Here is a 50,586-nt window from a genome sequence, read left to right as displayed (position 1 = left end):
CATCATAAAGGTCTAGTGGCGATAGCGGAGAGGTCACACCTGTTCCCATGCCGAACACAGCAGTTAAGCTCTCCAGCGCCGATGGTAGTCGGGTTTATCCCCGTGAGAGTAGGACGCCGCTAGGCAATCAAGAAACCCGGAAGTCTTCCAAGGCTTCCGGGTTTTTGCTTGTAAATTAAAATTCTGTTAGCGAAAAGTGTTTTAGCCGGTAAAGTCGAAGACTTGATTCCGATATGTTTGGGAGAATTCAGGGTCGTTGGGGAATGGATCCTATTAAATCATCTCTCTCTTTCAAAATATCAATAAAAAAATAGTATAAGAGATGGTAGATTTGCACATACTAATGCCATGGAGGTGGAAAGATGAAAACAATCAACCGCTGTGGCATATGTGATCGTAATACGACAGAAGGCATTCATATCTATCAATTATTCATTTGTGAATCTTGTGAAAAAGAAATTCTGGAAACAGAACCAGGCGATGCTAGATATTCTTTTTACATCGATAAGCTGAAGAATATCACGCCAACTAAAATACATTCATAAAATTAAAAAGATCTTTGCAAAGAAGCGAAGATCTTTTTTTGTTTGTAATCAACCCATGAGTTAGGTAAGATGGAGTAGATTTTTCAATTGCACGGAGAAGGTGAAGTTCGATGCCCCTTGATCAAACAGAAACACCGCTATACGATAGGCTGCATTACTATAAAAACAATAGTTACGATTCTTTTCATGTTCCAGGCCATAAAAATGGAAGAATATTTTCAGAACGAGGATATGAAGACTTCCGTTCTATCCTCTCCCTCGATTTTACCGAGATAACAGGGATGGACGACTTGCATGACCCTCATGGTGTAATTCAACAAGCGCAGACATTGGCATCCGATTTCTTTAAGAGTGATTTCTCCTATTTTTTAGTGAATGGTAGCACGGGGGGAAATTTAGCCATGATTTTATCTGTGTGTAAGACGGGAGATCAAGTTCTTGTCCAGCGTAATTGTCATAAATCAATTTTGCACGGATTGGAATTAGCCGGGGCTCAGCCCGTCTTTTTGGCCCCCGCTTATGAGGAAGATACAAAGCGATACAGCAAAATGGAAGTGGATTTGGTAGAGAAAGCATTAGCCCGTTTTCCAAAGGCAAAAGGGTTGATTCTGACTTACCCGGATTATTTTGGTCGAACCTATGAAATAGAAAACATTATTAGAACAGCCCATGCACATGATGTCCCAGTGCTGGTAGATGAAGCACACGGGGTACATTTTCATCTGGGTCCTCCGTTTCCAACACCAGCTTTGACAGCAGGGGCGGATGTCGTGGTACAGTCCGCTCATAAAATGGCACCTGCTATGACGATGGCTTCGTTTATACATGGGCGAAAAGGTCGCATCAATCTGGAAAAATTACGTTATTTTCTTCAAGTGGTACAGTCCAGCAGTCCTTCCTACCCGCTGATGGCAAGTTTGGACTTAGCCCGGCATTTTTTAGCTAATACAACTAAAAAAAATGTAGAAAAAGCGCTTGATCATACAGAAAATGTCAGGAGAGTCCTGTTGGAAGGGAACGGATGGACGGTTTTACCGGTCAGTTATCAAGATGATCCACTAAAAATAGTTTTGCATGCAGATCAAGGGTGGACAGGTTTCCAATTGGCGGACTTACTAGAACAAACAGGAATATATCCAGAGTTGGCGGATGCTAATCAGGTACTGCTTATTATGGGTCTTGGAGAATACGCTAACCTTCCCAAGCTGAAGAAGTGTATCGCTACTGTAAATGAGCAATTAAAAACCACTTCAAAGCATGCTACAATAAAGGATAGGGTCTTATTCCCTTCCAAAATTCAGGAATTGTTATATTCTTATGAAGATATGAAAACGATGCAAACCACATTTATGGAGTGGTCGAAGGCAGTTGATAAGGTTGCTGCACAACCTGTGGTACCTTATCCGCCAGGTATTCCATTATTAGTTAAAGGGGAAAAGATTACCATACAGCATGTAGAACTGATTAGGTTATTACTTGAACAGGGTGCCCGTTTCCACAATGAACAGATAGAAACAGGAGTTAGCATCTTTCAATAGATTTGAGGAGAATGAGTGTGAAAGGATTATTTATTACGTTTGAGGGCGGAGAAGGTGCCGGGAAGACTTCGGTACTTCAGGCGCTCTCCAAGGAATTACACCAAAAAGGATATGATGTACTGGCCACCAGGGAGCCAGGAGGAATAGAAATTGCAGAAAAAATTCGCCAGATCATTTTAGATCCAGCACATACGGCTATGGACGGGCGAACAGAAGCTTTACTGTATGCTGCAGCACGACGACAGCATCTGGTCGAGAAAGTATTACCTGCTCTTAAACAAGGCAAGATTGTTCTATGCGACCGTTTTGTCGATAGCAGTCTGGCTTATCAAGGTCATGCCCGGGGACTTGGCATAGAAGAAGTATTCCAAATTAACCAATTTGCCATTGAAAATTGCATGCCTGATGTTACATTATTCTTTGATATTTCACCGGAAGAAGGCCTTCAGAGAATAGCTGCTAATAAGGGGAGAGAGCAGAACCGGCTTGATTTGGAGAATCTGGATTTCCACCAAAGCGTTTATGAAGCTTATCAAATATTGATCAGGAAGTTCCCGGAGCGCATCCATGTCATCGATGCCTCTCAGTCATTCGAAACTGTGCAAAAGGATGTCTTAGCAAAACTGCACTCTTATTTGCCAAACAGTAATGGGGACAGGTGATATTTGGTATAATGTAAAAAAAGGAAACAGGAGGCTGCAACGTTATGAAAATGATCATTGCGGTTATTCAAGATAAAGACAGTAGTCGTCTGACAGATGCATTAGCAGAGAATAATTTTCAGTCGACAAAACTAGCTACAACCGGTGGGTTCCTGAAAGCTGGAAATACAACATTAATGATCGGGTGCGATGATGAGTCTGTCGATGAGGCTTTGGAAATTATTAAAGATAATTGCAGTCAAAGGGAACAGATGGTAGCACCGATTTCTCCAATGGGTGGGAATGCAGATTCCTATATACCTAAACCAGTGAAAGTGGAAGTCGGTGGTGCTACCGTGTTTATATTACCAGTTGAATCTTACTTCCAATTTTAGTGTAAAGGGGTTTTATCATAATGAAAATCAGCCAGGATACCCGGGCACAAGTAGATGCCGCGCAGAAACCCTCTTCCACTAATGTAAAAGGACGGAAGGAATTTGATGCACTCGTGCAGTCCCAAAACCAAAAGTTAAAAGAGCAGGAGTTGGGAAAATTAATAAAAGATATCACTGCACAAGGGGAACGTGTCGCCCGACATCGTTCCTTTCGGGATTTAGCAAAATATAAGCGAATGATCAAAGACTTTCTTCAAGAATCTGTCCAGCACGGGATGAACCTGAAGCATTCACACAGCAGGAATATGGATGGACAACCCCGGAAACTTACCACTATCGACTCAATCGATGAGAAGCTGAAAGAATTGACGGATACAGTGGTCGATCAAGAAAAAAGGTCGATTGACATCTTAGGGATTGTGGGGGAAATCAAGGGTTTATTAATCAATTTGTATACTTAAGGACGGAATCATTATGCATACATGGGAAGACATGAAACAGATCCAGCCCCTGGTCAGTAAAATGCTGATCAATAGTTTTAAAAAGAACCGTATTTCACATGCCTATCTTTTTCAGGGTTCACAAGGGACTGGAAAAAGAGAGATAAGCCTGTTATTTACGAAAGCGATTTTTTGTTCAAACCGAGAAGGAGCAGAGCCATGTCATCAATGCAATGCATGTAAAAGAATTGAATCTGGAAACCATCCTGATGTCCATTGGATTAAGCCGGATGGGCAGTCGATAAAAAAAGATCAAATTCTTCACCTCCAAAAAGAATTCACTTATACGGGCCTTGAATCGAATCAAAAAGTGTATATTGTTGAAAGTGCAGATAAAATGACGGTCAACGCTGCAAATCGGCTGCTTAAATTTTTAGAGGAGCCCAGTAAACAAACGACTGCCATGCTGCTGACTGAAAACAGTCATGCGATTCTTGATACAATTCGTTCCCGGTGTCAATTGATGGCATTCCAGCCCCTCAACGCTCAAAATGTCGAAGAAAAACTTACCGGTGAAGGTGTAAGTGAATCTACTGCGAAGTTACTCTCTCAAATGACTAACAATTTATCAGAAGCATTAGAAATTAACGCCGATGATTGGTTTGCTAATGCACGAAAATTAGTGATACAATTAATAGAAGTGCTGAACAATAAACCCAATGAAGCGCTTTTATTTATCAATCATCAGTGGATGCCTCATTTTAAGGAAAGAGAACAGCTTCAACGCGGTTTAGACTTGTTGATGTTCTGGTTTAAAGACTTGATCAATCACGAGTTGGAAAGAGAAGAGGCCATCATTTACTCACAAGAAAGAGATAGGATGGAGCAAATGTCCATGTCCTGGTCTCGCGAAAGCGCGGTAAGAGGCTTATCATCGATCCTTGAGGCGAAGCGGAAGATAAATCAGAATGTCCATCCTACACTTGTGATGGAACAACTTACACTTCACTTGAAGAGGTGATCATAATTGATCGAAGTGATAGGCGTCCGCTTTAAGCAAGCGGGTAAAATATATTATTTTGACCCAAGGAACATTAAGATGACAACCGATGATTATGTAATCGTGGAAACAGTCCGCGGTATTGAATTCGGTAAAGTCGTCATTGCTAACAGGCAGGTTGATGAGGAAGATATTGTATTGCCTTTGAAAAAAGTCATCCGGATCGCAGATGAAAAAGATAAATTGACGGTGACTGAGAATAAGGAAAATGCAAAAGAAGCCTATACTGTCTGTGAAGCGAAAATTAAAGACCATAAGCTTGATATGAAGCTTGTGGATGTGGAATATACATTTGACCGTAACAAGGTGATATTTTACTTCACTGCAGACGGCCGGGTCGACTTCCGGACCCTGGTAAAGGATTTGGCTTCCGTATTTAAGACCAGAATCGAGCTGCGCCAGATCGGTGTCCGGGATGAAGCAAAATTGCTTGGAGGCATCGGACCTTGCGGACGGATGTTATGCTGTTCCACATTCCTTGGTGATTTTGAACCAGTATCTATCAAAATGGCAAAGGATCAGAACCTTTCGCTGAACCCGGCAAAAATATCCGGATTATGTGGGCGTTTGATGTGCTGCTTAAAATATGAAAATGATGACTATGAAGCAGCTAAACGTGAACTCCCTGACCTTGGTCAGCGGATTACCACTTCTATGGGTAAAGGAAAAGTAGTTGGAATCAATATGCTGGAACGTCTTGTTCAAATTGAATTTCCTGAACTTGAACGTACCCTGGAATATACGTTGCAGGATTTGATTGATGAAGGAGCCGTTTCAACCCAAGCCACAGAATGACGGGGTGGAAGGAAGCGTGAACAAGAAAGAAATTTTTGAACAAGTATCCCATTTAGAATCACAAATTGGAGAGCTTTATCAGCAATTAGGTGATTTGAAAACACAGTTGGCTCACCTCTTAGAGGAAAACCAGCATTTATCCCTGGAGAATCACCATTTAAGGAAACGGCTGGATCGGGAAGCAGCAGCACCTGCCCAGCAAAAGACATCGAAGGAAAAGAGTCATTCCAAGGACTCTTATGTAGGGGAAGGTTATGATAACCTTGCCCGGCTTTATGAAGAAGGTTTCCATATTTGCAACTTACATTTTGGTAGTCCAAGAGATGAAGATTGTTTGTTCTGTCTATCTTTCCTAAACAAGAAAAAATAACAGAACACCGCCTTTCCTTGCCATAAGGAGAGGCTTTCTTTTTATAATAGTTGTTTTGAAAAGTTGTTTTTTTAGCAGCAAACCGATAAATATCAACATTAAAAGATAACTGAGTCTAAAATAGATATGAGTAAGAAAGGAATAGAAGAAAATGGTTGAATTGAAAGATGATGAACGGATCGATGATTTATTAGCGGATGAGACGATGCAAATCATCCAAAGCCCGACTGCGTTTGCCTTTTCCATGGATGCGGTTTTGCTCGCTGACTTCACCTATGTCCCAATCAAGAAGGGGAAAATCATTGATTTATGTACGGGGAATGGCGTAATTCCATTATTGCTGTCCCGCCGTTCCAAAGCTTCCATCACAGGTGTAGAGATTCAGGAACGATTATATGACATGGCGGTGCGTAATGTAGAACTGAACCAATTGAACGAACAATTAGAAATGATTCATGGAGATTTAAAAGATATGCCTGCCCGCTATGGCAACAATAAATTTGATTTAGTCACCTGTAATCCTCCTTATTTCCCTACACCAAGAAAAAAAGAGCAGAATTTGAATGATTATTTGACGATTGCCCGTCATGAGATATATTGTTCCCTTGAAGATGTCGTCCGCTCCTGCAGTCAACTGGTTCGTTCTGGGGGGAAAGTATCCATGGTGCATCGACCCGGACGGATGGCAGATATATTGACCCTTTTCCGGAAGTACCGGATTGAACCGAAGCGGCTCCGGCTGGTATATCCCAAAATGGGAAGGGAAGCTAACGTCCTGTTAGTGGAAGGGATCAGAGATGGCAATGCCGATTTGAAAATCCTCCCGCCTCTTTATGCCTTTACCGATGAAGGAAAATATACGGATGAACTAAGGAAGATCATCTATGGCAAGTGATCATTTTGTTTATATATTGAAATGTAAAGACGGCACCCTATATACGGGGTACACTAATGATTTGTATCAGCGTCTGGCTAAGCATGAAAGCGGTAAAGGAGCTAAGTACACCAGAGGACGCGGCCCTTTCGAGTTAGTATTTCATGAAAGGTTTAATACGAAAACCGCGGCGATGCAAAGGGAGTTTCAAATCAAACAATGGAGCCGTTCCAAAAAAGAAGCATTGATTGCTTTAAAAAATGAGGGAGTATAAATGGATATACAAAAAAGTTTTCAAACGTCTGAATATGGCACCCTATATATTGTACCAACCCCGATTGGTAATCTTGAGGACATGACATTCCGAGCTGTCCGCATTTTAACAGAGGCTGCTAAAATTGCGGCAGAAGATACTCGTAATACAAAAAAATTGTTAAGCCATTTTGATATCCATACTCCTTTAATCAGTTACCATGAGCATAATAAACATGTCAGGGAAAACGAGTTGATGGATGTCTTGGAAAATGGCCAGGACCTTGCCGTAGTAAGCGATGCGGGTATGCCTGGAATTTCTGATCCGGGATATGATCTTATTCAAGCCGCAATTCTTCGCCACCTCCCTGTCGTTGTACTTCCAGGAGCGAACGCTGCTTTATGCGCGTTGATCGGTTCCGGTTTGGAAACGGAACATTTTCACTTTTATGGCTTTCTTCCAAGGAAGAAAAAAGATAGGGATCAAGAATTGGAAGCTATAAAGGGATTTCGCTCCACAATGGTGTTTTATGAATCACCCCACCGTTTGAAAGAAACATTGAAAGCACTGCAGGGTGTGTTTGGAAATCGAAGGGTTGCCTTGTCCAGAGAGTTGACGAAACGCTATGAAGAATATGTGCGTGGCAGTTTAGACGAAGCGATGGAGTGGGCGGAGAATAATGAGCTCAGGGGAGAATTTTGTATTGTAGTAGAAGGGAACAAAGAAGAAGTAGCGGAACATAATTTATGGTGGAGCAGTTTATCCGTAATCGAGCATGTCGAACATTACATCAAAGAAGATTATTCCAGTAAACAAGCGATAAAGCAAGTAGCCAGTGAGCGTAAGCTTCCTAAGCGTGAAGTATACCAGGCCTATCATGTAGGGGATTAGTCTGTGTATTATTGGAGTTTCCCTGGCTATATGAAATATAAAAAAGCACGGGCTGCCAGTCGGTTCAGTCCGTGCTTTTTTGTCGAGACCTTTCTCTTTTTGTGTAGGTCTCTTTCTTTTTTATTTCATGCTGTCTTGAATTTCTTTCATCAGTTTGTTCGCACCTTCACGGCTTAGAACCAGTTTGCCATTCGCGAGGGAAAGATTGTCCTCGGATACCTCACCAGTAACATGACAAGTCATGTTTGGCTTGTATTTCTTAAGTACGATACGATCGTCATCAACATAGATTTCCAATGCGTCTTTCTCGTTTATTCCTAATGTGCGACGAAGCTCAATCGGAATAACCACGCGTCCAAGTTCATCAACTTTTCTTACAATACCAGTAGATTTCATTTTTGTTTCTCCCCTCAATCAAAAATTTTCGCCAGATTTCGACATCTGTCTAAGGTTATAGTACCAACCTTTCCCAGCTATGTCAATTCTTTAATTTTCCAATTTACCAATTACATCAAACTATCAAGGATACTACATGTAGTATTTATTAACTAATGTATTAATCCATATTGGGATTCTTCGGATATCAAAGAATTGAATTATGTAACATTTTTGAAAAAATATTACAATTACCACAAAAACTTAACCAGGTTTCCGCCAATAGCATTCGACAAAATTCTGTCAGTATATGGGGGTGTTTCGACAAAAAAAGTAAAAAATGTTGGTGATACTTTTAATTTTTTGCCTCTAAATTGTATTCTTCGGTATATTTTGTTGTTAAGAATGGAAATCCTCTATATAAATCGATACAATAAGGAGATACGGAAAGTTATTCAATGAAGACTAACCATAGTCTTTCGAATATAGTCGAGGAGGGAAAAGGATGCCTGAAGAAAAAAACACCTTTTATATTACAACACCAATCTACTATCCAAGTGGTAATCTGCATATCGGCCACGCTTACACTACTGTAGCTGGGGATGCGATGGCTAGATATAAACGATTACAAGGGTTTGACGTCATGTATTTGACTGGAACGGATGAACACGGTCAAAAGATTCAGCGTAAAGCGAAAGAGAAAGACGTGACCCCTCAAGCCTATGTAGATGAGATCGTAACTGGAATCAAGGATCTTTGGGGAAAGCTGGATATTTCTTATGATGATTTTATCCGTACCACCCAAGATCGCCATAAAGACATTGTTGAAAAGATTTTCTCTCACCTGCTTGAAAAGGGAGATATCTACCTTGATCAGTATGAAGGCTGGTATTGCACGCCTTGTGAATCCTTTTTTACCGAGCGTCAATTAGATGATGGAAAATGCCCGGATTGTGGGGGAGCGGTAGAAAAGGTCAAAGAAGAATCTTATTTCTTCAAGATGAGCAAGTATGTCGATCAACTGCTGGCTTTTTATGAAGAAAATCCAGAGTTTATCCAGCCGGAAAGCCGCAAAAATGAAATGATTAATAACTTTATTAAGCCAGGATTAGAAGATTTAGCGGTTTCTCGTACAACATTTGACTGGGGTGTCCAAGTACCTGGTAATGCCAAGCATGTCATTTATGTATGGATTGATGCACTCAGCAATTACATCACTTCGCTTGGTTATGGTACGGATCAGGATGAACGCTACCAAAAGTATTGGCCGGCAGACGTTCATTTGGTTGGAAAAGAAATTGTACGATTCCATACCATTTACTGGCCGATTATGCTGATGGCCTTAGACTTGCCATTGCCAAAGAAGGTCTTTGCTCACGGCTGGATTTTGATGAAAGACGGTAAAATGTCCAAATCAAAAGGAAATGTCGTGGATCCGGTCAAACTGATTGACCGCTATGGTCTTGATGCACTGCGTTATTACTTGCTTCGTGAAGTACCATTCGGTTCTGATGGTGTATTCACACCGGAAGGGTTTGTCGAACGTACCAATTATGACCTCGCCAATGATTTAGGGAACTTGTTGAATCGTACGGTGGCTATGATCAGTAAATACTTTGATGGTGAAATACCTGCCTTCCAAACCGGGCAAGATCCGTATGATGAAAACCTGGAACAGCTGGCGAAAGAAACAAAAGCACAAGTAGAAGAGAACCTGGAAAATATGGAGTTTTCGGTAGCTCTTTCCCAGCTTTGGACGTTTGTCAGCCGCACCAATAAATATATTGATGAAACACAGCCATGGGTGCTGGCAAAGGATGAAAGCAAGAAAGAACGTCTTGGCAATGTCATGGCACACCTCGCTGAATCCTTACGTCATATCGCGATTATGTTGCAGCCTTTCTTGACCCAGACTCCGGAGAAAATCTTTAAGCAGCTGGGGATCGAACAAGAGGAATTGAAGCAATGGGACAGCTTGAGTCAAATCGGTATGATTCCTGCAGGGACAAAGGTTCAAAAAGACGATCCTATTTTCCCTAGACTGGATGCAGAAGTCGAAATTCAAGCAATCAAAGAAATGATGAAAAAGCCTGCACCTGCAAAACCAGAGCCTAAGAAAGAAGAACAGCAGGAAGTTACCATTGACGACTTCATGAAACTGGACTTTCGTGTAGCCGAGGTTACTCAGGTTGATAAAATCGAAAAAGCCGACAAGCTGCTGAGAATCCAACTGGATTTAGGTTATGAAAAACGCCAGGTGGTATCCGGTATCGCTGAACACTATAAACCGGAAGAGCTGATAGGTAAAAAAGTAATTTGTATTACCAACTTGAAGCCTGTCAAACTTCGCGGCGAGCTTTCCCAGGGCATGATTTTAGCTGGTGAAGATGAAACTGGCAAACTGGCCTTGGCTTCCATTGACCAAACCTTGAAAAATGGTGCGAAAGTTAAATAGAACCTCAAAAAGGGAAAGCTGATAAATGGCTTTCCCTTTGCTTGCACTTTAAGAAAGTTTAACTATGTTAAAGGATAAAAGTATAAGAAACACTGCTTTCCCATAAAGACTTGGCGATAAGCCAGGTTTTTCTAATAAAGTAATTTGAAAAGGTGGTAGTAACAATGTTATTTGATACGCATGTCCATTTAAATGCCAGACAATTCGAAGAAGACCGCGAGGAAGTGATTCAGCGCGCCAATGAGGAAGGCGTCAAATATATGGTGGTAGTGGGATTCGACCGTGAAACCATCCCGCTAGCGATTGAAATCGCTGAGTCGCACGATAATATCTATGCTGCCGTCGGTTGGCATCCCGTAGATGCTATTGATATGGAAGACACCGACCTGGACTGGATTGAAGAGTTATCTTCCCACCCTAAGGTAGTGGCTTTAGGCGAAATGGGACTGGATTATCACTGGGATAAATCCCCGGCAGATGTCCAGAAAGAAGTGTTTCGTAAACAGATACAATTAGCTAAAAAAGTGAATATGCCCATCATCATTCATAACCGGGAAGCGACTCAGGATATCGTGGATATTTTAAAAGAAGAAAAAGCAGAAGAAGTCGGTGGTATCATGCATTGCTACAGTGGCTCTGTAGAAATTGCTGAAGAATGTGTGAAAATGAATTTTATGATTTCACTGGGAGGACCAGTAACCTTTAAAAATGCCAAACGACCGAAAGAAGTTGCAGAGGCGATTGATCTCGATCACTTACTTGTAGAAACCGATTGTCCATTTTTAGCTCCCCATCCAAACCGTGGAAAGCGAAATGAACCTGCTTATGTCAAATTAGTAGCAGAACAAATTGCTGAATTGAAAGGCGTTTCATTGGAAGAAGTGAGCGATAAAACGACTAGAAATGCAATGAAATTCTTTAATATTAAGCAATAATCCATTTGTAAAGATGAAATTTTTACCGTCCTTCATAATGAAGGGCGTTTTTTTAATGTCATACCAGGTAAAAGGTCCGGTAAAATATTGGGTTAGTTTGTCGTATCCATGTCATTTTTTGAAATAAAGGGTATTTATACCTATTTTATTATACAAATGTATGAGAATTGTAACATGCTTGTTATGTTATTTCATTTCTCGGACGTGTATATTGGGTATTGTGAAAACGGGCCGCTGGCTTGGTTTTTGCAGATTCGCATTTATCTGTTAAGGCTTTTTATCAAAAAGGAGGCAAGAAGGCATGAAAAAAATATTTTCTAAGTTATTGCCAGCTTCGAAAACTACGATGGTTGTGACTATTATTAGCAGCGTCGTATTGTTTGCCTTACTTGGTGTTTTAACTCATGAAGCAACGAAAGCAGAAGTCATCGTGAATAATAACGGTGAACCAACTCAAGTACGCACACATGAAAATACAGTTGGTGAACTTCTGCAAACACTAGACATAGACATCTCAGAATATGATGAATTATCTCATCCGGAAAATACTGCTTTAACTGACGGGATGGAAGTAGATTATCAAACTGCCCAACCGGTTCAAGTAGTCATTGATGGTGAACAAAAAGAATATTATACAACTACAGAAACAGTAGGAGAATTTTTCGACGAACAAAACCTCAGTTTTAAAGATCGTGATGAGGTCTCGCATAAGCAGGATGCTCCTATCAAAGCAAATATGAATATTGAAGTAGACAAAGCGTTCCAGGTTACCATCAATGATGGCGGGAAGAAGAAAAAAGTATGGACGACAGCTTCAACCGTAGGTGATTTTCTTGAAAACCAGAAAATCGAACTTGGGAAACTGGATGAATTGAAACCGAAGAAGTCCAAAGAACTTGATGGTGAGACTCCAATACATATCACACGTATAGAAAAAGTTACAGATGTGGTAGAAGAAGAAATTGACTTTTCAACAGTAACCAAACAGGATAGTTCTCTTTTGAAAGGAAAAAGAAAGGTCGTATCTGATGGTGAAAAAGGCCTTGTCACTAAAAAGTATGAAGTGACATTGAAAAACGGTGAAGAAGTCGATCGTAAACTAATTAAAGAAGAAAATAAGAAAGACAGCAAAAATAGAATTGTGGCGATTGGTACAAAGCAGCCGGAAAAGCAAAAAGTGACCACTGTTTCCAATAATACCAGTAAAGCTGAATCAAGCAGTAACAATAGTGACAGTACAGTATCACGGAGCAGCTCCGATACCGGAGTCAAAACGCTGCAAATGAGCGCTACTGCCTATACGGCGAGCTGTTCAGGGTGTTCTGGCATTACTGCAACCGGCATCAACTTGAAAGCGAATCCTGACGCTAAGGTGATTGCGGTCGATCCAAGTGTCATTCCATTAGGTACGCGAGTATGGGTTGAGGGTTATGGAAATGCCATCGCTGGAGACACAGGTGGAGCAATCAACGGAAATAAGATTGACTTGTTCATGTCTTCGAAAAGTGATGCATTAAGTTTTGGGAGAAAGACGGTCCAGGTTAAAATCCTTGAGTAATAGCACAAGAAAGCAGGGGAATCGCTCCTCTGCTTTTTCTTTTGTAATCGTTTCGTGGTATGCTGAAAACAATTAAACAGTGCGAGTGCACGGAGGAATACAGGTTGAAAAAAATTAAAGAAATCATTGTAGTAGAAGGAAAAGATGATACTGCAAAAGTAAAGCAGGCTGTTGAGGCGGATACCATTGAATCGAACGGATCTGCTATCAATAAAGAAACCATTGAACGAATCAGGCATGCCAAAGAAAAACGGGGCGTAATCATCTTTACTGACCCTGATGCTCCAGGTGAGAGAATCCGTTCGATAATCTCTGATGCAGTTCCTGGCTGTAAGCATGCGTTTTTACCAAAAGACCAGGCCCGCTCCAAATTTGATAAGGGACTTGGAATTGAACATGCTACCGTAGAAGCGATTCAAGAAGCTTTGGCGTCTGTTTATGAGTTGACTGAAATAACAGGAACTGAGATAACCAAAACCGATTTAATAGCATATGGACTTTTAGGTGGAGCTCGCGCAGGCTATAGAAGGGACAGGCTGGGAGAGCTTCTTAACATAGGTAAAACGAATGGCAAGCAGTTATTGAAGCGGCTTAATATGTTTCATATTTCTAAGCAAGAGTTCGAACAGACGATGGAAGTGTTGATACAGGAGGAAAAAGATGAGTAACCAAAAGGCGATTGCCACCCCGACGAGAACGAAAGAGATTCTGAATCAATATGGCTTTTCGTTCAAGAAAAGCCTGGGACAGAATTTTTTAATCGATGCCAATATATTAGAGAATATTGTTCAGCACGCAGGCGTGGATGACCACTCCGGCGCCATTGAGATAGGGCCGGGGATAGGAGCGTTGACAGAACAACTGGCAAGGCATGCCGACCGTGTCGTGGCATTTGAAATCGATCAGCGGTTGGTGCCGATTTTAGAAGAAACGCTCTCCCCTTATGAAAATGTAACAATCATTAACAATGATATTTTAAAAGCGGATGTCCATGAAGTGATACGTACGCAATTTGAACCTGGGCAAAGTTTAAAAATCGTAGCTAACCTTCCTTATTACATCACGACCCCTATCTTGATGAAGTTACTGATGGAACGTCTCCCTGTAGAAAACATTACTGTGATGATCCAAAAAGAAGTTGCAGAACGTATGGCTGCATCGCCTAATACGAAAAGCTATGGGTCTTTGTCGATAGCGGTTCAATACTATACGGAAGCTAAAGTAGTAATGAATGTCCCAAAAACCGTGTTTATGCCCCAGCCGAATGTTGATTCTTCTGTCCTGCAGCTGACCCTGCGAGATACTCCGCCGGTTCAGGTGAAAGATGAGGAATTTTTCTTCACGGTCGTACAGGCGACTTTCGGGCAGCGCCGCAAGACCTTGATGAATAATTTGTCCCGTCACTTTAAAGGGAAGTTTGATAAGGAAGAGCTAAGGGAGAAGCTGACAGCGGTTGCCATAGAACCTTCCCGTCGTGGGGAGTCTTTAACCATGGAAGAATTCGCAACTCTCGCTAATTTACTCTACGAAGAGCCAGAATCGAATTAAACTACTTGCTATACACAACTTCACGCCTTTCACATAGGCTATGTTAGTGATATGTGTGAGGTGGTGGCAACATGATTGTCAAAGGGGACCTGGTTACACGCAGGTCATATAACCATGATCTCTTATTCCGCGTACAATCTGTCAGCAGAGACCGTGTTCTTCTATTTGGGGAAGATTTCCGTCTTGAAGCAGATGCGCCGCTTGCTGATTTGAAAAAGGTGACAGGGGAAGAATATCGGCAGCATAAAAAGAAGGTAAAGGTCCAGGAGGATTATTCTTATCGTTTGTTTCGCCAGGATTATCAGCTCCTTAAAGAAAAAAGGGATCATGAATCAACCAATGGCTACCAGCACGAAAATAACTATTTTCAAATATCCCCCCGCGTCCTGCACGTTGATGGAGACCAGCTTTTTTTAAAAAAATGCATCCAGCTTTACCAACAGCTTGGACTTCAGGTCCACGGTACCCATATGGATGAAAAGGAAATGCCACTGCAGATTGGGTCGCTATTAGATAAAATACAACCGGATATCGTAGTAATTACCGGACATGATTCTTTTTCTAAAAATAAGGGTACTGTTCGTGATTTACGTGCATACCGGCATTCCCAATACTTCGTTGATACGGTACGGGAAATTAGAAGTAAAACTTCCCATCTTGATCAAATGGTGGTATTTGCAGGAGCTTGCCAGTCTCATTTTGAATCGTTGATTAAGGCTGGGGCGAACTATGCCAGTTCACCGAAAAGGATAAATATCCATGCGTTGGATCCTGTATATATCGTTGCACGTATTGCTTATACCTCGTTTATGGATAAAGTCAATGTCCGTGAAGTGCTGCGGAATACGCTGACTGGTGAAGAAGGGCTGGGTGGTGTGGAAACGCGTGGGTTGCTTCGTGTCGGTATGCCGTACCGGTCATTAGAAATGCTTGAAGAGGAAGAAAAAGCGACAGAAGCGGAATCAGAAACTACACCTGAAATATAAAAACGCACTGTCTCGAAATGTTGCTGGCTTAAACGTTCAAAGAATGCCTTTGATTACCGTTTTTGGCCAAGTGAGTTTTGAGACAGAGAGCGTTTTTATTTTTTATACATATAATTTCCTTTTTCAGGAATAATAAAGATATCATGACATAAGTAATTATTTTGTTGACATCAATTTTGTCATACTGGTATAATATAAGATTTTATTTGACATAATCGATGGCTTGTGTTATATTTATATACAGTGAGGTGGAGTGTAGTGGCTAAAACGTTATTCGAAATAAAAGAATCCCTTGAAGGCCAAATTGGTAAGCGATTGACTTTGACAGCAAATGGGGGTCGGAGGAAAACGATCCAGCGTTCCGGCATCTTGGCTGAAACATACCCTTCGGTATTCATTGTCGAGCTTGACCAAGAGGAAAATGCTTTTGAACGAGTATCTTATAGCTATGCAGATGTACTTACAGAAACGGTTGAATTAAGCTTCGACGAGATGACCAAACTGGCTATCGGAGAACAGTAAACATTGTTTACTGTTCTTTTTTTATGCCGGGAAACAGAGGGGAAAGTCTTTCAGCCTGATGTCATGCAGGCAATATTTGCTCTTTTTACCCATTAGTCCCTGAATGAGTATCGTCCAGACTCATATGCTATAAGTGTCGTAATAAAGCTTTTTTCGAAAGGAGCTGCACACAAGTGAGCAGACGTAGAGGGATCATGTCCGATGGTATGAAGGAAGAGATAGCGAAAGAACTTGGCTTTTACGACAAGGTACAGAAAGAAGGGTGGGGTGGCATCACGACTCGCGATGCCGGAAACATGGTGAAACATGCCATCCAAAAGGCTCAGGAACAAATGATAAGGGAGCGGTCCTGACGGGCCCTCCCTTTTTTGAAATGAAATGTGGTACAATCTCATATAGGAATGATGAGGAAAAGTAGGTGTAGCAATGTATGTGTATGAAAAAGCGCCGGCTAAAATAAATCTCTCGCTGGACGTTTTATATAAAAGAGATGATGGTTTCCATGAAGTGGAGATGGTGATGACGACTATCGACTTAGCGGATCGGATTACGCTCCAGTTATTAGAAGAAGATCGCATCATTATTGAATCGGAAAGCCGGTTTGTCCCTAATGATGACCGAAACCTGGCGTACAGGGCCGCTAAATTGGTGAAGGATACATATAATCTGGAGGCTGGAGTAAGGATCTTCATTGAAAAGAATATTCCAGTTGCGGCTGGACTTGCTGGTGGAAGTAGTGATGCTGCCGCCGTCTTGCGTGGCGTCAATCGCCTATGGGAATTGGGACTGAGCATGGATGAGTTAGCTCATTTAGGAAGCACCATTGGTTCCGATGTCTCCTTTTGTGTTTATGGGGGGACAGCAATTGCGACAGGCCGTGGTGAACAAATAAAGGAATTACCAGCACCCCCTTCTTGCTGGGTAGTCCTCGCCAAACCGGAAATCGGCGTCTCCACCGCCACCGTCTATAAAAAATATAATGGAGAAAATGCTATCCACCCTGATACAGAGCTAATGATTGATGCGCTTGAGCAGCAGAATTTCAGCCAATTGTGCGATAACGTCGGTAATGTTCTTGAATCAGTGACATTAGATCTTCACCCTGAAGTACGTCAGATTAAAGAACAAATGGCACAAGCAGGAGCGGATGCTGTATTAATGAGCGGAAGTGGGCCTACCGTGTTTTCACTCGCACGCCAGGAGACTAGAGCTCATCGTATTTTCAATAGTCTGAAGGGTTTTTGTGATGAAGTATACTTAGTCAGAATGTTAGGATATCGTTCGAACGCTTGATCAAAACCGTATGAATCTGGTATTATTAGATGATAATATTCGGATTTTGAGGTGTGCTTATGAAAAGAAGCGAACGTCTTGTAGTAATGACCCAATATTTATTAGATCATCCTAGAGAGTTAGTTTCTTTACCATTCTTTTCAGAAACGTATCAGGCTGCCAAGTCTTCGATCAGTGAAGATTTAGGTATCATTAATCAGATGTTCCAAAAAGAGAGCATTGGATACCTGCAGACAGTATCAGGAGCTGCCGGTGGGGTGAAATATATTCCGCATTTTTCGAAAGAATATAGTGAATCTTTCGTGAAGCAGTTATGTAATCGTTTGGAAGATCCTGAGCGGCTGCTGCCAGGCGGTTACTTGTTTATGAGTGATTTACTTGGTGAACCACAAACGGTAAGGAATATTGGCCGATTGTTTGCTTCCGCGTTTGCAGATAAAGAAGTAGATGTAGTTATGACCGTAGCTACAAAAGGGATACCACTTGCTTATGCTGTGGCCTCTTATTTGAATGTACCTGTAGTAATCGCCCGCAGAGATCCTAAAGTCACAGAGGGATCGACGGTAAGTATCAATTATGTTTCAGGTTCTACAAGAAAAATCCAGACGATGGTACTGACGAAACGGAGTCTTCAGGAAAATTCACGTGTATTAATCATTGATGATTTTATGAAAGCTGGTGGCACGATTGCCGGCATGAAAAACCTGCTTGAGGAATTCAATGCCATAACCGCAGGGATAGGGGTTTTGGCGGAGGCTGAAGATGAAGAGGAAGAACGTGTTGTTCATGATTATTTGTCCCTTGTCCAAATCATTAATGTTGATGATCGAAATAAACAAATTAAGGTTACAAATGGAAATTTACTAGATAAAATTACATGATAAAATTTATTTTTTAAATACAACATGTTAGAAGCGGAATCCCTGTTATACCAACAGTTGGGGTTCCGTTTTTTTATAAGAAATGTTATTAAATTTTTTTAAATTTATAAAAGGTGGAATTTTTTTATTAAATAAAGAAGGAATTTTTGCCGTTTTGTGGAATTTATGTAATAAGTTCTTATAGGAAAAAGGTGGTGAATTTTAATGGAAGTAACTGACGTTAGACTGCGACGCGTGAATACTGAAGGAAGAATGCGAGCAATTGCTTCTATTACTTTAGACCAGGAGTTTGTCGTACATGATATCCGTGTCATTGATGGCAACAACGGTCTATTTGTAGCTATGCCAAGTAAGCGCACGCCTGATGGAGAGTTTCGGGACATTGCACATCCGATTAACTCGAACACTCGTGGAAAAATTCAAGACGCTGTACTTGAAGAATACCACCGTGCTGGTGAAGCAGAAGTAGAGTATGAAGAAGCCGGCGCTTCATAAGTGAATATCGGGACAACAGGGGGTCTAACTTCACAGGAGTTAGGCTTCTTTATTTTGTTTTTTTATACCCGGTTTTTACCGGGTTTCATCATGTCTTTTTTTGGAAGTACTTCCTATTTATTATTATTGTTGTTTCAAGTAGGGTATTGTTGAAATAACAATGGTTTTAAGATATGATTTTTATGGATAAATAGGATGGAGGGTTACTTCATGGGGAATAGATATGCCGTTGTGCTTGCGGCTGGTCAGGGTACAAGGATGAAGTCTAAACTATACAAAGTTTTGCATCCTGTATGCGGCAAGCCAATGGTGCAGCATGTTGTAGATCAATTGAACAAAGTGGATTTAAGTGAATTGATTACAGTTGTAGGATTCGGGGCTGAGAAAGTTCAAGATCAGTTAGGTGAAGACAGCCACTATGTCATCCAGGAGGAGCAGCTTGGAACAGGACATGCGGTTCTTCAGGCTGAAGATATCCTCGCAGACAAAGAAGGTACGACGCTTGTGGTTTGTGGAGATACTCCTTTATTAACAGGTGAGACATTACAATCATTGATTGATCATCATGATCAAGAGGGAGCGCTGGCGACAGTTTTGACTGCTCACGCTGCCGATCCAACCGGCTATGGCCGTGTTATCCGTGGGGCAACAGGTGAAGTCGAACGAATCGTCGAACATAAAGATGCAAATAATGAAGAAAGAGAGATCCAGGAAATCAATACAGGGACCTACTGTTTTGATAACCGTGCGTTATTTGATGCCTTACAAAATGTATCCAATGATAATGTACAAGGGGAATACTACTTGCCAGATGTCATTGAAATCCTGAAAGATAAGCAAGAAAAAATCAGCGCTTACCAAACAGGTGATTTTTCAGAAACATTGGGAGTCAATGATCGTGTTGCACTCGCCCAGGCTGAAAAAACAATGAAACAGCGCATCAATGAGCAACATATGCGTAACGGGGTTACTTTGATCGATGTAGATAATACTTACATTGGACCGGATGTAAAGATTGGCAAGGATGTTATCATACATCCCGGATCAGTGATCGATGGTGACACAGAGATTGAAGATGATGCCATCATTGGCCCGCATACTACAATAGAAAACTGCCGTATAGGCGCTGGTGCAGTCATCAAGCAAAGCGTAGCTGCCGACAGTAATATCGGAAATCGCGTTCAAATTGGTCCTTTTGCACACATTCGTCCGCAATCTAATTTAGGAGACGAAGTGAAGATCGGTAATTTTGTGGAAGTGAAGAAAGCTGCTTTCGGTAATAAGAGTAAAGCTTCCCATTTGAGTTATATCGGTGATGCAGAGGTAGGCAGCGGAGTAAATATCGGCTGTGGAACGATTACCGTCAACTATGATGGCGCCAACAAGCATTTGACCACGATTGAAGATGATGCGTTTGTTGGGTGCAATTCGAACTTGATCGCTCCTGTAACGGTGGGTAAAGGAGCTTATGTAGCTGCAGGGTCCACCATCAATAAAGATGTGCCGGCAGAAGCACTTTCGATTGCACGGGCTCGTCAAACGAACAAAGAAGGCTACGCTTCTAAAATGAAAAATTCAAAAAAAGGTTAACGGAGGGTATTTCAAATGGCAACTGGTTATAAGGATCCATCTTTGAAGGTATTTTCATTGAATTCCAATCCTTCATTGGCGCAGGAAATCGCGGACAATATTGGAACGGAACTAGGAAAATGCTCTGTAACGACTTTCAGTGACGGAGAAATTCAAATTAATATTGAAGAGAGCATCCGGGGCTGTGACGTCTATGTCGTACAATCCACCTGTGCTCCAGTAAACCAGCATATCATGGAACTTCTTATCATGATTGACGCATTGAAGCGCGCGTCTGCGAGAACAATTAATATCGTGATGCCTTACTATGGTTATGCACGTCAGGATCGTAAAGCACGTTCTCGTGAACCGATCACTGCTAAGCTTGTAGCGAACCTGCTACAAACAGCAGGGGCGACACGTGTATTGATGCTTGATTTGCATGCGCCGCAAATCCAAGGATTCTTCGACATTCCAATTGACCATCTTGTTGGAGTTCCGATTCTATCTGAGTACTTCGAAGAGAAAAATTTCGATGATGTAGTTGTCGTTTCCCCGGATCACGGTGGCGTTACCCGTGCCAGAAAAATGGCTGATATATTGAAAGCGCCGATTGCCATTATTGATAAACGCAGGCCGCGCCCGAATGTTTCTGAAGTGATGAATATCGTCGGTAACATTGAAGGGAAAACGGCTATTCTGATTGATGATATCATTGACACCGCAGGTACAATCACGCTTGCTGCCAATGCTTTAGTAGAGAATGGCGCGAAAGAAGTCTATGCCTGCTGTACCCACCCGGTACTCTCTGGTCCTGCAATTGAACGGATCGAAAACTCTAAGATAAAAGAGCTGGTTGTCACCAATACGATTCCGCTTGGTGAAGACAAGAAAATTGATAAAGTAACAGAACTATCCATTGCACCATTGATCAGTGAAGCAATCATCCGTGTGCATGAATTCAAATCCATTAGTATCTTGTTCGACTGATTATAATAGAAAAACAGGTTTAGCTCAGACAGCGAAAGGGAAACATTATTAAATAGATGGTTTTTATTTCAATGGAGGGTGATTAACTTGGGAATTCAATTAAAAGCAAATCAAAGAACAGATTTGAAACAATCAACGAGTAGGGAATTACGCCAGGAAGGCAATGTACCTGCTGTTGTATATGGTAAAGATAAGGAACCGATCACTGTATCTGTCAATAGCATCGAACTATTGAAAACAGTACGTGACGAGGGAAGAAACGCAATCATTTCCCTGGATGTAGAAGGTAATAAAACAGTAGATGTCATGCTTCATGAATATCAGATCGATCCGCTTAAGGACGAGCTTATTCATGCAGACTTCTATATTGTCGACATGGCTCAGGAAATGGACGTCGAAGTGCCAGTACGCCTGGACGGAGAAGCAATTGGTTCAAAAGAAGGCGGAGTACTACAGCAGCCTCTTTACCACCTGCAAGTCCGTGCGAAGCCAAATAATATTCCAGAAGAGATTACAGTCGATGTATCTGAACTGGAAGTCGGAGACAGTATCATGGTCAGCGACTTGAAGCAAGGCCGTAACTATGAAATTATGGATGATGAAAACCAAACGATCGTTTCTGTCACTCCACCGGAAGAAATGCCGGAAGAACCAGAAACTGATGATGCAGATGCAGAACCTGAATTGGTTGGTGCCGAGAATGAAAGTGAAGAATCAGAGGAAGAAAACGATAAAGAGTAATTCTTCGTAAGTATACAGGGGGCGTGACATTTTGTTGCGCCCCTTTTATTTTCGTTGAATTTATTCTGGCTCAAGCTTCTGCACCCTGGAGGTTTTAAGTTAGTTTCTCTTGCGGCCAAGCACCACGACGATGCTATCTTAAGCTCGTTGAAAATGAGCAAAGCGCTTGTGCTTTTAAATTTGCTATAATGCTAATATAAGTACTTATTTGTAAAAGGAAGTTGAAAAGATGAAGTGTATAGTGGGTTTAGGGAACCCTGGTAAAAAATATGAAAAAACGAGACATAACATAGGCTTTATGGTCATCGATCATTTGGCTGCTGATAACCATTGGGAGCTGAAGCAAGAAAAATTCAAAACCCTTTATACGATAGAACATATCAACGGGGAAAAGGTCTTGCTGTTAAAACCTCAAACGTATATGAATCTTTCCGGTGAAGCGGTCCGGGCATTTGCGAATTATTATGATTTTGATATTGATGACTTTCTCGTCATTTATGATGATTTGGATTTGCCTCCTGGTAAAATCCGCCTCCGCCAGAAAGGTGGACATGGAGGACATAATGGCATTCGTAATATCATCGACCATTTCCAGGATAAATCTTTCAAGCGGCTTCGTGTAGGGATCGGACGCCCTGATGTACCGATGTCGGTCGTTGATTATGTCCTGGGTACTTTTGATAAAGAACAGCTCGCTCCTGTGCAGGAAAGCATTGATAATGCAGCTAAGGCATGTGAATCGTGGCTTGAGCGCCCGTTCCAGGAAGTGATGAATGATTTCAATCAATAATTACCTTTGCCAGTACTAAAAGTGAGAGATTGGTATGTCTTAAATCGGCTGGTCATAAACTGTATGAATCGTATAAATAACACGAGAGACGGTCAAACTATGCACAATTGCTCTAAATAGGAGGTTGTGCGATGTCGATCATCTATGTTTGCCGTCATTGTAATAATACTGTGGGGAAATTAGAACAGGAAATAGCAGATGAGAATATGCTTGGTCTTGGCAAGTTGACGGAACAGGAACGAGAAGAAATGATCGAGTTCCAACACAATGGAGACCTACGCATAAAAACGATTTGCGATAATTGCCAGGAGGCACTTGATCAAAATCCCCAATATCATGAATTAGACTTTTTCATTCAATAAACCATCGGGATTCAAAAACAAGGGTCATCGATTGGTGAGAACGATAATTGTGGAGGAATCGTTAATGCAAGGATTAAAGAAATATTTGCATGGCCAAGATGATATCCATTCCATAGCTTCCGGTTTTACTTCCGGTATGCAAGAACAAATGGTATCAGGGTTATCGGGATCTGCCCGCAGTGCGCTCGTCTCCATTGTAAACGAGTCGTTGGAACGTCCTATTTTGCTTGTTACCCACCAATTGGTCCAGGCACAACAATTGTATGAAGATTTACAGGAGATAGCTGAGGATGAGAAGGTCCATTTATATCCGGTCAACGAACTTATCGCTTCGGAAATTGCCATTGCGAGTCCGGAGTTGAAAAGTCAGCGGATCGAATCATTGAATAATTGGTTGAAACAAGGCTCAGGTATCTTGATTACACCTATAGCTGCATTAAAACGGATACTTCCTCCTAAACCCTATTGGGAACGTTACCGTCTTCCCTTTGAAGTGGGCGAGGAAATAGATGTCGAGAATTATTTAACACGCTTAGTAGAAATGGGCTATGAACGCACGGGAATGGTGGCTTCCCCTGGTGAGTTCAGTATTCGCGGGGGAATTATGGATGTATATCCGCTGACTGCTGAATTTCCCTATCGAATCGAATTGTTCGATACCGAAGTAGATTCCATCCGTACCTTTGATTCCGAAAGCCAGCGTTCTCAGGAAAAATTGGATCAGGTCACTATCGCTCCTGCTACGGAACTTTTAATAACTGAAGAAGATTTTACACGAGCCTCTCATCGCTTAGGAGAGGCCTTAAGTCATTCACTGAAAAAACTTACCAAATCGGAAGCTAAGTCCCGGTTGACGGAAGTAATCGAACATGATCTGGAACGGCTTAATCAGCAAGAGCGCTTTCAGGAAATGTATAAATATATAAACTTCTACTATGAAAAACCCGCTAATCTACTAGATTACTTGCCGGAAGATGGCATTGTAGTAGTGGATGAAATGAGCAGAATCCAGGAGACTGCCCAGCGACTGGACCAGGAAGAAGCAGAGTGGTATCAGAGTCTTTTGGAAGCTAATCAAATTGTCCGGGACCTCTCTATCTCTTATGATTGGCATGATGTATGGTCTAATATCAAACATCCAAAGTTATATTTGTCCGTTTTCTTGCGTCATATTCCTAACACACAGCCGGAAAATGTCGTCAATATATCCTGTCGTCAGATGCAGCAATTCCATGGTCAGATGAATCTATTGAAAAATGAAATGGAACGATGGGAAAAACAGAATTTTTCTGTATTGATCCTGGCACCTAATGACGAGCGGGCGGAAAAGGTACAATCTGTGCTTGATGACTATGGAATGGAAGCGGTCATCAGTAAACAGGATGTCACCCTCCCCGTTTCCAAGCCGACGATTTTAACAGGTAATATCAGCAGTGGTTTTGAATTGCCATTGCATAAGCTTGCTGTCGTTACGGAAAATGAAATGTTCAAAAAGAAAACATCGAAACCGAAACGGAAGCAAAAGTTATCCAACGCTGAACGTATCAAAAATTACCAAGAACTAAAGGTCGGCGATTATGTCGTTCATGCTAACCACGGAATCGGAAAGTATCTTGGCGTCGAGACCCTGACGATGAACGGGGTGCATAAAGATTTTCTGCTCGTCAAATATTCTGGTAACGACAAACTGTTTGTGCCAATCGAGCAAATAGATTTGATTCAAAAATATGTCGGTTCTGAAGGCAAAGAACCTAAGGTCTATAAGCTTGGCGGTAGCGAATGGGGTAAAGTCAAGCGTAAAGTACAATCGTCTGTCGAGGATATTGCCGATGATTTGATCAAGTTGTATGCCGAGCGGGAAGCTTCAAAAGGGCATGCTTTCCAGGAAGATAGTGAAATGCAACGGGAATTTGAAGCATCGTTTCCATATCAGGAAACGCAGGATCAATTGCAATGTATCGAAGAAATTAAAGAAGATATGGAAAAAATTCGTCCGATGGACCGGCTTCTCTGCGGTGACGTTGGTTATGGGAAAACAGAAGTGGCTATCCGTGCTGCCTTTAAAGCTGTTGCGGAAGGAAAACAGGTGGCGATTCTTGTCCCCACCACTATCCTCGCACAGCAGCACTATGAAACAATCCAGGAGAGATTCCAGGATTTCCCTATTAATATCGGTTTGTTAAGTCGTTTCCGTACAAAAAAACAACAAAAAGAAACAACCGATCAAATGAAAAAAGGGTTAGTAGATGTGGTGATAGGCACCCACCGACTGTTATCCAAAGATGCTCAATTCAAAGAACTCGGATTATTGATTGTTGATGAGGAACAGCGCTTTGGCGTTAAGCATAAAGAGAAAATCAAACAATTGAAAACCAATGTCGACGTGTTGACGCTGACTGCGACACCGATTCCAAGAACCTTGCATATGTCGATGCTGGGAGTCCGCGACTTGTCCGTCATCGAAACACCGCCAGAAAACCGGTTTCCAATCCAGACCTATGTACTCGAATACAATCCGGTATTCATGCGGGAAGCAATCGAGCGTGAAATGGCAAGAGGCGGACAAGTGTTTTTCCTTTTCAACCGCGTAGAAAATATAGAGCGGATGGCAGAAGAAATTTCTGCACTCGTACCTGAGGCAAGAGTTACTTCTGCGCACGGGCAAATGAACGAAACCACATTAGAAAATGTCATGTTCTCCTTTTTGGAAGGAGAATTCGATGTACTGGTCAGTACCACAATCATTGAAACCGGGGTGGATATCCCGAATGTCAATACATTGATTGTCTATGACGCAGATAAGATGGGGCTGAGTCAATTGTATCAATTGAGAGGCCGTGTCGGTCGTTCTAACCGTGTCGCCTATGCTTATTTTACTTATCAACGAGACAAAGTACTGACAGAGGTCGCTGAAAAACGACTGCAGGCAATCAAGGAATTCACAGAGCTAGGGTCCGGGTTCAAAATTGCTATGCGTGACCTATCGATCCGGGGAGCGGGTAATCTGCTAGGTGCGCAACAGCATGGGTTCATTGATTCGGTCGGTTTCGATATGTATTCCCAAATGCTGAAGGATGCTATCGAAGCTAAAAGACAGGGTAAAGAACCGGAAGAAATCCAGCCATTCCAGGCAGAACTCGATTTGCAAATCGATGCTTATCTGCCTGATACGTATATTGCCGACGAAAAACAAAAAATCGATATATATAAACAATTCCAGGCGATTGAAAACGTGGAAGATATCCATGACTTAAGGGATGAAGTGATTGACCGTTTTGGAGACTATCCGGATGAGGTGGAGAATTTATTCCTTGTTTCTTCGATGAAGATGCATGCAAAACAAGCACGCATCGAAGCTGTATCAGAAACAAAGCGAAAAATTGAATTAGTGATGGAAGCAGAAGCCAGTCAGGAAATCGATGGAGCAAAATTATTCGACCTCGCTAACAGCTATGGCCGGATGGTTCAATTAGGGACAGAAGACCAGAAGCTGAAAGTCACATTCCAATGGGATAAAAAGACGTATGTACGTCGCTACGAAGTGGTAGATGAATTCTTGCAAAGACTGCCCGAAATGAGACGAGAAGTATCCACTGCTTGATATATTAATAATGGGGAGAAGGGCTGTAGCTCTTCTCCTTTTTTATGATTTCACACCTATTTATTGCTATAAAACCATTGTTTAGGTGAATAGGTTTTTATTGTTGATTCATACTAAAGTCATCAACTGTATTTTTGTTGTACCTTATCACCAAAAATATTAAGACTAATCATCAAGGAAAGTGAGGCTTCTCAGTTATGAAAGCAACAGGAATTGTACGTCGCATTGATGATCTTGGAAGAGTGGTTATCCCTAAAGAAATTCGTAGAACTCTGAGAATTCGTGAAGGAGATCCTTTAGAAATTTTCGTCGATCGTGAAGGTGAAGTCATACTTAAAAAATATTCACCAATCAGTGAACTCGGAGATTTCGCGAAGGAATATGCGGATGCTTTATTTGACTCGTTAGGGCAGCCGGTTCTCATTTGCGACCGGGATGAATTTATTGCGGTAGCCGGAGGGTCTAAAAAGGATTATTTGAACAAACATATCGGTCCGAAGATTGAACAAGCCATTGATAATCGTACTGTGGTAACAGAAAAAAACTCCAGCCAGGTAGAATTGGTACAGGGCCGGGAAGAAGAGCTGGCGTCGTATGTCGTAGGTCCGATCATTGCTCAAGGAGATCCAATCGGTTGTGTGGTCATTTATTCTAAAGAAGGGCCGGCATTAGGAGATGTGGAAGCGAAGTCTGTAGAGACAGCTGCAAGCTTTCTCGCCCGTCAAATGGAATAATAGTACGCGAATTTATTCGATACGTGTTGGGAGAAGCTGTATGACCATAATGCCGTCATACGGCTTTTTAAATGGCCTTGACTCCCTGCAGCACCTGAGATGTGATGCAGGCAACATTCCTGTGCTATAATGAATGGAAGTTATGATGGGAAGGCGTTCCAACATGAATGACAATATGGAAACTAAACAATTTTTCAAGGGTGCATTCATCCTTACATTGGCAGGACTATTCAGTAAAATATTAAGTGCAGGCTACCGGATTCCACTTCAAAATATTACAGGGGATCTGGGCTTTTATATTTATCAGCAGGTTTACCCTTTCCTTGGAATTGCAATCATGCTTTCACTATATGGATTTCCGGTGGCAGTATCTAAAATGGTGGCAGATTTCAGGGACCAGCAACGAGAGTTGGCTTTACGCTCTTTTTTCATACCGGTATTTGGCATTATATTTTTGTTAAGCTTATTATTATTTTTATTATTATTTACTCAAGCTGGCAGGATTGCCGGATTAATGGGAGACCCCGCCTTACATGATCCAATAAGAGCAAGTGCCTATGTGTTCCTGGTTTTACCGTTCACTTCATTGTTTAGAGGGATATTTCAAGGAACGGGTGATATGAAACCCACTGCTGTATCACAGGTTCTGGAACAGCTGGTGCGCGTGAGCATTATCATCATAGTCGCTGTTTTAATGCTTCAACAATCTGATTTTTACGCCATCGGTACCGGGGCAGCTATCGCGTCAATTTTTGGTGCCGGGATTGCTGCTATCTTTCTAGGTGCAGCTTTAATAAAACGGCAGTTATGGAGCCGTAGCGTACATAGAGAACTCCCTTACAGCTATTTTTTCAAAACAGTTTTCTTATACGGTTTATTCATTAGTGTGAACTATATGTTTTTGCTGCTTATTCAACTGGCTGATGCTTTTACCTTGGTTCCCGCGCTAGAAAGCTATGGAGTTACTTCACATGAGGCAAAAGTGATGAAAGGGGTATTTGATCGCGGCCAGCCACTGATTCAGCTCGGCATTGTACTAGGTTCGTCACTTGCTCTGGCTCTAATTCCAACGATTACTAAACAGCGTCTTAAGCAGCAGCCGGATAAATTTCATAACCATTTACATTCAGCGTTGAAGATAAGTTTATTCTTAGCCGCTGGTGCTACAGTGGGATTAATCGTGATTTTTCCTTATGTAAATGAACTTCTTTACCAAAACAATCATGGGGAAACCTATTTAAGAATATTGATGTTAGTCATCCTGTTCAGTTCGATAGCGATTACTACATCCTCTGTTCTTCAGGGGGTGGATGCTGTTTATCAGACAGCAGGAGTTATACTGGCAGGAGCGGCAGTGAAGTGGGGAGGCAATTTGCTGCTCGTGCCTATATTCGGTTTGCACGGTGCTGCCTGGGCCTCGGTCAGTGGAGCCATTGTAGTACTGGCTTGGAATTTATGGCTGATGCGTCGCAGGTTCAGGCCGTCTGCCTGGCGTAAGCTGCCATTTTTTAAAGTCCTCACAGCCCTGGCGGGTATGACAGCGTTTCTCGTTTGTGTAAGTATGCTGGAAACCTATTGGCTGCCGATTGAATCACGAGGTATCTTATTACTGTTCACATTGACATTGGCTGGCATTGGAGGGCTTGTTTATTTGATGATATTAATCAATGTCATGGCTTTTTCCAGGGAAGAATTGGAGCAAATTCCATCTGGAGAGCTGCTGGATAAATGGTTTTCAAGGAGGAAGCACAAATGAATACAATTGAAGTGATTGGGCTGGGAGCGGGAGATATCAATCAACTTCCCCTCGGAATTTACAAGAAATTGACTAATCAATCACAATTTATCTATATGAGGACACAACATCATCCAGTCGTTGAGGAACTGAAGAAAGAAGGAATTTCATTTCAAACCTTTGATGAAATTTATGAAGCGCACGATCAGTTCGAGGAGGTTTACCATCAAATTGTACAACAGTTAATGGAAGCTGCATCAGGGCAGTCAATCATTTATGCTGTGCCTGGTCACCCTATGCTTGCAGAACGGACCGTTCAATTGCTGCTTGAAAAAGAGGACCAGGGCAAGTTGAACGTAGAAATTGCCGGAGGGCAGAGCTACCTCGATGATCTGTATACAGCGCTCAGAATCGATCCTGTCGAAGGGATGCAATTTATCGATGCAACCTCATTTGATCGTTTCCAGCTGCAGTATCAAGGTCATATCATTTTTTCACAGGTTTATGACGCTATGATCGCCTCAGAAGTAAAGCTCGCTTTATTGGAAGATCTAAAACCAGAGCATCCCGTTACGATAGTAACAGCGGCAGGAAGTGAACAAGAAAAAATTGTTACCGTAACCCTGGAAGAGTTGGACCGCTCTGTTGAACTCGATAATCTGACAAGTGTGTATGTAGCCCCGGTGGCAAAAGATGCTTTGAATCATCAATTTTTCCGACTGCGGGAAGTAATCAGGGAACTGCGCGGACCTGACGGTTGTCCGTGGGATAAAAAGCAAACACATGAATCATTACGCAAGTATTTGATTGAAGAAGCATATGAATTCATTGACGCAGTCAATAAACTGGATGATGAAGCGATGGTGGAAGAGCTTGGCGATGTACTATTACAAGTGATGCTTCATAGCCAAATTGGGGAAGATGAAGGATTTTTCACTGTCGATGACGTAATATTATCGATAACGGAAAAAATGATCCGCAGACATCCGCATGTTTTTGGGGATATATCGGTAAACTCTTCGGAAGAAGTGATTACGAATTGGGATGACATAAAAAAGCAGGAGAAAGCTGTGCAGCCGGAATCTATGTTGGATCAAACACCAGCCAGTTTCCCCGCCTTATTGCAGGCGGAGGAAATACAAAAGCGAGCAGCAAAAGTAGGATTTGACTGGAAAGAATCAGGGCCGGTATGGAGCAAGGTAGAAGAAGAGTGGCAGGAGTTCAAAGAGGCTCAGCAAGCAGATGATGCAAGAGAAATGGAAAAAGAACTTGGGGATCTTTTGTTTTCTATCGCAAACCTTGCCCGCCATTATAAGATCAATGCAGAAAGCGCTTTGCAAGGAACAAATGAAAAGTTTCGGGATCGATTCCGTTATATGGAGCAAAAAGCTTCGGAACAAGGAGCAGCATTAAAAGAATTGACATTGAATGAGCTGGAGAAATGGTGGAACGATGCAAAAAAACGATAAAAAGGAGAATGTGCCTTATGCGTTTAGATAAGTTTTTGAAGATTTCCCGTTTGATTAAGCGGCGAACGTTAGCTAAAGAAGTGGCCGACCAGGGACGGATCACCGTCAATGGCAACCAGGCGAAAGCTGCTACGAACATTCAGGTTGGAGACGAATTGGTCATTCAGTTCGGACAAAAAGTATTGACACTCGAGGTAAAGAACCTTCGGGAAAATGTCAAAAAAGACGAAGCAACCACTTTATATGAAATTGTGAAAGAAGAAGCTGTACATCAGTCTTAGTGTCTGCCACCTCAATTATTTGAGGTGGTATTTTTATACTTAAGATGCTGTTAAATCTGCGTGTTGATTTTACAGTAAAGCTCCCTTTACTTGAAGACTCAGTTTCGAAAGAAACTGTTTCCGTTACGTTGAGAATCTCTGGAGGTCCGGGAAATCACTCGCTTTCCATGGGCGTACGGTGAGCTTCCTCGGGCTAAAGCCCTGCGGGATCTCACCATGTACTATTTTCCCATAGGACTTTGAATGAGCTTCTTGAATAAACACCGCACGAAGGAAATGCGTAGCATTTTCGAGGAGTCTCGCAATTTCCCGGACCTCTCTGCATTAATGAGAGTAACGGAAATATCAGTATTTAGCCCATCTTCCTATAACAAAAACTGATTAAAAAGGGCTTTTAGTGGACCATGAAGAAACCTTCATCTTTATGTAGCGGTCCGTTTATCTAAAATAGGATAGGGTGGCGGGGAAACGGTGAGACTCCCGTGGGAGAAGGGGGTAGGCGAGACCCCACAGGTCGTGAAACGACCGAGGAGGCTTGCCAGCTCCCCCACAGGAAAGCGAATCGTTTCCCAGCCGCCCCTTACTCCTGACTCGGCAACGGACCCGAAGTATCTCGAAATCAAGTCTTCGACTTTACGGCCCTATAGTTGAATAGGCCTCTAATGAATCAACAACAACCTTTAACAGAGTCATTCCTTAAGAAAGTTTACACTTGTTAATGGATTAAAATGTAAGAAAGTACTTGACGATAGTCCAAGTTTTTCTAAGGTTTCTTTTCTATGTACCACCTGAGAATTCCGCGAGTTCTAATTTCCCTTTTTTCATCATAGGTTGTACTAAGTGAAGGGGGATCAGAACTATGGAATACTATGAAAAAGATTCGAATAACTTGCGTGGACAAGCCGAGCATCACGTCAGGATGATGAATAGAAAAAACTTAGAAATTACAGGGGTTAAAGAAGTAGACAGCTTTGATAATGAAGAATTTTTATTGCAGACCAGCATGGGTTATTTAGTGATCCGGGGTGAAAATCTGCAAATGAAGAATCTCGATGTCGACCAGGGAGTTGTTTCAATTAAGGGGAAGGTTTTTGAAATGACATACCTGGATGAACACCATGCGGAGAAAGCTAAAGGTTTCTTTAGCAAGCTGTTCAAATGACGTTGACAACCCAATTCCTCACAATGGCAGTGATGATTGCAGGGGGAATCTATTTGGGTGCCGCCATGGATACACTAAAAAGATTTGAAAAGTTGTACCGAAAACGGACGCTGATGAACTATACCATTGTCATCAGCTTTTGGCTTTTACAAGCATTCTTTCTCTTTTTTCTTTTATATCAAGTGAATTATGGTGAGCTGCGTCTGTATATTTTCCTTTCGGTTCTCTGTGGGTATGCGGCATACCGTGCGCTTGTTCAACGTATTTATACTCGAATCCTTGAGCGGATGATCCGAATGATCATGGCGATGGTGCGGTTTTTCCTTCGTTGCTTTGAAATTTTGATTGTAAAGCCGATAATAGGAATATGGAATGTCGCTTCAGCTATTGTATTATGGGTTTCATCCATCTTATTAGCGGGTAGCATATTGATGTTACGGGTGATTTGGTGGCCTGTAAGGCTGATGCTTCACCTGTTGTGGAAGCTTCTTCCTAAAAATATGAAAAAATACTTACACACGTTGGCAGGATTTTACGTTACAATAAAGAATAGAATAATTAACTTGTCAAATTTATGGAAACGATAAGGAGGCAGAGTAGATGGCCGAAAAACAAGTGACACGATTAGAATCCAATTATATGAAACAGTATGATACATACGTAGCACGTCAACAACGAAAGAAAAAACGTCTGTTTCGTCGGCTGGCACTTTTTACCGTTCTGACCCTGGTTATTATGGGTTCGATGCTGACTTATCATTTTAAACAACAAGCAACTTATAATGAAAAGCTGGAGCGCATGGAAGAACTGCAGGAACAGAAAATTGCGCTTGAGAATCAAGAAAAGAATCTCAAGGAAGAAATTGAGCTATTGAATAATGAAGAATATGTTCTCCAAATTGCACGGACGAATTATTTCTTCTCTAAAGAAGGCGAAATTATCTTTAAACTTCCAGAAGAAGACCCATCTTATTGACACACTTTTCATTGCTTATATATAATAGTAAAGAAGGACATTTATCGAAACTTTAAGGAGGAGCATTTTTTTTATGTCAATCGAAGTAGGCAGCAAGCTGCAGGGTAAGGTAACTGGTATCACTAATTTTGGAGCATTCGTGGAACTTCCAGATGGGCAGACAGGTCTAGTCCATATTAGTGAGGTTGCCGACAACTATGTCAAAGATATTAATGAACACTTGAGCGAAGGCGATAAAGTGGAGGTTAAGGTCATTAATGTCGGTAAAGACGGAAAGATCGGCCTTTCCATCAAGAAAGCGAAAGAGAACTATGGGCGTCGTAATAACAAGCCGCAAAATCGTAAGCCGGCAGAATCATTCGAACAAAAGATGAATCGCTTTCTGAAAGATAGTGATGAGCGTCTTGCTTCTTTGAAGAAGCATACCGAATCAAAACGTGGAGGTCGAGGTGCTAAAAAAGGCTAACTTGCTGCCTATGTAAATATATCATGGACGTGCAAAAAAACGGGCTTGCCAGAAATGGTAGCCCGTTTTTACTTTGTAAAAAATACTTTTCTCTCATGCCCCGTGGTGATGTTTACCAAAAAAGTGTTAGGGGTGGCTTGGAAACTACTCGCTTTCCAGCTTCATCGCCTAGACACTCGCGACATAAGCAGTCCATCAACGGGAAGAAAGACCACTTCCCTTTTGCTGTTCTGCTTATGCGTGTCGTGTCTCCCAAGACGATTACGCATTCATTTCTTTCCTGTGGGGGAACTGGCAAGCCTCCTAACGCTCACAAACGTAACGGAAACAGTTTCTCTCGAAACTGAGTTTTCAAGTATAGGGAGCTTTAACTGTAGAATCAACACTTAAATGGAACAGAGTATGAATATAAATAAAAAAGCTGAGGCGGCTTCCGAAGAAACCGCCTCAGCAGGACAAGAATGTAATGGATGACCCGTACGGGATTCGAACCCGTGTTACCGCCGTGAAAGGGCGGTGTCTTAACCACTTGACCAACGGGCCTTGTCGTTTGGTTATGTAACCTTTTAAGAAAGAAATGGTAGCGGCGGAGGGGATCGAACCCCCGACCTCACGGGTATGAACCGTACGCTCTCGCCAGCTGAGCTACACCGCCATAAAGTCATGATTCAAAGTCACAAGCAATATATTACAACATGATAGATTAAGTGTCAACAGGATTTCTATTTTCGAATTAGTCTGTCAATTTTTGAAAATGGTAGAAACAGTGTGGGTAAAGGGATTGGTCCTTGGCTGCGTTTTTAAAAGCTCGAATAAGCGTCGATGAATTTGTAGAAGAGTCCTTCTCAAACTGGAAATCAGTCGAACTTTTTGTTACTGCTCTCCTCTTGTTTTGACAAATTACATGATAGATATGTGGTTTAATAGACCAACAAGAAGGAGTGGTGAAGATGTTGGGGACATTAACGAGAAAGGGTTCACAAACAATTGGGGTAGAAAAAGCCAGATGGAGCAAAGTGAAGAAGAAAGCGGAAGGTAGAGCGAAGTACTTATTGATCGACAAGGGCTGGTTGTTGATGATTATAGCTTTGCTCTTGGGCAGAGCGGTCATCTTATCTTCTATCTCCCCGTTCGTCATCGCATTGATTGCGTCCGTGTGGTGGCTGCGAAGAGATCGTGTACCGGCTGTCGTTTTATTTGCCGTCATCGGAGCTTCTACTTATGGATGGCTGCAAACGGGTTTTGTATTTACAGCTATGCTGACGTTCTTGATTCTCGCCTTCATCGTACATACATGGAGAGAACATCAGAAGCTGTTGCCATTCATGGCATTCTTAGCCTGTGTCCTTCCAAGGGCCATCGCATTTACATTACTGGATGCATGGCAGCCATACGACGCGCTGCTTATGGCTGCTGAAGGTGTACTAAGCGCGATGCTTGTCCTGATATTTATGCAGAGTGTGCCGCTTTTATCACCAAAAAGATATAAAGCAACATTAAAAAATGAAGAAATCGTCTGTATGATCATTCTGCTGGCCTCCGTGCTGACGGGAACAATTGGCTGGCAAATCCAGGATGTTTCGCTGGAACAAATATTCTCCAGGTACCTGGTTTTATTCCTTGCCTTTATCGGAGGAGCAGCGATAGGTTCTACTGTCGGGGTTGTAACGGGACTGGTGTTGAGTCTAGCAAATGTAGCGAACCTCTATCAAATGAGTCTGCTTGCTTTTTCAGGGCTGCTGGGGGGGCTGCTGAAAGAAGGGAAGAAAACTGGTGTCAGTATTGGTCTGATTGTCGGTACATTACTGATCGGTATATATGGGGGAAGTGTATCGACGCTATCACCATCACTTACAGAGACCGGTTTGGCTATCATCCTGTTCGCATTGACGCCGGAAGGCTGGATAAGAAAGCTGTCACGTTTTATACCGGGAACACAGGAGCATTCTCAGGAACAAGAACAATATTTGCAAAAAGTTCGGGATGTAACTGCTGTCAGGGTGGAGAAATTTTCGGACGTGTTTCGTGCGTTATCAAAAAGTTTCCATCTGATCGATCATCAAACAGATAATGATGAAGAGCAGCGGGAAAAAGATTATTTCTTAAGCCACGTAACGGAAAAGACATGCCAATCTTGTTTTAAGAAGGAGAGATGCTGGGCCAAACAATTTGATCAAACGTATCAGGTGATGACTGATTTGATGACTGATCTCGAAGAGGGGGACGAGCCAAGCCGCTTAGTGCGTAAAAATGTGGACCAATATTGCGTCAAACCACAAAAGCTCATTGATACGATGAAATACGAGATTTCTTTCTACCAGGCGAATCAACAATTGAAAAAACAAGTATTGGAGAGCAGGAGGTTTGTTGCTGATCAGCTTCGCGGAGTATCAGAAGTGATGGAAGACTTTGCGAAAGAAATTACTAAAGAAAGGGAGAATCACGAACTTCAGGAGCAAGAGATTACGTATGCCTTGAATCATTTAGGGCTGGAAATAGAAACGCTCGATATCTATACCCTTGATGCCGGCAATATCGATATCGATCTTACTTTTTATGTGCGGAATTATCACGGGGAAGGTCCAAAACTAATTGCTCCGCTGCTTTCTGATATTTTAAAAGAAACAATTGTCGTAACAAAGGAAAATATCGCCCCATTTCCGAATGGCTATTGCGAACTGTCTTTTCAGTCAGCGAAGAGATATATCATGGAGACAGGAGTTGCACATGCCGCCAAGGATGGAGGGTTTATTTCCGGTGACAGTTATTCAACGATGGAATTAGGTGCGGGGAAGTATGCCCTCGCTATCAGTGATGGGATGGGAAATGGCATCCGTGCGCATGAAGAAAGTATGGAAACGCTGCGGCTTTTACAACAAATCCTTCAATCAGGTATCCAGGAGCAAGTAGCGATTAAATCGATCAATTCTATACTAGCGCTGCGAACGACTGATGAGATATTTTCAACTTTAGATTTAGCGGTAGTAGATTTACAGGATGCTACTTCAAAATTTATAAAAATCGGGAGTACCCCAAGCTACATTAAGCGTGGCTCGCAAATGATGAAAGTAGAATCAAGTAACCTTCCTATAGGGATCATCCAGGATGTGGATGTTGAAATTGTCAGTGAACAGCTGGCTCCTGGGGATTTATTGATTATGATGAGCGATGGCATATTAGAAGGACCAAAGCATGTAGAAAATATCGAAGCATGGCTGAAGCGGAAGATAAGAGAATTAGAGACAGACGATCCGCAGGCAGTAGCAGATTTGATATTGGAGGAAGTGATTCGTACCCGTGGATCGATCGAAGATGACATGACTGTACTGGTAGCAAGGCTGGACCATAATCAGCCACAATGGGCAGCAATACCATATAAACGAAAGGAGGCATAATTTCACTTTTTAAAACCAGGGCGCAGGTATAAACCCCTCGATGTTCGGCGATGATGAAGATAACGAACAGGAGGGGTGATCCAGTGAAAAAAGGTACATTGAAGCAAATCTTGTTGTTGACGGATGGGTGCTCGAATCAGGGGGAAGATCCGGTAGCGGTTGCTGCTCTCGCAAATAATCAAGGTATCACGGTGAATGTTATCGGAGTACTGGATGATGATCAAAGTGAACAACCGGATGGACTGGAAGAGGTTGAAGCGATTGCTATGTCTGGTGGTGGTGTCAGCCAGATTGTATATCAGAAGGCTCTTTCCCAGACCGTACAGATGGTCACCAAACAAGCAATGACACAAACGTTGCAAGGGGTTGTGAACCAGGAGCTGAAGCAGATTCTTGGGGAGAAGCAGACGTTTGAAGAATTGCCGCCTGATCAACGTGGCGAGGTGATGGAAGTAGTGGAAGACCTCGGGGAAACGTGTGACCTTGAGGTGCTGGTTCTTGTTGATACGAGTGCCAGTATGACTCCGAAGCTTTCTACAGTCAAGGAGGCTCTTTTTGACTTGTCTTTGAGTCTGAATGCAAGGTCTGGGAACAATCGCTTCAGCATCTTCTGCTTCCCTAATAAAACAAAACCGATTCAAAAGCTAATGGATTGGACCCCGGAATTGGATGGGATCTCGAAAGTCTTTCCTAAGTTGGCAAGTGGAGGAATAACGCCTACTGGCCCGGCCTTGAAAGAAGCAATGTACCAGTTCGGCAAAAAAAGCTTGTTTGGGAGTATGAAACATGCAAGTGAACCATACGAAGAAACTGGTTACTAATTTAAAGCGAGGGACCATCATCCGGGGGAAATGGAACGGAACGAAATACCAGGTCATTCAAAAGCTGGGAGAAGGTGCGTGCGGTGTCGTCTATTTGTGTGAGCGAAATGGCGTTCAGGCAGCACTCAAAGTTGGTACCGATAGCTCAAGGATCATTACGGAAGTGAATGTTCTGAAAACCTTTCAGAAGGTCCAGGGGAAACGCCTTGGGCCTTCTTTGTTGGATGTAGATGATTGGGTGACTCCTGGTGGGATTACTTTCCCATACTATGTAATGGAATATCTGAAAGGGACGGAACTTGCCAGTTTTCTTCGGGGTAAGGGAAAAGAGTGGCTTGGGGTCATGATGCTGCAATTATTGACTGATTTAGAAGAACTTCATGATCAGGGTTGGGTTTTCGGAGATTTGAAGACAGATAATCTGCTTGTCACCACTCCTCCTCCTAAACTGCGTTTGATTGATGTGGGAGGAACAACGCAAACCGGCCGGGCGATTAAAGAGTATACAGAATTCTACGACCGGGGTTATTGGCAGAGGGGATCAAGGAAAGCCGACCCTTCCTATGATTTATTTGCCCTCACGATGGTCATGTTAGAAATCGCTTATGGGAGTCGATTTGAGCGAGGGGCGCAGCCAAAGCAAACCCTCGAAAAGAAATTACAGCAAGCACCACTTTTGAAGCCTTATCGTCCCCTTATCCAAAAAGTGTGGGCAGGGGGATATGGTCACAGCAGAGAAATGAAAAGTGATTTTTCATCAATATTGAGCAGACCGGCAAAATATAAAGCACCTGAAATGAAAAGCACCCGTGTCTCCAGAAGAAAAGAAGCTGAAAAAACGTCATTCGCATCAGTGGAAGCACTAGTGATTTTCATTTCAGTTATACTTTTTTATATCCTATATTCGATAGTTGCCTGGTAAAGCTCCTATATTTTGCAGTAGCATGGCTACAAATGATAGGATAATGGTGTTCAGTATTGATCAAATACTAATACTACTTGAGGTGGAAGTGGACATGAAAACGGCCGTCGATTCATTCATGGAACGATATCAAATGCTCAAACCAGAGCAGACAGTTATGGTAGCTGTTTCCGGCGGGCCGGATTCCATGGCGCTTCTTCATTATTTTAAGACCATCCGCAAGCAGTGGAAGTTGAGACTGATAGCTGTTTCTGTCGATCATGGTCTTCGTGGTGAAGCCTCCGCTGCAGACTTGCAATACGTGGAAGAAATGTCCAGGAAATGGAATATCGAATTTATTGGAACTTCTATTGATGTCGATACGTATAAGAAACAGAACCACTTGAATACACAGCAAGCTGCCCGTACTTTACGCTATCGTTTTTTTCATCAGCAAATGGAAGAGAAGAAAGCTGATGTTCTTGCATTGGGACATCATGGCGACGACCAGGCAGAAACCATATTGATGCGCTTAGTAAGAGGCGCGAGCCCAGCGGGGTTGACAGGTATTCCTGTAACCAGGGAATTTGCTGGCGGAAAAATTATCCGGCCTTTGTTAGGTGTTTCTAAAGAAACAATTGTCAACTATTGCGAAGATAATCACATCGAGCCGAGAGAAGATGCCTCGAACCATGATACGAAATATACGAGGAACTATTTTCGCCACAGGATCCTGCCATTATTGAAAGAAGAAAACCCGAAATTAGTTGAACATTTATGGAAGCTCAGTCAAGTGGTAAAAGACGATCAGGAATACTTGAATATTGAGGCAAAAAAGCTCTTGGATCAGGTAGTTAATTTCGAGAAAAAACCTAAAAAAGTATCTTTTATTATTTCTGCATTCAAAGCTTTTCCGATAGCTTTACAAAGAAGGTCCTTTCATCTAATATTAAACTATCTTTATGATGAAAACTCTGAAGATTTTTCTTATATACACGAAGAACAATTTTTTGATTTTTTGACACGAAATATTGCTAATGCCAAGCTGGATTGGCCCGGTGGCTTAAGGTTGCAGCGTAATTATGAAAGAATCACTCTTTATTTCGGCTATCCGGAAAAACCTGTCCCATTTAGGAGCACGCTTGATATAGGAGATACATATCGGTTGCCTGATGGTTCGGAACTTTCAGCCAAAGTGGTTTCTGGAAATCATTTGCGAGAGGATGCCTGCACCTTTACATGTGATTTGGCTCACGTAGAGCTTCCGTTGATTGTACGGACTCGCCTTACAGGCGATCGTATGACATGGAAAGGCATGAAAGGTTCAAAAAAAATCAAAGATATTTTTATTGACCAGAAGGTTCCGAAAGAATTAAGGGAAAGTTGGCCGGTTGTCACAGATCAAACCGGGAAGATTCTGTGGCTTGTCGGCTTGAAAAAGGGTGCGGGTTTTGAAGATGAGAGGCCGGGAAAATGGCTTCAAATACACTATGAACAGCCAAAGGAAGACACGTAGGAGGAGCAGACAATGCATAACGAAATTAAGGAAATTTTAATTTCTGAAGAAGAAATCCAAGCGAAGTGTAAGGAAATTGGTGCACAGCTGACGGAAGAGTATGAGGGGAAATTCCCTCTGGCTATTGGCGTCCTGAAAGGTGCTATGCCGTTTATGGGAGACTTGCTTAAACGAATAGAAACACACCTGGAGATGGACTTTATGGATGTATCCAGTTATGACGGGATGAGGTCTTCGGGAGAGGTTAAGATTGAAAAAGATTTGAATACGCAGGTCGAAGGAAGAGACTTACTGATCATTGAAGATATCATCGACAGCGGCTTGACATTGAGCTATCTGGTCGATCTATTCAAATATCGTAAAGCAAAGTCGATTAAAATCGTCACGTTATTGGATAAACCGACTGGTCGTACTTCCCATATCAAAGCTGATATCATTGGTTTTGAAGTGCCTGATGAATTTGTTGTCGGTTATGGTCTTGACTATGATGAAAAATACCGGAACCTTCCTTATATCGGAGTATTGAAACCGGAAGTTTATGGAGGGTAATAATAGTGGTGCATGAAACACAAAATATTCACATATTGTTTAAGGGTAATTAGTTGTGCTGGTACTTTTTAGTATGATACTATTTAATATAGTTTTTGTTGATTGGGAGGAGGTAGGCAATGAACCGGATATTTCGTAACACAATCTTTTATTTACTTATCTTCCTCGTAGTAATCGGCGTAGTCGGTCTATTTAGAGGACAAGGTGAACCACAGCAAACACTGACGGTCAATCAGTTCAATGAACAGCTGAATAGCGGTCAGATTGAAGAAATGACGATTCAACCTGTCAATGGAGTGTATCAAGTACAGGGAACGCTTAAGGATGGTGGCGAAGAAGGTGAGGATTCCTTCACAGCCAAGCTTCCTGCAAATGAACAAGTGATTTCAAATGTTTACGATACTGCTACGGAACAAAGTATCCTGAACGTAGAGGAAGAGGAACAGCCTAGTGCCTGGGTTTCGTTCCTGACAACTATGATTCCGTTCATCATCATATTCATCTTATTCTTCTTCTTGCTTAACCAGGCTCAAGGCGGTGGCAGCCGTGTCATGAACTTTGGTAAAAGTAAGGCGAAACAGTATACAGAAGAAAAGAAAAAGGTACGTTTCAAAGACGTGGCTGGTGCTGATGAAGAGAAGCAGGAACTTGTGGAGGTCGTTGACTTTCTTAAAGATCCTCGAAAATTCTCAGCAGTCGGTGCGCGTATTCCGAAGGGTGTCCTATTGGTAGGACCTCCGGGTACAGGTAAAACCTTGCTTGCCCGTGCTGTTGCAGGTGAAGCAGGTGTTCCGTTCTTCTCCATCAGTGGTTCGGACTTCGTAGAAATGTTCGTCGGTGTCGGTGCGTCCCGTGTACGTGACTTGTTTGAAAATGCTAAAAAGAATGCACCGTGTATCATTTTCATTGATGAGATTGATGCAGTTGGACGTCAACGTGGTGCAGGTCTTGGCGGCGGTCACGATGAGCGTGAACAAACCTTGAACCAATTGCTAGTCGAGATGGATGGTTTCGGTGTAAACGAAGGAATCATCATTATCGCAGCAACTAACCGTCCGGATATTTTAGACCCAGCCTTACTGCGTCCAGGTCGTTTTGACCGTCAAATCACGGTCGACCGTCCTGATGTAAAAGGAAGACAAGAAGTGCTTGCGGTTCATGCTAAAGATAAACCATTAAGTAAAGATGTCGACTTGAAGACTATTGCTATGCGTACACCTGGATTCTCAGGTGCAGATTTGGAAAACTTACTGAATGAAGCGGCGCTAGTTGCGGCGCGTGGTGATAAAGACAGTATTGACATGGAAGATGTCGATGAAGCGATCGACCGTGTCATTGCGGGTCCTGCTAAGAAGAGCAGGGTCATTTCTAAGAAAGAGCGCAACATTGTGGCTTATCACGAAAGTGGACATACCATTATCGGCATGGTATTAGACGATGCAGATATGGTACACAAGGTTACGATCGTGCCTCGTGGGCAGGCTGGCGGCTATGCTGTCATGCTTCCACGTGAAGACCGTTACTTCATGACCAAACCGGAACTGTTTGACAAGATTACCGGGCTGCTCGGAGGACGTGTAGCAGAAGAAGTCATTTTTGGTGAAGTAAGTACAGGTGCTCATAATGACTTCCAGCGTGCTACAAGCATTGCCCGTAAGATGGTTACTGAGTATGGAATGAGTGAAAAATTAGGTCCATTGCAATTCGGATCTAATTCTGGCGGACAGGTATTCCTTGGCCGTGATATCCAGAATGAACAAAATTACAGTGATCAGATCGCTTATGATATTGATAAAGAAGTACAGAACTTCATCAATTATTGCTATGAGCGTGCGAAAACGATTCTTACAGAAAACCGCGATAAACTAGAGCTGGTTGCTTCTACTTTGCTGGAAATCGAAACATTGGATGCGACTGAAATCAAATCCCTTTTCGAAAAAGGCCGCCTTCCTACACAGGAAGAGGTAGAAGAATTAGCGCAGAAACGAGAAAAAGAAAGAAAAAAAGAAACATCTACGAAAACTGATGCTTCTGATGTCCGTGTCAATGTTCAGACCAAAGAGGATGAAATCAAAACAGATAATAAACCTACAGAACCAGCTGAAGACACATCAGTAGATAGTAACAGGGAAGCAACAGAAGAAAAAGACGATCAAGACCGTAAAGAATAACTATTATATTTACGTCACGCTGTACCAATGCAGCGTGACTTTTTTTGTTTCGTTATTTTTAACGATAAGCCTTTGGCCTTGCTTTGGGTTGGCAGGAAAATATATCATAAAGCATGAATAAGTAGTGTGTTATGATGAAATCGCAAAAAAAGATTTATAAAGTGGGGTCAGGTCATGATATTTGTGTTAGATGTGGGGAATACAAACACCGTACTTGGTGTTTTTGAAGCAGATAAATTGAAGTATCAGTGGCGCATTAAAACGGATAGATATAAAACAGAAGATGAATTCGGTATGTTGATTAAATCATTGCTGGATCATGAAGGGTTAGCATTTTCAGACATTGATGGCGTAATTATTTCTTCCGTAGTACCACCCATCATGTTCGCTTTAGAGCGCATGTCCCGTGTTTATTTTGAAAAAAAGCCGATGATCATTGGCGCGGAAGAAGTAGATGAAGGATTGGCAATGGCCTATCCGAACCCTAAAGAAATTGGAGCCGACCGGATTGTCAACGCAGTTGGTGCATTGCAAGAACATACCGCTCCTCTTGTAATCATCGATTTCGGTACAGCTACTACTTATTGTTATATCAATGAAAAAGAAGAGTACTTCGGGGGTGTAATAGCTCCTGGGATCAATGTGTCTATGGAAGCTCTCTATGCTAAAGCGGCCAAACTTCCTAAGATCGAGATAAAAAACCCAGGTCAGGTAGTCGGGCAAAGTACCGTAGAGGCGATGCAATCCGGTGTTTTCTTCGGTTATGTCGGACAAGTGGATGAAGTTGTGAGAAGAATGAAAGAGACTGCTCCATCTAATCCTAAGGTTATCGCTACCGGAGGATTAGCCGGATTGATTGCGGATGAATCCAGGACAATTGATGTCGTGGACCCCTATTTGACCTTGAAGGGTCTCTATACGATATATCAAAGAAATAAAGAAAAAAAAGAATTTAAAGGAGAATGATGATAGATGGCAGACTATTTAATTCGTGCTACTGCTTATGAAGGGAAGGTCCGTGCTTACGCAATTCAATCTACAGAGACAGTTGAGGAAGCACGCCGCCGCCAGGATACATGGGCGACCACTTCAGCTGCCCTGGGCCGGACATTGACAATTAGTGCAATGATGGGGACCATGCTCAAAGGAGAAGATAAACTTACCATCAAACTTGAAGGGAATGGACCAATCGGAGCAGTAATTGTAGATGCTGACGCACATGGCAATGTCAGGGGGTATGTAAAGAACCCTCATGTCGATTTTGACTTGAATGAAAAAGGGAAATTGGATGTCGCCCGCGCAGTAGGTACAGAGGGTACTTTAAGTGTTGTTAAGGATTTAGGGATGAAAGATCACTTCACCGGTCAGGTTCCGATTGTTTCAGGAGAAGTTAGTGAAGACTTTACTTATTACTTTGCAAATTCCGAACAGGTTCCTTCCGCTGTAGGTGCCGGGGTGCTGGTTAATACCGATCATTCTATTCTTGCTGCCGGTGGATTCATTATTCAAATGATGCCTGGAGCGGATGATGAAACAATCAGTACCATCGAAAAAAGGCTGACTGAAATACCACCTATCTCCAGCCTGATCCGGGAAGGTAATACACCGGAGGAGATTTTGAATAGACTATTAGGAGAAGAAACATTGCATATTCTCGACCGTGTCCCCGTACAGTTTAAGTGCCGCTGTTCAAGGGAACGTGTTGAAGTTGCTTTGTCCAGCCTTGACGACGCAGAACTTCAAACCATGATTGAAGAAGATCATGGCGCAGAAGCAAAATGTCATTTTTGCAATGAAGCTTACCATTTCAATGTGAAAGACTTGAAGGAAATGCAGTCCGGCAATAAAGATGGAGATAATTAAAAATTTCTTCAAATTGTTTGACATTTTAAAGGGTTTTGCGTACATTATTAATAAATCCTATAAAAATACTTGGTATTAGGAGTGAGATAATGAGAATTGCTAAAAATGTCAGTGAGCTTGTAGGGAATACGCCCGTCGTCAAGCTGAATGGCGGCTTGGACGAAAATAGTGCAGATATATACTTGAAGCTTGAATTTATGAATCCAGGGAGCTCCGTAAAAGATCGTATTGCTCTCGCGATGATTGAGGCTGGCGAAGAAAATGGTCAGTTGAAGGAAGGCGATACGATTGTGGAACCGACAAGCGGAAACACGGGTATTGGCCTGGCAATGATTGCGGCAGCAAAAGGGTATAAAACGGTTTTGGTCATGCCAGACACAATGAGTCAGGAACGACGTAACCTGTTGCGAGCCTACGGTGCCGACTTAGTGCTTACACCGGGGGCGGATGGTATGAAAGGTGCGATTCAAAAAGCAGAAGAACTGAAAAAGGAGCATGGCTACTTCATGCCCCAGCAATTCAATAACCCCGCAAACCCTGACATCCATGAAAAAACAACAGGGCCAGAGATTGTCGAGCAAATGGGTGATCAATTAGATGCATTCATATCTGGAATCGGAACCGGTGGTACAATAACCGGTGCGGGCAAAGTATTAAAAAATCATTATAAAGATATCAAAATTTATGCCGTAGAACCGGAAGCTTCCCCTGTATTATCCGGTGGTCAACCTGGCCCCCACAAAATTCAGGGAATCGGTGCAGGGTTTATTCCCAGCATCCTGGAGACGGATATCTATGATGAAGTGCTTCAGGTTTCGAATGATGAAGCTTATGAGGCTGCCAGGGAAGCGGCACGTAAAGATGGCATCTTAGGAGGAGTTTCTTCTGGAGCAGCCATTCACGCTGCTAAGAAAGTAGCCAAGGAGTTAGGAAAAGGAAAAAAAGTACTCGCAATTCTTCCAAGTAATGGGGAAAGATATCTTTCCACACCACTCTATCAATTTGAAGATGAGCAATAATAGCAGGGGGCTGTGTCACAAACAGAAGTGGCACAGCTCTTTTTTTGATTTCTGGGAATACCATTTCGCGGCGGGTTGCATCCTGCTCCAGCGCCTACCCCCTCGAGGTCTTAAGTCAATCCTCTCTGTGATTAGAAAAACTTGGCTTATCGCCGATTCCTAATGGCAAAAGCCTTAGTTTTTCTTATACTTTGATCCTCTAATAAAGTTAGTCTGTATTACAAAAAGCGTCACGGCGAGGCTTGGCTTAAGCTTGTCGGAGGCCTGCAGGACAAGGAAAGCTTCTTAGAATTACATCGCACGAAGAAAAAGCGGTTTTCTTTTTCGAGGATGCAGGTCAGTTCGACGTTGGCACACTAGAACTACTTCTTAGAATGTACTTCGCAGAAAAAGACAAAGTCTTTTTTGAGGACGTGCCGTTTTTAGTCGAACGTCCTTACTAGCAAGGCGCTTGCGCTTTTGTTCTTTTCTGAGCAATGAATTCATTCTTCAAATAGTGTAAAATAGACGAGGAATATATTGTGCGGAAATGAGGATATAACGATGGGATTTACATTGACTACCAAGAAGCGAGTATATGATTTAGATGAAAAGTCATTAGTAATGGGAATATTGAACGTCACCCCTGATTCTTTCTCGGATGGCGGAAAGTTTGTTGATTTAGAGAAAGCGGTAGAACAAGCGGAAGCAATGGAAGCAGACGGTGCTGACATTATCGATGTTGGCGGAGAATCCACCCGCCCTGGACATGAACCTGTCTCGGAAGAAGAAGAGCTTCAACGGGTGCTCCCGGTGATCGAAAAACTTTCGGCGTCCCTTTCTATCCCGATTTCTATAGATACTTATAAAGCGGAAGTTGCCCGTCAGGCAATCGAAGCCGGAGCAGACATTATCAATGATGTCTGGGGTGCTAAAAAAGATGAGCATATGGCTGGTGTAGCAGCAAGTCTGGATGTCCCAATTATACTGATGCATAACCGGACTAATAAAAATTACCGGAATTTGATTGAAGATATGATTCAAGACTTGCATGAAAGTATAGCCATCGCCAGACAGGCTGGTGTCCGCGATGAAAACATCATCCTGGATCCCGGCATCGGTTTTGCCAAAGATCATGAGGACAATCTGATTGTCATGCGTCACCTGGAAGCCTTTCAGGACTTAAACTATCCTCTCCTTTTGGCCACATCCCGAAAAAGGTTTATCGGACAGATCCTTGACCTTCCTGCTGAAGAGCGTATGGAAGGGACCGGTGCAACTGTTTGCCTCGGTATATCAAAAGGTGCTCATATGGTAAGGGTTCATGATGTCAAACCAGTTGTACGCATGGTGAAAATGATGGACGCTATGCTTGGTAAAGGAGAATGAGTATGGATAAAATATATGTAAATAAAATGGAGTTCTATGGATACCATGGGCTTTTTCCGGAAGAAAATAAACTTGGCCAGCGCTTTTATGTAGATTTGGAGCTGGATGTAGATTTGGAAGAAGCGGGAAAAACAGATGATATGAATGCATCCATCGATTACGGTGAAATTTATCAAGTCACCAAGTCAGTAGTAGAAGGAGAAGCCAAAAATCTGGTAGAGGCTATTGCGGAAAACGTGGCAGACGACTTACTAGCTGCATTTTCAAAACTGGGAGGCTGCCGGGTTAAGGTAACTAAGCCGGACCCACCGATTCCGGGACATTATCAATCGGTGGCGATCGAGATATACAGGAGCCGTGGTTGAATGAAGAATAAGGTATATATTGCCTTGGGTTCTAATATTGAACCGAGAATGCACTATTTGGATGAAGCGATAGCTGAACTCAAGAAACACGCGGAAATAAATGTAACTCAATCTTCTGCCATATATGAAACGATTCCTGTGGGATATACAGCTCAAAGCGACTTTTTAAATATGGTGGTCGAAATCGAGACAACACTCAGAGCGGTTGATCTTCTCGACGTATGCCAGTCCATCGAGAAGGAATTAGGAAGAAAAAGGGATATTAAGTGGGGTCCTCGAACAATAGACCTTGACATATTACTCTACAATCAAGAAAATATTGTATCAGAGCGTCTGATTGTACCGCATCCTCATATGCATGAACGTGCATTTGTGATGGTACCGCTGGCGGAAATCAATCCTGATGCCTATATACCCGCTCTTAACATGACAGTTAATGCTGTTTTAAATAAAATACCTGAGGATGAAACAAAAGGAGTAGTTCCATGGCAGACAACCAATGGGGAAGAAGAATAAAAGGATTCAGAAAACTAAAGGGCATGACCCAGGTGGACTTTTCCAAAAAACTGAATATGTCCGTATCGGTGCTTGGAGAATTGGAGCGCGGCGTACGACAACCAACACACGCTACCCTCGAATTGATTGCTGAAACGCTTGATGTCCCTTTAGAAGAAATTACTGCTAATAGTCGCGTGACTAACAGCCAAGAGAGGGATTTATATGTCTAAGATACTTGCAAATGAGCTGGTAGCACGCGTGAAATTGTCCTGAGGCTTTACGTTGACACTTTATTAAGTCTTTTCTATACTAAATCTTAGCTGTAATACTGCCAGTTGTCATACTGGCAGTTTTTATATGGAAGAACGTAACATTTTCAGATAGTAGCCAAATGGCAGCCTGAGAAGGGCGTTGTTATATCTACACCAGATAGGAAATGGAGTGATTGTAGTGACAGAAGAATTAAATGATCTCATGCGGGTGCGGAGAGAAAAGTTGGATTCTTATCGAGAAAAAGGTCTGGACCCTTTCGGGGACAAGTTTGTGCGGACTCATGTAGCTGAGGATTTGAAAGATCAATACGAATCTTTCACTAAAGAGGAACTGGAAGAAAAGGAGATCACCACAACCATTGCTGGACGAATTATGACGAAGCGTGGGAAAGGGAAAGCTGGTTTTGCCCATATCCAGGATTTGAGCGGTCAAATTCAAATTTATGTAAGGAAAGATCGGGTAGGCGAAGATGCTTATGAGCTTTTCAACACAGCAGATATGGGTGATATTGTCGGTGTTACAGGCACGGTGTTCAAAACAAAGGTTGGGGAATTGTCGGTCAAAGCAGATGAATTCACGATGCTTACGAAATCATTGCGCCCGCTTCCAGAGAAATTCCATGGCTTAAAAGATGTAGAACAACGCTATCGTCAGCGTTATCTTGATTTGATTACAAATCCGGACAGCCGGGATACCTTTGTTTTGCGAAGTAAGATTATCCAATCGATGCGTCGCTACCTGGATGGGCTTGGCTTCCTTGAAGTAGAAACACCAATGATGCATGGAATTCCAGGCGGGGCATCTGCACGACCTTTCATTACCCATCATAATGCGCTTGATATTCCTTTATACATGCGAATTGCTATCGAACTTCACTTGAAGCGTTTGATTGTGGGTGGACTTGAAAAAGTATATGAAATAGGACGAGTTTTCCGAAATGAAGGAGTTTCTACCCGCCATAATCCAGAGTTCACAATGCTTGAACTTTATGAGGCTTATGCAGATTTCCATGATGTTATGGACTTGACGGAAAATCTAGTGGCCCATATCGCTAAAGATGTACTTGGTACCACAAAAGTTGCTTATGGAGAAGTAGAGGTTGATTTGGAGCCAAAATGGGATCGCCGCCATATGGCAGACTTAGTTAAAGAGTATACTGGTGTAGATTTTTGGAAAGAGATGAGTGATGAAGAAGCGAAGGCTTTGGCCAAAGAGCATGGGATTGAAATTAACGAAACTATGACCTTTGGACACATTTTGAATGAATTCTTCGAACAGCGGGTCGAAGAAAAATTGATTCAGCCTACATTTGTGTATGGTCATCCGATTGAAATCTCTCCACTCGCTAAAAAGAATCCAGAAGATCCTCGTTTCACAGATCGTTTTGAGTTATTCATCGTAGGCCGTGAACATGCAAATGCTTTCTCTGAGTTAAATGATCCAATTGATCAACGTGAACGGTTTGAGGGACAATTGAAAGAAAGAGAGCAAGGTAACGATGAGGCACATATGATGGATGAAGACTTTTTAGAATCTCTGGAATATGGGATGCCACCGACAGGCGGATTGGGTATCGGGATCGATCGTCTTGTTATGTTATTGACCAACTCACCGTCAATCCGTGACGTATTACTGTTTCCACAAATGAGAAATCGTGAATAGAATGTGATAAAGAAGGACTCTGGCTGATTACTGACCGGAGTCCTTCTTTATGTTTACAACCATTTATCCAGGGTTGTTGAATTGGTTGCGTGGCGAGCAGAATCAAAGGGATGAGAAACGCAACTAAGCCAGCTCTTTAATACTGAAAGTAACTTTAAATAATCAGAATTAATTTATATTTTAATTTCCCCTTGATTGATTTCTGGAACCATGATAAATTATTAAACGTTGCGTTAAGAGAGCAAGCAACCGAGGCAAAAAATATTCACGAAAAGTTGTTGACATCAAAACAACAACATGGTATATTAATTAAGTCGCCAATTTGAGCGGCGAAACAATTTGATCTTTGAAAACTGAACGAACCAACCAGTACGTCAATTCAATTTCTTCATTATATGAGGAAATGAAACAACGCACTTTCGAGTGCAAACATGAGCAAGTCAAACTTTACTTTTATGGA

The 50,586-nt window shown here is 42.2% G+C and carries 51 protein-coding genes, 2 tRNA genes and 1 rRNA gene; 51 read left to right on the top strand and 3 right to left on the bottom strand.

Annotated features, from left to right (window positions below):
- Positions 1-11 precede the first annotated feature (11 nt).
- The 12 genes from rrf to rsmI all read left to right on the top strand — a co-directional run bounded on the left by rrf (position 12) and on the right by rsmI (position 7,802).
- Positions 12-125: ribosomal RNA gene (gene rrf, locus ACGTN9_RS19940) — 5S ribosomal RNA — on the top strand.
- 237 nt (positions 126-362) lie between these two features.
- Positions 363-545, top strand: coding sequence for a sigma factor G inhibitor Gin (locus ACGTN9_RS19935; protein ID WP_499596177.1), 183 nt, complete (start codon positions 363-365; stop codon positions 543-545).
- A gap of 110 nt (positions 546-655) precedes the next feature.
- Positions 656-2,083 carry an aminotransferase class I/II-fold pyridoxal phosphate-dependent enzyme gene (locus tag ACGTN9_RS19930; RefSeq protein ID WP_499596175.1) on the top strand — a complete coding sequence of 476 codons (1,428 nt, stop codon included), beginning with the start codon at positions 656-658 and terminating at the stop codon, positions 2,081-2,083.
- A 17-nt stretch (positions 2,084-2,100) separates the two neighbouring features.
- Positions 2,101-2,745 carry a dTMP kinase gene (gene tmk / locus ACGTN9_RS19925; RefSeq protein WP_499596173.1) on the top strand — a complete coding sequence of 215 codons (645 nt, stop codon included), beginning with the start codon at positions 2,101-2,103 and terminating at the stop codon, positions 2,743-2,745.
- A 44-nt stretch (positions 2,746-2,789) separates the two neighbouring features.
- On the top strand, positions 2,790-3,119 hold the full coding sequence (gene darA / locus ACGTN9_RS19920; protein WP_028781757.1) for a cyclic di-AMP receptor DarA: 330 nt from the start codon (positions 2,790-2,792) through the stop codon (positions 3,117-3,119).
- 20 nt (positions 3,120-3,139) lie between these two features.
- Positions 3,140-3,580, top strand: coding sequence for a YaaR family protein (locus ACGTN9_RS19915; protein ID WP_499596170.1), 441 nt, complete (start codon positions 3,140-3,142; stop codon positions 3,578-3,580).
- Between the two features lie 13 nt (positions 3,581-3,593).
- Complete coding sequence (gene holB, locus ACGTN9_RS19910) at positions 3,594-4,580, top strand: DNA polymerase III subunit delta' (protein ID WP_499596169.1); 987 nt, start codon at positions 3,594-3,596, stop codon at positions 4,578-4,580.
- Positions 4,581-4,586: 6 nt separating this feature from the next.
- Complete coding sequence (locus ACGTN9_RS19905; RefSeq protein WP_028781760.1) at positions 4,587-5,414, top strand: PSP1 domain-containing protein; 828 nt, start codon at positions 4,587-4,589, stop codon at positions 5,412-5,414.
- 16 nt (positions 5,415-5,430) lie between these two features.
- Positions 5,431-5,784, top strand: a complete 354-nt coding sequence (gene yabA, locus ACGTN9_RS19900; protein WP_499596168.1) for a DNA replication initiation control protein YabA — start codon at positions 5,431-5,433, stop codon at positions 5,782-5,784.
- A gap of 151 nt (positions 5,785-5,935) precedes the next feature.
- Positions 5,936-6,679, top strand: a complete 744-nt coding sequence (locus ACGTN9_RS19895) for a tRNA1(Val) (adenine(37)-N6)-methyltransferase (RefSeq protein WP_499596167.1) — start codon at positions 5,936-5,938, stop codon at positions 6,677-6,679.
- Complete coding sequence (locus tag ACGTN9_RS19890) at positions 6,669-6,932, top strand: GIY-YIG nuclease family protein (protein WP_499596166.1); 264 nt, start codon at positions 6,669-6,671, stop codon at positions 6,930-6,932. Before ACGTN9_RS19895 ends, ACGTN9_RS19890 begins: the two co-directional genes overlap by 11 nt.
- Positions 6,933-7,802 (top strand): 16S rRNA (cytidine(1402)-2'-O)-methyltransferase, encoded by an 870-nt coding sequence (gene rsmI, locus ACGTN9_RS19885; RefSeq protein WP_499596165.1) that lies wholly within the window; start codon positions 6,933-6,935, stop codon positions 7,800-7,802. It abuts the gene before it with no gap.
- Between the two features lie 120 nt (positions 7,803-7,922).
- Here rsmI and abrB read toward each other — a convergent pair whose 3' ends face one another.
- Entirely contained in the window at positions 7,923-8,198 is a 276-nt protein-coding gene (gene abrB / locus ACGTN9_RS19880; protein ID WP_093046832.1) for a transition state genes transcriptional regulator AbrB, read from the bottom strand.
- A gap of 484 nt (positions 8,199-8,682) precedes the next feature.
- Here abrB and metG point away from each other — a divergent pair, with 484 nt between their 5' ends.
- The 25 genes from metG (at position 8,683) to ACGTN9_RS19755 (ending at position 33,725) form a co-directional block, all read left to right on the top strand.
- The gene (gene metG / locus ACGTN9_RS19875; RefSeq protein ID WP_499596164.1) at positions 8,683-10,632 is read left to right on the top strand and encodes a methionine--tRNA ligase; all 1,950 of its coding nucleotides are present in this window, start codon (positions 8,683-8,685) and stop codon (positions 10,630-10,632) included.
- Positions 10,633-10,796: 164 nt separating this feature from the next.
- Positions 10,797-11,567, top strand: coding sequence for a TatD family hydrolase (locus ACGTN9_RS19870; protein WP_499596162.1), 771 nt, complete (start codon positions 10,797-10,799; stop codon positions 11,565-11,567).
- A 301-nt stretch (positions 11,568-11,868) separates the two neighbouring features.
- The gene (locus tag ACGTN9_RS19865; protein WP_499596161.1) at positions 11,869-13,125 is read left to right on the top strand and encodes a resuscitation-promoting factor; all 1,257 of its coding nucleotides are present in this window, start codon (positions 11,869-11,871) and stop codon (positions 13,123-13,125) included.
- Positions 13,126-13,229: 104 nt separating this feature from the next.
- Positions 13,230-13,793: a ribonuclease M5 gene (gene rnmV, locus ACGTN9_RS19860; protein ID WP_499596159.1), complete on the top strand. Its 564-nt coding sequence runs from the start codon at positions 13,230-13,232 to the stop codon at positions 13,791-13,793.
- Positions 13,786-14,673: a 16S rRNA (adenine(1518)-N(6)/adenine(1519)-N(6))-dimethyltransferase RsmA gene (gene rsmA / locus ACGTN9_RS19855; protein ID WP_499596157.1), complete on the top strand. Its 888-nt coding sequence runs from the start codon at positions 13,786-13,788 to the stop codon at positions 14,671-14,673. The genes rnmV and rsmA overlap by 8 nt, the downstream gene beginning before the upstream one ends.
- A 71-nt stretch (positions 14,674-14,744) precedes the next feature.
- Complete coding sequence (gene yabG, locus ACGTN9_RS19850) at positions 14,745-15,659, top strand: sporulation peptidase YabG (protein WP_499596155.1); 915 nt, start codon at positions 14,745-14,747, stop codon at positions 15,657-15,659.
- Positions 15,660-15,917: 258 nt separating this feature from the next.
- Entirely contained in the window at positions 15,918-16,181 is a 264-nt protein-coding gene (gene veg, locus ACGTN9_RS19845; protein WP_499596153.1) for a biofilm formation stimulator Veg, read from the top strand.
- A gap of 173 nt (positions 16,182-16,354) precedes the next feature.
- The gene (locus ACGTN9_RS19840) at positions 16,355-16,534 is read left to right on the top strand and encodes a small, acid-soluble spore protein, alpha/beta type (RefSeq protein ID WP_499596151.1); all 180 of its coding nucleotides are present in this window, start codon (positions 16,355-16,357) and stop codon (positions 16,532-16,534) included.
- 73 nt (positions 16,535-16,607) lie between these two features.
- Positions 16,608-17,474 carry a 4-(cytidine 5'-diphospho)-2-C-methyl-D-erythritol kinase gene (ispE, locus tag ACGTN9_RS19835; RefSeq protein WP_499596150.1) on the top strand — a complete coding sequence of 289 codons (867 nt, stop codon included), beginning with the start codon at positions 16,608-16,610 and terminating at the stop codon, positions 17,472-17,474.
- Between the two features lie 59 nt (positions 17,475-17,533).
- A complete protein-coding gene (purR, locus tag ACGTN9_RS19830) occupies positions 17,534-18,355 on the top strand; it encodes a pur operon repressor (protein WP_499596149.1) in 822 nt (273 codons plus the stop codon).
- A 204-nt stretch (positions 18,356-18,559) separates the two neighbouring features.
- Entirely contained in the window at positions 18,560-18,850 is a 291-nt protein-coding gene (gene spoVG / locus ACGTN9_RS19825) for a septation regulator SpoVG (protein WP_028781775.1), read from the top strand.
- Positions 18,851-19,060: 210 nt separating this feature from the next.
- Positions 19,061-20,440, top strand: a complete 1,380-nt coding sequence (glmU, locus tag ACGTN9_RS19820; protein WP_499596147.1) for a bifunctional UDP-N-acetylglucosamine diphosphorylase/glucosamine-1-phosphate N-acetyltransferase GlmU — start codon at positions 19,061-19,063, stop codon at positions 20,438-20,440.
- Positions 20,441-20,455: 15 nt separating this feature from the next.
- Positions 20,456-21,409: a ribose-phosphate diphosphokinase gene (locus tag ACGTN9_RS19815; protein WP_499596145.1), complete on the top strand. Its 954-nt coding sequence runs from the start codon at positions 20,456-20,458 to the stop codon at positions 21,407-21,409.
- A gap of 87 nt (positions 21,410-21,496) precedes the next feature.
- Positions 21,497-22,150, top strand: coding sequence for a 50S ribosomal protein L25/general stress protein Ctc (locus tag ACGTN9_RS19810; RefSeq protein WP_499596143.1), 654 nt, complete (start codon positions 21,497-21,499; stop codon positions 22,148-22,150).
- A 229-nt stretch (positions 22,151-22,379) separates the two neighbouring features.
- Positions 22,380-22,940 (top strand): aminoacyl-tRNA hydrolase, encoded by a 561-nt coding sequence (gene pth / locus ACGTN9_RS19805; protein WP_499596141.1) that lies wholly within the window; start codon positions 22,380-22,382, stop codon positions 22,938-22,940.
- A gap of 131 nt (positions 22,941-23,071) precedes the next feature.
- Positions 23,072-23,302, top strand: coding sequence for an anti-sigma-F factor Fin (gene fin, locus ACGTN9_RS19800; protein ID WP_499596140.1), 231 nt, complete (start codon positions 23,072-23,074; stop codon positions 23,300-23,302).
- A gap of 64 nt (positions 23,303-23,366) precedes the next feature.
- Positions 23,367-26,903: a transcription-repair coupling factor gene (mfd, locus tag ACGTN9_RS19795; protein ID WP_499596139.1), complete on the top strand. Its 3,537-nt coding sequence runs from the start codon at positions 23,367-23,369 to the stop codon at positions 26,901-26,903.
- A gap of 197 nt (positions 26,904-27,100) precedes the next feature.
- Positions 27,101-27,637: a stage V sporulation protein T gene (gene spoVT / locus ACGTN9_RS19790; RefSeq protein WP_499596137.1), complete on the top strand. Its 537-nt coding sequence runs from the start codon at positions 27,101-27,103 to the stop codon at positions 27,635-27,637.
- Positions 27,638-27,800: 163 nt separating this feature from the next.
- The gene (locus ACGTN9_RS19785) at positions 27,801-29,393 is read left to right on the top strand and encodes a putative polysaccharide biosynthesis protein (protein WP_499596136.1); all 1,593 of its coding nucleotides are present in this window, start codon (positions 27,801-27,803) and stop codon (positions 29,391-29,393) included.
- A complete protein-coding gene (yabN, locus tag ACGTN9_RS19780) occupies positions 29,390-30,841 on the top strand; it encodes a bifunctional methyltransferase/pyrophosphohydrolase YabN (protein WP_499596135.1) in 1,452 nt (483 codons plus the stop codon). Before ACGTN9_RS19785 ends, yabN begins: the two co-directional genes overlap by 4 nt.
- A 17-nt stretch (positions 30,842-30,858) precedes the next feature.
- A complete protein-coding gene (locus ACGTN9_RS19775; protein ID WP_093046850.1) occupies positions 30,859-31,122 on the top strand; it encodes an RNA-binding S4 domain-containing protein in 264 nt (87 codons plus the stop codon).
- 859 nt (positions 31,123-31,981) lie between these two features.
- Complete coding sequence (gene yabP, locus ACGTN9_RS19770; protein WP_499596133.1) at positions 31,982-32,284, top strand: sporulation protein YabP; 303 nt, start codon at positions 31,982-31,984, stop codon at positions 32,282-32,284.
- Positions 32,281-32,871 carry a spore cortex biosynthesis protein YabQ gene (gene yabQ, locus ACGTN9_RS19765; protein WP_499596131.1) on the top strand — a complete coding sequence of 197 codons (591 nt, stop codon included), beginning with the start codon at positions 32,281-32,283 and terminating at the stop codon, positions 32,869-32,871. Before yabP ends, yabQ begins: the two co-directional genes overlap by 4 nt.
- A gap of 13 nt (positions 32,872-32,884) precedes the next feature.
- Positions 32,885-33,259, top strand: a complete 375-nt coding sequence (locus tag ACGTN9_RS19760) for an FtsB family cell division protein (RefSeq protein ID WP_093046853.1) — start codon at positions 32,885-32,887, stop codon at positions 33,257-33,259.
- Positions 33,260-33,332: 73 nt separating this feature from the next.
- Positions 33,333-33,725: a S1 domain-containing RNA-binding protein gene (locus ACGTN9_RS19755; protein WP_499596130.1), complete on the top strand. Its 393-nt coding sequence runs from the start codon at positions 33,333-33,335 to the stop codon at positions 33,723-33,725.
- A 471-nt stretch (positions 33,726-34,196) separates the two neighbouring features.
- Here the strand turns inward: ACGTN9_RS19755 and ACGTN9_RS19750 are convergent.
- Together ACGTN9_RS19750 and ACGTN9_RS19745 are read right to left on the bottom strand one after the other, a co-directional pair.
- A tRNA-Glu gene (locus tag ACGTN9_RS19750) sits at positions 34,197-34,268 on the bottom strand.
- A gap of 35 nt (positions 34,269-34,303) precedes the next feature.
- Positions 34,304-34,380 (bottom strand) — tRNA-Met (locus tag ACGTN9_RS19745).
- A 295-nt stretch (positions 34,381-34,675) separates the two neighbouring features.
- Between ACGTN9_RS19745 and spoIIE the strand changes: the two genes are divergently transcribed.
- The 14 genes from spoIIE to lysS all read left to right on the top strand — a co-directional run bounded on the left by spoIIE (position 34,676) and on the right by lysS (position 50,126).
- Positions 34,676-37,120, top strand: a complete 2,445-nt coding sequence (gene spoIIE / locus ACGTN9_RS19740) for a stage II sporulation protein E (protein WP_499596129.1) — start codon at positions 34,676-34,678, stop codon at positions 37,118-37,120.
- Positions 37,121-37,203: 83 nt separating this feature from the next.
- Complete coding sequence (locus tag ACGTN9_RS19735) at positions 37,204-37,941, top strand: vWA domain-containing protein (protein ID WP_499596128.1); 738 nt, start codon at positions 37,204-37,206, stop codon at positions 37,939-37,941.
- Entirely contained in the window at positions 37,907-38,863 is a 957-nt protein-coding gene (gene prkT / locus ACGTN9_RS19730; protein ID WP_499596126.1) for a serine/threonine protein kinase PrkT, read from the top strand. The genes ACGTN9_RS19735 and prkT overlap by 35 nt, the downstream gene beginning before the upstream one ends.
- 22 nt (positions 38,864-38,885) lie before the next feature.
- Positions 38,886-40,358 (top strand): tRNA lysidine(34) synthetase TilS, encoded by a 1,473-nt coding sequence (gene tilS, locus ACGTN9_RS19725; protein ID WP_499596124.1) that lies wholly within the window; start codon positions 38,886-38,888, stop codon positions 40,356-40,358.
- Positions 40,359-40,370: 12 nt separating this feature from the next.
- Complete coding sequence (hpt, locus tag ACGTN9_RS19720; protein WP_499596122.1) at positions 40,371-40,907, top strand: hypoxanthine phosphoribosyltransferase; 537 nt, start codon at positions 40,371-40,373, stop codon at positions 40,905-40,907.
- Between the two features lie 119 nt (positions 40,908-41,026).
- Positions 41,027-43,078: an ATP-dependent zinc metalloprotease FtsH gene (gene ftsH / locus ACGTN9_RS19715; protein ID WP_499596121.1), complete on the top strand. Its 2,052-nt coding sequence runs from the start codon at positions 41,027-41,029 to the stop codon at positions 43,076-43,078.
- A gap of 174 nt (positions 43,079-43,252) precedes the next feature.
- Positions 43,253-44,044 carry a type III pantothenate kinase gene (locus tag ACGTN9_RS19710; protein ID WP_499596119.1) on the top strand — a complete coding sequence of 264 codons (792 nt, stop codon included), beginning with the start codon at positions 43,253-43,255 and terminating at the stop codon, positions 44,042-44,044.
- Between the two features lie 6 nt (positions 44,045-44,050).
- Positions 44,051-44,941, top strand: coding sequence for an Hsp33 family molecular chaperone HslO (gene hslO / locus ACGTN9_RS19705; protein WP_499596117.1), 891 nt, complete (start codon positions 44,051-44,053; stop codon positions 44,939-44,941).
- Positions 44,942-45,030: 89 nt separating this feature from the next.
- Positions 45,031-45,960: a cysteine synthase A gene (cysK, locus tag ACGTN9_RS19700; RefSeq protein ID WP_499596116.1), complete on the top strand. Its 930-nt coding sequence runs from the start codon at positions 45,031-45,033 to the stop codon at positions 45,958-45,960.
- Positions 45,961-46,503: 543 nt separating this feature from the next.
- Positions 46,504-47,328 carry a dihydropteroate synthase gene (gene folP / locus ACGTN9_RS19695; RefSeq protein WP_499596114.1) on the top strand — a complete coding sequence of 275 codons (825 nt, stop codon included), beginning with the start codon at positions 46,504-46,506 and terminating at the stop codon, positions 47,326-47,328.
- A gap of 2 nt (positions 47,329-47,330) precedes the next feature.
- Positions 47,331-47,693 (top strand): dihydroneopterin aldolase, encoded by a 363-nt coding sequence (gene folB / locus ACGTN9_RS19690; RefSeq protein WP_499596112.1) that lies wholly within the window; start codon positions 47,331-47,333, stop codon positions 47,691-47,693.
- Entirely contained in the window at positions 47,694-48,209 is a 516-nt protein-coding gene (gene folK, locus ACGTN9_RS19685) for a 2-amino-4-hydroxy-6-hydroxymethyldihydropteridine diphosphokinase (RefSeq protein ID WP_499596111.1), read from the top strand.
- The gene (locus ACGTN9_RS19680) at positions 48,179-48,421 is read left to right on the top strand and encodes a helix-turn-helix domain-containing protein (protein ID WP_499596109.1); all 243 of its coding nucleotides are present in this window, start codon (positions 48,179-48,181) and stop codon (positions 48,419-48,421) included. The genes folK and ACGTN9_RS19680 overlap by 31 nt, the downstream gene beginning before the upstream one ends.
- Before the next feature lie 220 nt (positions 48,422-48,641).
- Positions 48,642-50,126 carry a lysine--tRNA ligase gene (lysS, locus tag ACGTN9_RS19675; protein WP_499596107.1) on the top strand — a complete coding sequence of 495 codons (1,485 nt, stop codon included), beginning with the start codon at positions 48,642-48,644 and terminating at the stop codon, positions 50,124-50,126.
- Positions 50,127-50,586 lie beyond the last annotated feature (460 nt).

This window comes from Halobacillus sp. B23F22_5 (assembly GCF_043497085.1).
GTDB lineage: Bacteria > Bacillota > Bacilli > Bacillales > Halobacillaceae > Thalassobacillus.
This window is presented reverse-complemented; position numbering and strand designations above follow the sequence as displayed.

Excerpts from the sequence above, each read along its gene's own strand:
- ACGTN9_RS19935 (WP_499596177.1), top strand. The coding sequence starts at position 363 with ATGAAAACAATCAACCGCTGTGGCATATGTGATCGTAATACGACAGAA.
- ACGTN9_RS19930 (WP_499596175.1), top strand. The coding sequence starts at position 656 with ATGCCCCTTGATCAAACAGAAACACCGCTATACGATAGGCTGCATTAC.
- darA (WP_028781757.1), top strand. The coding sequence starts at position 2,790 with ATGAAAATGATCATTGCGGTTATTCAAGATAAAGACAGTAGTCGTCTG.
- ACGTN9_RS19915 (WP_499596170.1), top strand. The coding sequence starts at position 3,140 with ATGAAAATCAGCCAGGATACCCGGGCACAAGTAGATGCCGCGCAGAAA.
- holB (WP_499596169.1), top strand. The coding sequence starts at position 3,594 with ATGCATACATGGGAAGACATGAAACAGATCCAGCCCCTGGTCAGTAAA.
- ACGTN9_RS19895 (WP_499596167.1), top strand. The coding sequence starts at position 5,936 with ATGGTTGAATTGAAAGATGATGAACGGATCGATGATTTATTAGCGGAT.
- ACGTN9_RS19890 (WP_499596166.1), top strand. The coding sequence starts at position 6,669 with ATGGCAAGTGATCATTTTGTTTATATATTGAAATGTAAAGACGGCACC.
- rsmI (WP_499596165.1), top strand. The coding sequence starts at position 6,933 with ATGGATATACAAAAAAGTTTTCAAACGTCTGAATATGGCACCCTATAT.
- abrB (WP_093046832.1), bottom strand. The coding sequence starts at position 8,198 with ATGAAATCTACTGGTATTGTAAGAAAAGTTGATGAACTTGGACGCGTG.
- metG (WP_499596164.1), top strand. The coding sequence starts at position 8,683 with ATGCCTGAAGAAAAAAACACCTTTTATATTACAACACCAATCTACTAT.
- ACGTN9_RS19870 (WP_499596162.1), top strand. The coding sequence starts at position 10,797 with ATGTTATTTGATACGCATGTCCATTTAAATGCCAGACAATTCGAAGAA.
- ACGTN9_RS19865 (WP_499596161.1), top strand. The coding sequence starts at position 11,869 with ATGAAAAAAATATTTTCTAAGTTATTGCCAGCTTCGAAAACTACGATG.
- rsmA (WP_499596157.1), top strand. The coding sequence starts at position 13,786 with ATGAGTAACCAAAAGGCGATTGCCACCCCGACGAGAACGAAAGAGATT.
- yabG (WP_499596155.1), top strand. The coding sequence starts at position 14,745 with ATGATTGTCAAAGGGGACCTGGTTACACGCAGGTCATATAACCATGAT.
- ispE (WP_499596150.1), top strand. The coding sequence starts at position 16,608 with ATGTATGTGTATGAAAAAGCGCCGGCTAAAATAAATCTCTCGCTGGAC.
- purR (WP_499596149.1), top strand. The coding sequence starts at position 17,534 with ATGAAAAGAAGCGAACGTCTTGTAGTAATGACCCAATATTTATTAGAT.
- spoVG (WP_028781775.1), top strand. The coding sequence starts at position 18,560 with ATGGAAGTAACTGACGTTAGACTGCGACGCGTGAATACTGAAGGAAGA.
- glmU (WP_499596147.1), top strand. The coding sequence starts at position 19,061 with ATGGGGAATAGATATGCCGTTGTGCTTGCGGCTGGTCAGGGTACAAGG.
- ACGTN9_RS19815 (WP_499596145.1), top strand. The coding sequence starts at position 20,456 with ATGGCAACTGGTTATAAGGATCCATCTTTGAAGGTATTTTCATTGAAT.
- pth (WP_499596141.1), top strand. The coding sequence starts at position 22,380 with ATGAAGTGTATAGTGGGTTTAGGGAACCCTGGTAAAAAATATGAAAAA.
- fin (WP_499596140.1), top strand. The coding sequence starts at position 23,072 with ATGTCGATCATCTATGTTTGCCGTCATTGTAATAATACTGTGGGGAAA.
- mfd (WP_499596139.1), top strand. The coding sequence starts at position 23,367 with ATGCAAGGATTAAAGAAATATTTGCATGGCCAAGATGATATCCATTCC.
- spoVT (WP_499596137.1), top strand. The coding sequence starts at position 27,101 with ATGAAAGCAACAGGAATTGTACGTCGCATTGATGATCTTGGAAGAGTG.
- ACGTN9_RS19785 (WP_499596136.1), top strand. The coding sequence starts at position 27,801 with ATGAATGACAATATGGAAACTAAACAATTTTTCAAGGGTGCATTCATC.
- yabN (WP_499596135.1), top strand. The coding sequence starts at position 29,390 with ATGAATACAATTGAAGTGATTGGGCTGGGAGCGGGAGATATCAATCAA.
- ACGTN9_RS19775 (WP_093046850.1), top strand. The coding sequence starts at position 30,859 with ATGCGTTTAGATAAGTTTTTGAAGATTTCCCGTTTGATTAAGCGGCGA.
- yabP (WP_499596133.1), top strand. The coding sequence starts at position 31,982 with ATGGAATACTATGAAAAAGATTCGAATAACTTGCGTGGACAAGCCGAG.
- yabQ (WP_499596131.1), top strand. The coding sequence starts at position 32,281 with ATGACGTTGACAACCCAATTCCTCACAATGGCAGTGATGATTGCAGGG.
- ACGTN9_RS19760 (WP_093046853.1), top strand. The coding sequence starts at position 32,885 with ATGGCCGAAAAACAAGTGACACGATTAGAATCCAATTATATGAAACAG.
- ACGTN9_RS19755 (WP_499596130.1), top strand. The coding sequence starts at position 33,333 with ATGTCAATCGAAGTAGGCAGCAAGCTGCAGGGTAAGGTAACTGGTATC.
- spoIIE (WP_499596129.1), top strand. The coding sequence starts at position 34,676 with ATGTTGGGGACATTAACGAGAAAGGGTTCACAAACAATTGGGGTAGAA.
- prkT (WP_499596126.1), top strand. The coding sequence starts at position 37,907 with ATGCAAGTGAACCATACGAAGAAACTGGTTACTAATTTAAAGCGAGGG.
- tilS (WP_499596124.1), top strand. The coding sequence starts at position 38,886 with ATGGCTACAAATGATAGGATAATGGTGTTCAGTATTGATCAAATACTA.
- hpt (WP_499596122.1), top strand. The coding sequence starts at position 40,371 with ATGCATAACGAAATTAAGGAAATTTTAATTTCTGAAGAAGAAATCCAA.
- ftsH (WP_499596121.1), top strand. The coding sequence starts at position 41,027 with ATGAACCGGATATTTCGTAACACAATCTTTTATTTACTTATCTTCCTC.
- ACGTN9_RS19710 (WP_499596119.1), top strand. The coding sequence starts at position 43,253 with ATGATATTTGTGTTAGATGTGGGGAATACAAACACCGTACTTGGTGTT.
- hslO (WP_499596117.1), top strand. The coding sequence starts at position 44,051 with ATGGCAGACTATTTAATTCGTGCTACTGCTTATGAAGGGAAGGTCCGT.
- cysK (WP_499596116.1), top strand. The coding sequence starts at position 45,031 with ATGAGAATTGCTAAAAATGTCAGTGAGCTTGTAGGGAATACGCCCGTC.
- folP (WP_499596114.1), top strand. The coding sequence starts at position 46,504 with ATGGGATTTACATTGACTACCAAGAAGCGAGTATATGATTTAGATGAA.
- folB (WP_499596112.1), top strand. The coding sequence starts at position 47,331 with ATGGATAAAATATATGTAAATAAAATGGAGTTCTATGGATACCATGGG.
- folK (WP_499596111.1), top strand. The coding sequence starts at position 47,694 with ATGAAGAATAAGGTATATATTGCCTTGGGTTCTAATATTGAACCGAGA.
- ACGTN9_RS19680 (WP_499596109.1), top strand. The coding sequence starts at position 48,179 with ATGGCAGACAACCAATGGGGAAGAAGAATAAAAGGATTCAGAAAACTA.